Origin of the sequence: Caballeronia sp. LZ034LL (genome assembly GCF_031451215.1) — a bacterium.
GTDB lineage: Bacteria > Pseudomonadota > Gammaproteobacteria > Burkholderiales > Burkholderiaceae > Caballeronia.
Window position 1 is genome coordinate 1 of sequence record NZ_JARUXR010000002.1, and the last position, 57,671, is coordinate 57,671.

General features: G+C 64.5%; 48 protein-coding genes (1 of these 48 running past the window's edge). 28 read left to right on the forward strand and 20 right to left on the reverse strand.

Features of this window, described 5'->3' with window-relative positions:
* The 12 genes from QCE83_RS14440 to QCE83_RS14495 form a co-directional block, all read left to right on the forward strand.
* Positions 1-229, forward strand: a 229-nt coding sequence (locus QCE83_RS14440) for an ABC transporter permease (RefSeq protein ID WP_404984800.1), incomplete at its 5' end; no start/stop codon positions are given.
* Positions 222-485 carry a hypothetical protein gene (locus QCE83_RS14445; protein ID WP_309811813.1) on the forward strand — a complete coding sequence of 88 codons (264 nt, stop codon included), beginning with the start codon at positions 222-224 and terminating at the stop codon, positions 483-485. The genes QCE83_RS14440 and QCE83_RS14445, both read left to right, overlap by 8 nt.
* 206 nt (positions 486-691) lie before the next feature.
* Entirely contained in the window at positions 692-1,453 is a 762-nt protein-coding gene (locus QCE83_RS14450; RefSeq protein ID WP_309811816.1) for an enoyl-CoA hydratase/isomerase family protein, read from the forward strand.
* A gap of 40 nt (positions 1,454-1,493) precedes the next feature.
* Positions 1,494-2,555 (forward strand): ABC transporter substrate-binding protein, encoded by a 1,062-nt coding sequence (locus QCE83_RS14455; protein WP_309811819.1) that lies wholly within the window; start codon positions 1,494-1,496, stop codon positions 2,553-2,555.
* 10 nt (positions 2,556-2,565) lie between these two features.
* The gene (locus QCE83_RS14460; protein ID WP_309811821.1) at positions 2,566-3,627 is read left to right on the forward strand and encodes an ABC transporter ATP-binding protein; all 1,062 of its coding nucleotides are present in this window, start codon (positions 2,566-2,568) and stop codon (positions 3,625-3,627) included.
* A gap of 9 nt (positions 3,628-3,636) precedes the next feature.
* The gene (locus tag QCE83_RS14465) at positions 3,637-5,418 is read left to right on the forward strand and encodes an ABC transporter permease subunit (RefSeq protein ID WP_309811823.1); all 1,782 of its coding nucleotides are present in this window, start codon (positions 3,637-3,639) and stop codon (positions 5,416-5,418) included.
* A gap of 28 nt (positions 5,419-5,446) precedes the next feature.
* Positions 5,447-6,988 carry an AMP-binding protein gene (locus QCE83_RS14470; protein ID WP_309811826.1) on the forward strand — a complete coding sequence of 514 codons (1,542 nt, stop codon included), beginning with the start codon at positions 5,447-5,449 and terminating at the stop codon, positions 6,986-6,988.
* 81 nt (positions 6,989-7,069) lie between these two features.
* Positions 7,070-7,912, forward strand: a complete 843-nt coding sequence (locus QCE83_RS14475; RefSeq protein WP_309815361.1) for an IclR family transcriptional regulator — start codon at positions 7,070-7,072, stop codon at positions 7,910-7,912.
* A 256-nt stretch (positions 7,913-8,168) separates the two neighbouring features.
* Positions 8,169-8,567, forward strand: a complete 399-nt coding sequence (locus tag QCE83_RS14480) for a VOC family protein (RefSeq protein ID WP_309811829.1) — start codon at positions 8,169-8,171, stop codon at positions 8,565-8,567.
* Between the two features lie 112 nt (positions 8,568-8,679).
* The gene (locus QCE83_RS14485) at positions 8,680-9,324 is read left to right on the forward strand and encodes a twin-arginine translocation signal domain-containing protein (protein ID WP_309811831.1); all 645 of its coding nucleotides are present in this window, start codon (positions 8,680-8,682) and stop codon (positions 9,322-9,324) included.
* 43 nt (positions 9,325-9,367) lie between these two features.
* Entirely contained in the window at positions 9,368-10,951 is a 1,584-nt protein-coding gene (locus QCE83_RS14490; protein WP_309811833.1) for a GMC family oxidoreductase, read from the forward strand.
* A gap of 87 nt (positions 10,952-11,038) precedes the next feature.
* Positions 11,039-11,365 carry a ribbon-helix-helix domain-containing protein gene (locus QCE83_RS14495; protein WP_309811835.1) on the forward strand — a complete coding sequence of 109 codons (327 nt, stop codon included), beginning with the start codon at positions 11,039-11,041 and terminating at the stop codon, positions 11,363-11,365.
* 20 nt (positions 11,366-11,385) lie between these two features.
* On the opposite strand, the gene QCE83_RS14500 is transcribed toward QCE83_RS14495, so the two are convergent.
* The 7 genes from QCE83_RS14500 to QCE83_RS14530 form a co-directional block, all read right to left on the reverse strand.
* Complete coding sequence (locus tag QCE83_RS14500) at positions 11,386-12,606, reverse strand: glycosyl hydrolase (protein ID WP_309811837.1); 1,221 nt, start codon at positions 12,604-12,606, stop codon at positions 11,386-11,388.
* 112 nt (positions 12,607-12,718) lie between these two features.
* A complete protein-coding gene (locus QCE83_RS14505) occupies positions 12,719-13,615 on the reverse strand; it encodes a helix-turn-helix domain-containing protein (RefSeq protein ID WP_309811839.1) in 897 nt (298 codons plus the stop codon).
* Between the two features lie 130 nt (positions 13,616-13,745).
* Positions 13,746-14,219 (reverse strand): MaoC family dehydratase, encoded by a 474-nt coding sequence (locus tag QCE83_RS14510; RefSeq protein ID WP_309811841.1) that lies wholly within the window; start codon positions 14,217-14,219, stop codon positions 13,746-13,748.
* Positions 14,216-15,409: a CoA transferase gene (locus tag QCE83_RS14515; protein ID WP_309811844.1), complete on the reverse strand. Its 1,194-nt coding sequence runs from the start codon at positions 15,407-15,409 to the stop codon at positions 14,216-14,218. Before QCE83_RS14515 ends, QCE83_RS14510 begins: the two co-directional genes overlap by 4 nt.
* Positions 15,410-15,436: 27 nt before the next feature.
* Entirely contained in the window at positions 15,437-16,600 is a 1,164-nt protein-coding gene (locus QCE83_RS14520) for an acyl-CoA dehydrogenase family protein (RefSeq protein WP_309811845.1), read from the reverse strand.
* Positions 16,597-17,385, reverse strand: a complete 789-nt coding sequence (locus QCE83_RS14525) for an enoyl-CoA hydratase/isomerase family protein (RefSeq protein ID WP_309811848.1) — start codon at positions 17,383-17,385, stop codon at positions 16,597-16,599. Before QCE83_RS14525 ends, QCE83_RS14520 begins: the two co-directional genes overlap by 4 nt.
* A gap of 4 nt (positions 17,386-17,389) precedes the next feature.
* Complete coding sequence (locus tag QCE83_RS14530) at positions 17,390-17,815, reverse strand: MaoC family dehydratase (protein WP_309811853.1); 426 nt, start codon at positions 17,813-17,815, stop codon at positions 17,390-17,392.
* 323 nt (positions 17,816-18,138) lie between these two features.
* Between QCE83_RS14530 and QCE83_RS14535 the strand changes: the two genes are divergently transcribed.
* From QCE83_RS14535 to QCE83_RS14545, 3 genes are read left to right on the forward strand one after another with little or no spacing between them, the layout of a single operon-like run.
* Positions 18,139-19,173, forward strand: coding sequence for a TRAP transporter substrate-binding protein (locus tag QCE83_RS14535; RefSeq protein ID WP_309811856.1), 1,035 nt, complete (start codon positions 18,139-18,141; stop codon positions 19,171-19,173).
* 50 nt (positions 19,174-19,223) lie between these two features.
* Positions 19,224-19,757 carry a TRAP transporter small permease gene (locus QCE83_RS14540; protein WP_309811858.1) on the forward strand — a complete coding sequence of 178 codons (534 nt, stop codon included), beginning with the start codon at positions 19,224-19,226 and terminating at the stop codon, positions 19,755-19,757.
* Positions 19,758-19,775: 18 nt separating this feature from the next.
* A complete protein-coding gene (locus tag QCE83_RS14545; RefSeq protein WP_309811861.1) occupies positions 19,776-21,047 on the forward strand; it encodes a TRAP transporter large permease in 1,272 nt (423 codons plus the stop codon).
* Between the two features lie 48 nt (positions 21,048-21,095).
* Here the strand turns inward: QCE83_RS14545 and QCE83_RS14550 are convergent, their stop codons facing one another.
* A complete protein-coding gene (locus QCE83_RS14550) occupies positions 21,096-22,139 on the reverse strand; it encodes a PHB depolymerase family esterase (RefSeq protein ID WP_309811864.1) in 1,044 nt (347 codons plus the stop codon).
* Between the two features lie 31 nt (positions 22,140-22,170).
* Positions 22,171-22,587 carry a CopG family transcriptional regulator gene (locus tag QCE83_RS14555; RefSeq protein ID WP_309811866.1) on the reverse strand — a complete coding sequence of 139 codons (417 nt, stop codon included), beginning with the start codon at positions 22,585-22,587 and terminating at the stop codon, positions 22,171-22,173.
* 398 nt (positions 22,588-22,985) lie between these two features.
* On the opposite strand from QCE83_RS14555, the gene QCE83_RS14560 reads away from it, so the two are divergent.
* The 4 genes from QCE83_RS14560 (at position 22,986) to QCE83_RS14575 (ending at position 35,930) form a co-directional block, all read left to right on the forward strand.
* Positions 22,986-24,308, forward strand: a complete 1,323-nt coding sequence (locus tag QCE83_RS14560) for an autotransporter strand-loop-strand O-heptosyltransferase (protein ID WP_309811868.1) — start codon at positions 22,986-22,988, stop codon at positions 24,306-24,308.
* Positions 24,309-24,372: 64 nt separating this feature from the next.
* A complete protein-coding gene (locus QCE83_RS14565; protein WP_309811871.1) occupies positions 24,373-34,362 on the forward strand; it encodes an AIDA repeat-containing protein in 9,990 nt (3,329 codons plus the stop codon).
* A 165-nt stretch (positions 34,363-34,527) separates the two neighbouring features.
* Complete coding sequence (locus QCE83_RS14570; RefSeq protein ID WP_309811875.1) at positions 34,528-35,319, forward strand: hypothetical protein; 792 nt, start codon at positions 34,528-34,530, stop codon at positions 35,317-35,319.
* Positions 35,320-35,654: 335 nt separating this feature from the next.
* The gene (locus QCE83_RS14575) at positions 35,655-35,930 is read left to right on the forward strand and encodes a hypothetical protein (RefSeq protein WP_309811878.1); all 276 of its coding nucleotides are present in this window, start codon (positions 35,655-35,657) and stop codon (positions 35,928-35,930) included.
* Positions 35,931-36,003: 73 nt separating this feature from the next.
* Here QCE83_RS14575 and QCE83_RS14580 read toward each other — a convergent pair whose 3' ends face one another.
* Both QCE83_RS14580 and QCE83_RS14585 read right to left on the reverse strand, forming a co-directional pair.
* Positions 36,004-36,345: a YciI family protein gene (locus tag QCE83_RS14580; RefSeq protein ID WP_309811881.1), complete on the reverse strand. Its 342-nt coding sequence runs from the start codon at positions 36,343-36,345 to the stop codon at positions 36,004-36,006.
* Between the two features lie 31 nt (positions 36,346-36,376).
* A complete protein-coding gene (locus tag QCE83_RS14585) occupies positions 36,377-37,387 on the reverse strand; it encodes a LacI family DNA-binding transcriptional regulator (RefSeq protein WP_309811884.1) in 1,011 nt (336 codons plus the stop codon).
* Positions 37,388-37,629: 242 nt separating this feature from the next.
* On the opposite strand from QCE83_RS14585, the gene QCE83_RS14590 reads away from it, so the two are divergent.
* The 5 genes from QCE83_RS14590 (at position 37,630) to QCE83_RS14610 (ending at position 43,752) form a co-directional block, all read left to right on the forward strand.
* Positions 37,630-38,640 (forward strand): TRAP transporter substrate-binding protein, encoded by a 1,011-nt coding sequence (locus QCE83_RS14590; RefSeq protein ID WP_309811887.1) that lies wholly within the window; start codon positions 37,630-37,632, stop codon positions 38,638-38,640.
* 40 nt (positions 38,641-38,680) lie between these two features.
* Positions 38,681-40,558 (forward strand): TRAP transporter large permease subunit, encoded by a 1,878-nt coding sequence (locus QCE83_RS14595; RefSeq protein ID WP_309811891.1) that lies wholly within the window; start codon positions 38,681-38,683, stop codon positions 40,556-40,558.
* Positions 40,559-40,664: 106 nt separating this feature from the next.
* A complete protein-coding gene (locus QCE83_RS14600; protein WP_309811896.1) occupies positions 40,665-41,204 on the forward strand; it encodes a VOC family protein in 540 nt (179 codons plus the stop codon).
* Positions 41,201-42,475 carry a ribulose-bisphosphate carboxylase large subunit family protein gene (locus QCE83_RS14605; RefSeq protein ID WP_309811898.1) on the forward strand — a complete coding sequence of 425 codons (1,275 nt, stop codon included), beginning with the start codon at positions 41,201-41,203 and terminating at the stop codon, positions 42,473-42,475. The genes QCE83_RS14600 and QCE83_RS14605 overlap by 4 nt, the downstream gene beginning before the upstream one ends.
* Positions 42,472-43,752, forward strand: a complete 1,281-nt coding sequence (locus QCE83_RS14610) for a four-carbon acid sugar kinase family protein (RefSeq protein ID WP_309811901.1) — start codon at positions 42,472-42,474, stop codon at positions 43,750-43,752. The genes QCE83_RS14605 and QCE83_RS14610 overlap by 4 nt, the downstream gene beginning before the upstream one ends.
* A gap of 80 nt (positions 43,753-43,832) precedes the next feature.
* Here QCE83_RS14610 and QCE83_RS14615 read toward each other — a convergent pair whose 3' ends face one another.
* Both QCE83_RS14615 and QCE83_RS14620 read right to left on the reverse strand, forming a co-directional pair.
* Entirely contained in the window at positions 43,833-45,086 is a 1,254-nt protein-coding gene (locus QCE83_RS14615; RefSeq protein WP_309811904.1) for a cation:proton antiporter, read from the reverse strand.
* Positions 45,087-45,167: 81 nt separating this feature from the next.
* Positions 45,168-46,178, reverse strand: a complete 1,011-nt coding sequence (locus QCE83_RS14620) for a lipopolysaccharide biosynthesis protein (RefSeq protein ID WP_404985203.1) — start codon at positions 46,176-46,178, stop codon at positions 45,168-45,170.
* On the opposite strand from QCE83_RS14620, the gene QCE83_RS14625 reads away from it, so the two are divergent.
* From QCE83_RS14625 to QCE83_RS14635, 3 genes are all read left to right on the forward strand, one after another.
* Positions 46,084-46,380: a hypothetical protein gene (locus tag QCE83_RS14625; protein WP_309811909.1), complete on the forward strand. Its 297-nt coding sequence runs from the start codon at positions 46,084-46,086 to the stop codon at positions 46,378-46,380. The genes QCE83_RS14620 and QCE83_RS14625 overlap by 95 nt on opposite strands.
* Positions 46,381-46,980: 600 nt before the next feature.
* Positions 46,981-48,042, forward strand: coding sequence for a catalase family peroxidase (locus tag QCE83_RS14630; protein ID WP_309811912.1), 1,062 nt, complete (start codon positions 46,981-46,983; stop codon positions 48,040-48,042).
* Positions 48,039-48,572: a cytochrome b gene (locus QCE83_RS14635; protein ID WP_309811915.1), complete on the forward strand. Its 534-nt coding sequence runs from the start codon at positions 48,039-48,041 to the stop codon at positions 48,570-48,572. The genes QCE83_RS14630 and QCE83_RS14635 overlap by 4 nt, the downstream gene beginning before the upstream one ends.
* Positions 48,573-48,582: 10 nt before the next feature.
* Here the strand turns inward: QCE83_RS14635 and QCE83_RS14640 are convergent, their stop codons facing one another.
* The 3 genes from QCE83_RS14640 to QCE83_RS14650 all read right to left on the reverse strand — a co-directional run bounded on the left by QCE83_RS14640 (position 48,583) and on the right by QCE83_RS14650 (position 53,259).
* Positions 48,583-50,100 (reverse strand): PLP-dependent aminotransferase family protein, encoded by a 1,518-nt coding sequence (locus tag QCE83_RS14640; RefSeq protein WP_309811917.1) that lies wholly within the window; start codon positions 50,098-50,100, stop codon positions 48,583-48,585.
* A gap of 132 nt (positions 50,101-50,232) precedes the next feature.
* Positions 50,233-51,546: an MFS transporter gene (locus QCE83_RS14645; protein ID WP_309811920.1), complete on the reverse strand. Its 1,314-nt coding sequence runs from the start codon at positions 51,544-51,546 to the stop codon at positions 50,233-50,235.
* A 39-nt stretch (positions 51,547-51,585) separates the two neighbouring features.
* On the reverse strand, positions 51,586-53,259 hold the full coding sequence (locus tag QCE83_RS14650; RefSeq protein ID WP_309811922.1) for a choline dehydrogenase: 1,674 nt from the start codon (positions 53,257-53,259) through the stop codon (positions 51,586-51,588).
* A 5-nt stretch (positions 53,260-53,264) separates the two neighbouring features.
* Here QCE83_RS14650 and QCE83_RS14655 point away from each other — a divergent pair, with 5 nt between their 5' ends.
* The gene (locus QCE83_RS14655; protein ID WP_309811925.1) at positions 53,265-53,468 is read left to right on the forward strand and encodes a hypothetical protein; all 204 of its coding nucleotides are present in this window, start codon (positions 53,265-53,267) and stop codon (positions 53,466-53,468) included.
* 9 nt (positions 53,469-53,477) lie between these two features.
* On the opposite strand, the gene QCE83_RS14660 is transcribed toward QCE83_RS14655, so the two are convergent.
* From QCE83_RS14660 to QCE83_RS14675, 4 genes are all read right to left on the reverse strand, one after another.
* A complete protein-coding gene (locus QCE83_RS14660) occupies positions 53,478-54,308 on the reverse strand; it encodes an IclR family transcriptional regulator (RefSeq protein ID WP_309811930.1) in 831 nt (276 codons plus the stop codon).
* 6 nt (positions 54,309-54,314) lie between these two features.
* The gene (gene pta, locus QCE83_RS14665; protein WP_309811933.1) at positions 54,315-55,328 is read right to left on the reverse strand and encodes a phosphate acetyltransferase; all 1,014 of its coding nucleotides are present in this window, start codon (positions 55,326-55,328) and stop codon (positions 54,315-54,317) included.
* Between the two features lie 67 nt (positions 55,329-55,395).
* Positions 55,396-57,237: a sulfoacetaldehyde acetyltransferase gene (gene xsc, locus QCE83_RS14670; protein ID WP_309811935.1), complete on the reverse strand. Its 1,842-nt coding sequence runs from the start codon at positions 57,235-57,237 to the stop codon at positions 55,396-55,398.
* A 206-nt stretch (positions 57,238-57,443) separates the two neighbouring features.
* Positions 57,444-57,671, reverse strand: partial view of an IclR family transcriptional regulator gene (locus QCE83_RS14675; RefSeq protein ID WP_309811937.1) — the final stretch only. The gene runs 621 nt beyond the window's last position; only the last 228 of its 849 coding nucleotides appear in the window; its start codon lies off the right edge, out of view — the gene reads right to left on this strand; it ends in the stop codon at positions 57,444-57,446.

Here is a 57,671-nt window from a genome sequence, read left to right on the forward strand (position 1 = left end):
CGCAGGCATGCTCTCGTCGTTCCTGTTCGCGTTCGCGACTTCGTTCGATGAGTTGACCATCGCGCTGTTCTCGTCAGGCGGCCTGAGCACGACGCTGCCCAAGCAGTTCTGGGACGAGACCACGATGCAGATCTCGCCGGTGATCGCCGCCGTATCCACGCTGCTGTTCGTGTTCATCTCCATTCTGATCTCGCTGGCGGACCGTCTGCGGCGCAGGAGTCTTGCATAGACCCACGGCCATGCATCTGAACTTAAGAGACCGCGCCACGGCTGCCGCCGGCGCGAACGCCGAGGACGCGGAAGTCTGGCGCTGGTTCTCGCTGCTCATGCAGGACCGGCGCGTGCGCTGGTGCCAGGCGGACGACCGATGGTTCGTCAGCGTCGACAATCGCCACGTGGCGACCGAACCGTCCTTCGACGAAGCCATCCGACGCGCGAAAGAACGCGTCGAACAGCAAGGCGCCCTGAAGCGGCGTCTTCGCTGAACCCGATGTTCAACTAAAGCGAACGCGTCGGGTCGAGTAAAACCCGCATTCTCAAGACCTCGTTGCCTCTTCCGGCACGAGGTCTTTTTTCATTTCACCGCAGTTTTTCCTGCCGAGTCGCAACGAATTCGCGTAAACCCGCTTGCAACACATTTTTGACAGTCTTATATTAAATTTCACCATTAACTATCTCTATGCGATAAGACATGAGCGAAGACGTCCTGTTCTCGAACCACGGCCGCGTGGCGGTCATTACGCTGAATCGTCCTGAACGCCTCAATGCGTGGACCACGCCGATGCGCAACAAGATCATCGAGGCGCTGGACCGCTTCAATGCCGACGACGAAGTCGCGGCGATCATCATGACGGGGGCGGGCAATCGCGCGTTCTCGGCGGGACAGGATCTGTCGGAAGCGCATGACTTCGACGGCGAACGCGCAGTCGCATGGGTCAAGGAATGGCAGATCTATTACGCGGCGCTGCGCAACCTCTCCAAGCCGCTCGTGATGGCGCTCAACGGCACGGCGGCCGGCTCCGCGTTCCAGGTCGCGCTGCTCGGCGACATCCGTGTGGGTCATCCGGGCGTGCGCATGGGTCAGCCGGAAATCAACGCGGGTATCGCCAGCACGACCGGCCCGTGGATCATGAACTCGATGCTCGGCATGTCGCGCACCATCGAGCTGACGCTCACCGGACGTCTGATGGACGCGGACGAGTGCCATCGCATCGGGCTGATTCATCACCTCGTCGATGAAAGCCGAGTCTTCGAAAAGGCGCTGGAGATCGCGACCGAACTCGCCGCGAAGCCGTCCGTCGCCATGCGCCTGGACAAGCAGCGTTTCCGCGAGATGACCGAGCCGGGTTTCGTGGATTGCATCGAGGCGGGCATGCGCATTCAGCGCGAAGCGTACGACTCCGGTGAACCCGCACGCATGATGGAAGAGTTTTTCAAAAAGCGCGCGAAGTAAGCACTCTTCATCCACCTACCCAGTGCGGGAGACCTGAATCATGACCCAAGAATTCAACCCGGCGCGACGCCGGATTCTTCACGGCGCGGGCGCGCTGGCCGTTGCCGGCGCCATGCCGCTGGTGGCGCGTGCGCAGAGCAAGCAGATTGTCGTCTCGGACCCGGGCGGTCCCTACACGACGGCGTATCGCGAGGCCTTCTACGATCCCTTCGAGAAAGCGACGGGCATCAAGGTGGTGAGCGTCGCGCGCGAATCGCAGCCGGTCGCGCAGTTCGCGGCGATGGTGCAGACGAAGAACTATGTGTGGGACGTGACCACGCTGACGCTGTCCGCCGACATTCCCTACCTCGAATCGAAAGGCTTGCTCGAACCCATCGGCCTGAAGGCGAGCGACTATCCCGACGTCATGCCGGAGGCGATCACGCCGAACTGGCTGGGCGTGGACGTGTACTCGACGGTGCTCGCCTATCGCACGGACAAATTCAAGGACAACGGGCCGAAGTCGTGGGTCGACTTCTGGGACGTGAAGAAGTTTCCGGGCCGCCGCTGCCTGCGCCGCAGCCCGCTCGACACGCTCGAACAGGCGCTGCTCGCCGACGGCGTGCCGCTCGACAAGCTCTATCCGCTCGACGTGGACCGCGCGTTCAAGAGCCTCGACAAGATCAAGCCGCACATCAACATCTGGTGGACGTCGGGCGCGCAGGCGATGCAAGCCATTCAGAGCGGCGACGTCGACATGATCTCGACCTGGAACGGCCGCGCGCAGGCAGCGAAGGACGGCGGCGCGCCGGTGCAGATCGTGTGGAACCAGGGTTTGTATTCGATCGAAGGCTGGGGCATTCCGAAGGGCACGCCGCGCGCGGATGCCGCGAAGCAGTTCGTCAAGTTCTGCGCGGACGCGAAACGTCAGGCGCTGCTCACGCGCACGCTGGCCTACGGTCCGACCAACAAGAAGTCGTTCGAGAGCATCACGAAGGAGCGTGCGACGCTGCTGCCGACGGCCCCGGACAACATCAAGGACATGAAGCTGCCGAGCCCGCAATGGTGGGAAGAGAATCGCCAGAAGGTCACTGAGCGCTTCAATTCGTGGATCATCTCCTGAGGACGACATCATGAGCTCGAAACTCGAGGCGATCGGCATCGCCAAGCGCTATGGCGATGCGGTTGCGCTGGAACCGACGGATCTCGCCGTGCAGGCGGGCGAATTCCTGACGCTGCTCGGTCCCTCGGGTTCGGGCAAGACCACGCTGTTGCAGATGATCTCCGGGCTCGTTGCGCCGAGCGCGGGGCGCATCGAGATCGATGGCCGCGACGTCACGCATGTGGAGCCGGGCAAGCGCGGCATCGGCATGGTGTTCCAGAGTTATGCGCTGTTTCCGCACATGAGCGTGTGGGACAACGTAGCCTATGGCCTGCGCATGCGCCGCAAGTCGCGCGAAGAAGTGCGCGCGGCCGTGGACGATGCCCTCGCCATGGTGCGCATGAGCGAATACGCGAAGCGCTTTCCGAAAGAGCTCTCGGGCGGCCAGCAGCAGCGCATCGCGCTGGCGCGCTGCTTCGCGTACCGGCCTTCGGTGATTCTGCTCGACGAGCCGCTCGGCGCGCTCGACAAGAAATTGCGCGAGCACATGCAGTCCGAGATCCGTCGCCTGCACAAGGAACTGGGCGCGACCTTTGTCTACGTCACGCACGACCAGGACGAAGCGTTGACCCTGTCCGACCGCATCTGCCTGATGAACCAGGCGCGCATCGAACAGGTGGGCACGCCCGCAGATCTCTACGACCGGCCTGCGACGCGTTTCGCGGCCGGCTTCATCGGTCATTCGAACCTGCTCGAAGGCGAGCTCGACGCCACCCGTGGCACGAGCGGCGAACCCATCCTGCTGGCGGCGGGCGGGCGCATTCCGCTGCCGCTGGGCGCATCGATCGCGCCGGCCGCGCGTCATACGTTGCTGGTGCGGCCCGAGGCGCCGCGTCTCGTCGAACCGCAGGGCGGCTATGTCGACGGCACGATTTCCGATGTCGTGTTCTTCGGCAGCGACACGCGCGTGCAGCTTGCGATGAACGACGGCAGCGAACTCACCGTGCGTTGCGAGCGCAGCCTGTCGCCGCGTATCGGCGACAAGGTGGGGCTGACGTGGGACCCGTATCGCACCACCTTGCTGCACGCCTGAGGAATCGTCATGACTCTTGCACTACACGCCCAGCGCGAGCATGAAGGCGCGCGCCGCGGCTGGTCCGTCGCGCTGGCGCGCTGCGTCCGCTTCCTGCCGGTCGTGCCTACGCTGCTGTTCCTGCTGGTGTTCTTCATCGTGCCGGTGGGCGAGATCCTGCAAGGCGGTCTCGTCAGCGCCGACGGCCAGTTCGGCTTCGCGCAGTTCGAGCGCATCGCGCGCACGCCGGTCTATGCGAAGGTGTTGTGGATTACCTTCGCCATCTCGTTCCTGACTGCCGCGCTTTCCATCCTGCTCGGCTATCCCGTTGCATACATGCTGAGCCGCCTGTCCGAGCGCGTGCGCGAACGCTGGCTGCTGTGGATCATGCTGCCGTTCTGGACGAGCTATCTCGTCAAGACCTATGCATGGATGCTGCTGCTTTCGAAGACCGGCGTGCTCTCGACCATCGCGCTTTCGCTCGGCCTCGTGCGCGAGACCACGGGCACCATTCCCTCGCTGACGGGCGTGCTCATCGGCATGGTGCATTCGATGCTGCCGCTCGCCGTGATGACCATGCTGCCCGTGATGCGCGGCATCGACGACCGTCTTGCGCAAGCGGCGGAAACGCTCGGCGCGGAACGCAGCACGAGCTTCTTCACGGTGTTCCTGCCGCTGTCGTCGCCGGGCGTGGCGGCAGCGGGCCTGCTGGTGTTCATCTCCAGTCTCGGCTTCTTCATCGTGCCCGCGCTGCTCGGCTCGCCGAAGGAAACGATGATCGCGCAGCTCGTGATCTCGTCGGTGCTCGAACTGTTCGACATGCGCTTCGCAGGCGCGCTGTCCACGGTGCTGCTCATCTGCTCGATCTTCATCTTCTTCGTCTATGACCGCATGGTGGGCCTGACTTCGCTTACCGGCGAGACCAGCGAGAAGACGCGCGATTCGCGTGCGGCGGGCCTCAGGCTGGCGCTGCTGATGACGGCGGGCCGCGTGTGCGCGCCGTTCATGATGCGGCGCCGTGCGCATGCCGAGCCGGTGGCGCGCGCCGCCAGTCCGCTCGGGCTGTACACGTGCATCATCATGGCGCTGCTGGTCCTGCCGGTGCTCTCGGTGATCCCGTATGCGTTCACGAAGAGCGACTACATCGGCTTTCCGCCGAAGCTCTTCAGCATGAAGTGGTTCGGCACCTTCATGGACTCGCCGGTCTGGCACAGCGCGGTGATCCGCTCCTTCGAAGTGGGCTTCGGCACGGCGGTGCTCTCGCTGCTGCTCGGCTTCGGCGCCACGCTTGCGATGACGCGCATGCCGCGCCGTGCGAGCAAGCCCGTGTTCGCGCTGCTGGTGGCGCCGCTTATCGTGCCGCGCATCGTGGTGGCGGTCGGGCTGCTGTATCTGTTCGGGCGCTTCGGCCTGACGGGCACGAACCTGGGCCTCGTCATCGGTCACACGGTGCTGGCGATTCCCTATGTGGTCGTCACGCTCGCTGCGGGCTTCCAGCGTTTCGACTGGCGTCTCGACGATGCCGCACGCGTCATGGGTGCTTCGCCGCTGCGGCGCATCACGTCGATTGTCCTGCCCCTGCTGATGGCCAGCGTGACGGCAGCGTTCCTGTTCGCGTTCCTCGTCTCCTTCGACGATCTGACCATCGCCATCTTCGTGAGCGGCGGCATCAACTCGACCTTGCCGAAACAAATGTGGGACGACATCCAGCTGGCGATCACGCCGACGCTCGCTGCCGTATCCACCACGCTCATCATCCTGATCGCGCTCGTCGTCGCGGTTTCCTCCTGGCTCAAGCGCCGTGCGCGCTGAACCCCAGGCTCTCAAATCGGTTGAACCCATGCATCGCTACTCGGAATATTTTGCCCATCGCCACGCGGACGACGAACTCGACTGCGTTCCCCTGCTCGCGGCGGGACTGCGCCGCGATCCCGCGCGCATCGTCGCGGACTTCGACGGTCATGCGATCACCTGCGGCGACGTCATGCGGCACGTCGTGCAATTGCAGCGCTGGTTCGCACAGGAAGGCCTCGTGCCCGGCGACCGCGTCGCCGTCATGTTGGGCAATAGCGCAGAACACGTTCACCTCATCTATGCGCTCGTGCTGAGCGGCCTGGTATGGGTGCCGGTGAACACGAAGCTGCGCGCGGCGGGCCTCGAATACCTGTTGCGCCACGCCGAGCCGAAGCGCTTCATCATCGAAGACGAATTCGATGCGGTGACGGCCAATATCGATTGTGGCGAGTCGCAGCGTGTGCGTCTGCCCGCCTTCGATCCGCGCGATGACGCCACTGCTTTCACGACGCCGGCCATCGGCAGTCACGATCCGCTGTGCGTCATCTACACCTCGGGCACGACGGGCGCGCCGAAGGGCGTCGTCTTCACGCAGCGGATGATGCGCATTGCCAGCGAGGCGGCGTTGCGCGTCGCGGACGTGCGCGAGGGCGACCGGCTGTTCCTGTGGGAGCCGCTGTGCCATATCGGCGGCGCGCAGATGCTGCTGCTGCCGTTCCTCGAAACGATCACGCTGCACGCGGTGCCGCGCTTCTCGGCTTCGCAGTTCTGGTCGCAGGTGGAACGCGCGGGCGCGACGCAACTACATTATCTCGGCGGCGTGCTCGACATCCTGATGCAACTGCCGCTGGATGCCCAGCCCAACGCGCACACATTGCGCGTCGCCTGGGGCGCGGGCGTGAGCGCCACGGCATGGGAACCGATTCAAGACCGCCTCAAGGTGCGGCTGCGCGAGTGCTACGGCATGACGGAGTGTTCGAGCTTCGCCACCGCCAATGCCACGGGCAAGCCGGGTTCGATCGGCCGCGCGTTGCCGTGGATCGAGATCGAACTGCTGGATGAACATGCGCAGCCGGTGAAAGAGGGCGAAGCGGGCGAGATCGTGCTGTCGAGCAAGGTGGAGGGCACCTTCCTGCCGACCTATCTCAAGAATCCCGAAGCGACGGCTTCGGCGCTGCGCAACGGCAAGCTGCATACCGGCGACCGCGCGCGCCGCGATGCCGATGGCGATCTCTACTTCATCGGCCGGCAGACGGACAGCATGCGGGTGCGTGGCGAGAATGTGTCGGCGTGGGAGATCGAACGGATCTTCGCGGCGCATCCGGCAGTGCGCCTGAGTGCGGCGATTGGCGTGGCATCGCCGATCGGCGAGCAGGACATCCTGCTTAACGTGCAGTTCAAGGATGCGCCGGTGGAGTGGGAAAGCATGCATGCGTGGGCGCGCGAGCGTCTGGCGAGCTTTCAGTTGCCGCGCTATTACCGGGCGGTGGAAGGCTTCGAGCTGACGGCGAGCGAGCGGATCAAGAAGCATCTCTTGCCGCGCAGTACCGACGATGCATGGGACCGGCTCGAGAAGGCGCAGGCATGATGACGCCATGAATATCGCCTAAAGATAGCGTATTAGGGCTATGCGATAATTCGTCGACAATCGAAAACGATGAACCACGTGATGATCGAAGAGCCCAAAGTGCCGCGCAAGCGCAAGAGCCCCGCAGCGAAGGCGCGCGGCGAGGCGGCGGACCCGAGCGCGTCTTCGCTGTATGTGCAGTCGGTCGAGAAGGCGATGAAAGTGCTCACCGCCTTCGACGGCAGCAAGCGCCAGCTCTCGCTCTCCGAAATCGCCGCGCTGACCGGCTTCGACATGAGCGCGACGCAGCGCTTCGCCTATACGCTTGCGGCGCTCGGCTATCTCTTCAAGGACCCGGACAGCCGCAAGTACGAACTGTCGCCGCGGCTGCTGGACTTCACGTATCACTATCTGACGTCGAACGATCTGGTCAGCCGCGCCACGCCTTATCTCCAGCAACTCGGCTCGGAGACCGAGGAGGCGACCAATCTCACCGTGCTCGACGATACCGACATCGTCTTCGTCCTGCGTATCGTGAGCCGCAACGTGTTCAACGCGCATGTGATCGTCGGCTCGCGTTTGCCGGCCTACTGCACGGCGCCCGGACTCGCGATCCTCGCCACGCTGTCTGACGGCGAACTCGACGATATCCTCGCGCGCACGAATCTCGTGCCCTATACGGGGTCGACCGTGTATCAGCCGCGCAAGATCAAGGAGAGGATCGCGCAGATCCGCAAGCAAGGCTATGCGCATACGGAAGACGAGTACTTCGTCAGCGATATCTCCACGGCGGCGGCCATTACGAATGCCCATGGACGCGGCATCGGCGCGGTGAACATCGCGGTGGCGCGTTCGCGCTGGCACGCGGACCGCGACGAAAAGCGCTTCGCCGATCTCGTGATCTCCACCGCGTCGGCCATTTCGACGCGGCGGCGCATCGAATAGCCGGTCCTCTACCGGTCCTGCTGCACGCTCGTGCAGCAGCGAAGAAGCATCGCGCCCTTCGGGTTTTCCCGTACCCCCTCTGAAAAAGACGCATGGCGATGTCAGCCATGCGCGGCCGCTTGGGCGCCTCTTAGGCCCGGACAGGGTTAACGCCCGGATTTAACGAGCTATTACCTCGGCCTGCGCACCGGTCGCTAAATTCACTACGAGCGCTGCGGCATGCAGGTTCGCAGCGATGTTCAGCACAGGAGGATCGATGGCCAAACTGATTCATACCATGATTCGCGTGAAAGACCTGGACCAGTCGCTCGGCTTCTACGCGTCCGCGCTCGGCCTGACACCGAGTCACCGGCTCGATTTCGATGACTTCTCGCTCGTCTATCTGCGCAACGACGAAACCGAAGCCGAGATCGAATTGACCTGGAACAAGGGACGCGATATTCCCTATACCCATGGAGACGGCTATGGACATTTCGCCGTCGTCGTCGATGACGTTCGTGCCGAGCGTGAACGCCTTGTCGGCCTCGGCCTGACGCCCAAGGACGTGAAGGAATTCAAGGATGGCAAGGGCGAACTGATTGCGCGCTTCTTCTTCATCGAAGACCCGGATGGGTACAAGATCGAAGTGCTGGAGAAGCATGGACATTACCGTTAGCGCGTCTCGCAGCACCCGACCGTCACGCAGATGACGCACCGGCAATCCGAAAGCAAGACCCGCAGGACCCGCAAGACCATAAGTTGTTGCAGCACCCCACAAGGAGACAGACATGCGAGACACGATCATCCCGATCGTCGCGCCACGGCGCGCGCACGACGACGGACATCCACACGGACACGCCGGGCTCGACGCCGCTCCACCCCGGATCGCGCTGACGCGGCGCGAGTTTCTGCGCGGCACCGGCGTGCTGGTGGGCACGATCGCCGCCTCGTCCATCTTCGCAAGCCTCGCGCCGAGCCGTGTCTGGGCGCTCGAAATGCAGGGGCTCAGTACGCATCAGGGCGAAGTGCTGCTGCAGGTCACTCGCGAGATCTACCCGCATGCCACGCTCGATGACGCCGTGTATGCGCTCGTCGTGAAAGACCTCGATGCGAAGGCGAAAGCCGATCCCGCCGTACGCCAGCAACTCGCCGACGGCGTGGCGAAGCTCGACGCGCAAGCCGGCTCCGACTGGACCCGGCGCGGCCCCGCCGACAAGGCGCACGACATCGCCGCGCTGGCCGGCACGCCGTTCTTCAACACGGTGCGCAGCACGGCCGTGGTGTCCCTGTACAGCAACGCGCTGGCCTACCAGCATTTCGGCTATGGCGCGGCACAGGGCGACGGCGGTTATCTCTATCAGGGCTTCAACAACCTTTCATGGCTGCCCGATCCACCCGCGGCCGACAGCGGCCCGATTCCGAAAGACGGCTGATTCAGTCGGTTTGATTTCGGTCGATGGGATAACGGAGACAGACATGTACACAGAGAACAAGGTGCAGTTCAAGCATAACGACGACCACGTCGTGGTGGTCATCGGCTCGGGCGCGGGCGGCGGCACACTGGCGAACGAGCTCGCGCAGAAGGGTATCGACGTGGTGGTGCTGGAAGCAGGCGCCATGCATACGCAAGGCGACTTCTCCACTGAAGAATGGAACGCGTTCAAGCAGCTTTCGTGGCTCGACAACCGCACGACCTCCGGCTCGTGGCGCGTCGCGAAGGACTTCCCGAACCTGCCCGCATGGATCTGCAAGACGGTCGGCGGCACCACCGTTCACTGGGCCGGCGCGAGCCTGCGCATCCAGCCGTACGAGTTCAAGGCGAAGACCACGTATGGCGACATGAAGGACGCCAACCTGCTCGACTGGCCGGTGACGCGCGCGGACCTCGATCCGTACTACAGCCGCGCCGAAAAGAAGATGGGCGTGACGCGCACCAATGGCTTGCCCGGCCTGCCCGGCAACAACAACTTCAAGGTGATGTCGGCCGGGGCCATGAAGGTCGGCTACAAGGAATGCAACACGGGTCACATGGCGATCAACAGCACCGTGCGCGACGACCGCACGCACTGCTTCCAGCGCGGCTTCTGTTTCCAGGGCTGCCGCATGGGCGCGAAGTGGTCGACGCTCTACACCGAGATTCCGCATGCGCAGTTGACCGGCCACATGGAATTGCGGCCGCAGGCGCATGTGGTGAAGATCGAGCACGATGCACGCGGCAAGGTGTCGGGCGTCGTCTATTACGACAAGGACGGCAAGATCCAGCGGCAGAAAGCGCGTGCCGTCGCGGTGGCGGGCAATGCGATCGAAACGCCGCGCCTGTTGCTGAACTCGCAGTCGAGCAAGTTCCCGGATGGCCTCGCGAACGGCTCCGGTCAGGTGGGCCGGAACTACATGCGGCATACCACGGGCTCGGTGTATGGCGTGTTCGACGACAAGGTCGAGATGTTCAAGGGAACGACGATGGCGGGCATCATCGAGGACGAGGCGAAGTTCGATCCGAAGCGCGGCTTCGCGGGCGGCTATCACATGGAGACGATCTCGCTCGGCCTGCCGTTCTATGCGGCGTTTCTCGATCCGGGCGCATGGGGGCCGAACTTCACGGAGGCCATGGACCGCTATCAGTACACGGCGGGCATGTGGATCGTCGGCGAGGACATGCCGCGCGAGTCGAACCGCATCACGCTCAACAACGACGTGAAGGACCAGTACGGCATGGCGGTGCCGAACGTCCACTTCGACGATCACCCGAACGACGAAGCCATGCGCGAGCATGCGTACAAGCAGGGCAGCGCCGTGTACGAGGCGGCGGGTGCGAAAGCGACGTACATCGTGCCCCCGTATCCTTCGACGCATAACCTCGGCACCGCGCGCATGAGCGCGAAGGCCGATGACGGTGTCTGCAACGGCTACGGCCAGGCCCATGAAGTGTCGAACCTGTTCATCTCCGATGGCAGCCAGTTCACGACGGGCGCGGCGGAAAACCCGACGCTCACCATCGTCACGCTGGCGATCCGTCAGGCCGACTACATTGCGGGCCAGATGAAGCAGCGCAGGGTTTGACGCCATTGCCGGCGTGAGCGTGGAGGGATAGCTTGAGCCATGGCCGCCGTGCGAACGCGCGGCGGCCCTTTCCTGGGGGATGACGCCATGTGTAGGGTGTATATCAACGCCGATCCGATCCTCTATGAATCGCGCACGCGTTCGCTGCGCATTCATGGCGTGATTACCACGGTGCGGCTCGAAAACCTGTTCTGGGACGTGCTTCAGGAAATCGCGGGGCGCGAGAACCTGACGACCAGTCAATTCGCGGTCAAGCTCTACGACGAACTGATCGCGCTGCGCGGCGAGGTGCCGACCAACTTCGCATCGTTCCTGCGGGTGTGCTGTCTGCGCTATCTGTCGATGCGCGAGGCGAAGCAGCCCGTGGAAAGCGAGGCGGTAGGGGTGGCGCTGAGGGTGTTGAAGACCGGCTGAGGAACCGGCCTTCACGGGCTTCACTCCAGCGTGATACGCGCCTCATCGAGCGGCCGCAGCTTGCCCGGATGAACGACGCGGCACAGCGCTTCCACAAAGAAGAAATCGCCGAACATGGTCGCGCCATCGACGCCGATGTTGTGCGGCTTCGAATAGCACGAGTTGTGCAACAGCCCGTGCTCCCCTTCCTTCGTGAACTCGTCGCGGCACAGCGCTTCCAGCATCGCGATGCCATGACGCTGCCACTTCGCGGCGGCCTGCGCATCGGGATGCAGACGCGCCAGTTCCAGCAACGCCGACGCCACGATCGCGGCGGCCGCCGTGTCCTTGATCTCGGCGTCGCGGCCGGTGGCGTCGAAGTCCCAGGGCGGCACCCGACGTCCTTCGAGGCGGCGCAGATAGTATTCCGCGAGCCGTTCCGCGAGATCGAGATACGCGCGCTTGCCGGTCTCGCGCGCCGAGTTCACATAGCCATAGATCGCCCATGCCTGGCCGCGGCTCCATGCGGATTCATCGAACGCGCCCTGGAAGGTATAGCCGCGCACGGGCGCGCCGCTTGCCACGTCGTATTCGACTGCGTGATACGTCGAGTCGTCGTCGCGCACGAAGGCGCGTGCGGTCATCTCGGCGTGGGCATCGGCGGCGTGCCGGTAGCTGCCGTCGTCGGCGTGATTCGCGGCCCAGTACAGCAGCGAGAGATTGGCCATCGTGTCGATGGCGGATGCGCTGCGGCCGCGCGGATCGGAGAGCGGTCCCCATGACGCGAGATAGGCGCCGTCGCGGGTCGTGACGAGCCGCGCGCGCAGCTTGTCGGCCGCTTCCAGTGCAATGCCCGCGAACCATTCGTCACCGGTGATGTGATGCGCCGGCACGGCACTGCTGTCGAAGATGAAGCCGATGTCATGCGTGTTCGGATCCTCCGCGCGCTGCTCGACCAGGCGCATGCGGGCGCGCGCCCATTCCATGAAGCGCGTCTCGCCGGTATGCAGGTACGAGGTCAGCAACAGCCCGATCCAGAAGCCGCAGAACCAGTTGCCGTGACTCCAGGCATCGCCGTCGTAACCGGCGGACAGCGAGGCGGGCAGCCGCACCCATTGACCATCGGGACCGGTGACTTGCGGAAATTCGACGCCGAAGGTCAGCTCGTCGGCGGCGACCTTTTGCGCGGTCTTGTCGAGCGTTTCGCGGAACAGCCTGATCTGTTCCTCGGAAAGCGCCAGCGGGTTGTTTGCGTTCGACACGGTGTCTCCTTGAGTTCGTCATGCGCAGGACGATTCTAAGAAGCGCCCGCACGACGGCGTTAGGATGAAACGCGTGAACAGTTGGACATTCCCACGCTGCGCGTTGTCCGCATCAGATGTGCAGCTTCTCGAGGCTGCGCCGGTAGTCGATCGGCGAGCGGCCCGTGTGCTTGCGAAAGCAGCGGCTGAAATAGGCGGGATCGTCGAAGGACAACATCGCCGCAATCTCGGCGATGTTCACCTCCGAGTGCAGCAGCAGACGCTTCGCCTCCAGCATCACGCGTTCGCGTATCAGCTTGGGCGCGGTGCTGCCGAGTGCCTGACGCGTCGCCTCGTTGAGCGCGCGTTCCGTCACGTTGAGCAGGCGCGCATAGTCGGCTGCTTCGTTGACCGAGCGAAAGTGCTTCTCGAGCAGGCTCTTGAAACGGCGCGACAGCAGCACGCTGCGCGAGGCGGCGGCGTCGCGCATCGCGGCGGCGTCGCACATGCGCGCTACCTTGATGAGAAACACATGCAGCCAGGCCCAGATCGCGTCCGTATAACCGATCTGCTCTTCCTGATACTCCTGGCGGATGCCTTCCATCACGCGGCTCAGGTCGCGCACTTGTGCATCGCTCAGATGAAGACATGCATCGAGCTGTTCGAAGTTATAGACCGGCACTTCGGTTTCGGTGTGACGGTTCTGCACGCGGAACGCGAAGAACTCGGATGAGAAGCTGATGCAGTATCCGAGCGTATCGGCGGACAGGTCGAGATCGTGAATCTGTCCCGGCGTCATGAAGTAGAGCGTGTTCGGCCGGACGTCGTAACGCACCGAGTCGATCACATGCGAGCCGCTGCCCGCAAGCACCCACATCACATGATAGAAGTCATGCCGATGCGGATACACCAGCGTCGATTTCAGCGCTTCGATGGGCGCGAGATGAAAGTCCGGCGTCTTCACGTGGGCGCCGTATTCGTAGTCCTCGATCCGGATGACCGGGACGTGACAACAACAAGCGGTATCCAACTGTCTCCTCCGGTTGGCGGCGCTTGTGGTGCGCGCCTGCCAGCAAGCCCGGCATGTCCGGGTCCCTGAGCGAGTTTAGCCGCGCAGGTTCCCGCACGTTACTGGCATTTACACCATGCGACGCACGTATTCACGCCGCGACATGGCGCGCCATCATCTCCTCGTCGAAACGCAGTTCCTTCAGGGCCGACAGCCCGCTCAACACGACGCGTCCCTGCTGGTTGCGCACGGTGGTATCCATGACGAGAATGCGCTTCGCAGGCTTCTTTTCGACGACGCAAACGTTGATCGTCACCGTATCGCCGATATACACCGGCCCGATGAAGCGCAGTTCCTGCCCGACATACGCAAAGCCCGGACCGGTGAGCTGCGTGTGCGCCGCCGAGACCAGCGCGGCCGTCAGCAGTCCGTGCACCACGCGGCGTCCGAAGGGCGAGCAGCCCGCGAAGGCATCGCTCATGTGCAGCGGGTTCAGGTCGCCCGACAGATGGCCGAAGGCATTCACTTCTGCTTCGGTGACCGTATGCACGATGACCTGCGTGCGGCCGATCTCGGCATCGTCGAAGCGCAGCAGCGCCGGCCAGTTGTTCGGTTCTGCGCTCATGCTTCTCTCCTCGATGTCAATGCAATGCCGCCTTCGACATAAGCGTCGATCTCTTGCGGCGTATAGCCCAGTTCCGCGAGCACCTCGCGGGTGTGTTGTCCCTGCTTCGGAGGATGTCGGCGCAGCGCCGGCGCCGCGCCGTCGTAGCGCACCGGATGCGCCAGCACGCGGACCGGTCCCGCTTCCTCATGGTCGAAAGACAGGATCATCTGGTTGTGCGCGACTTGCGCGTCGTGCTCGACCTGTTCGTAATCGTTGACCGGCGCGAACCAGATGTCGTGTTCCTCGAAGGTATGCATCCATTCGGCGGTGGTGCGGGTCTTCAAGGTGTCGTACACGAGGCGATTGATCTCCTCGCGCCGCAACACGTTGTCTTTCGGATGCGTGAACTCGGCAAGCGCGGGACACGACAGCGCACCCGCGAGCTTCTGCGTCGGCGTGAGCGACATGGCGATATAGCCATCGCTCGTCTGATACACCCCATACGGCGCGGGATGAAAGCGGCTGCCGGTGGGCGGATGCGTGCGCGCCCACAGCGGCCCTTTGTTCATGTAGTACGTGAACGGTTCGATCTGCAGATCGAGCGCGGCATTGAGCAGATTGCTCTCGACACGCGTGCCCACGCCCGTGCGTTCGCGCGCCTGCAACGCGGCGACGACGCCGAAAGCGGCCAGCACGGCGGCGTGCTGATCGACGATGGCGGAGCCGACCGGCGTCGGCGGCGATTCGGCATCGCCGGACAGCATGGTCAGGCCGCTCATCGCCTGCAGCAGCAGATCCTGGCCGGGCCGCTTCAGATAGGGGCCGGACGAACCATAGCCGGTGCAGGAGCAGTAGACCAGACGCGGGTTCACCTCATGCACCTGCGCATAGCCGAAACCCATCTTGTCGAGCACGCCGGGCCGATAGTTCTCGATCAGCACGTCGGCTTCGCGAATCAGCTTCCAGACGATCTCGCGCGCGGCTTCCTCGCGCAGATCGAGCGAGATGCTGCGCTGATTGCGGTTGCCGAGCAGAAAGAACACGCTCACGCCTTCGACGAACGCATCCGCGCCGGTCCAGCTGCGTTCGAACGCGCCGCCGGGCGGCTCGATCTTGATGACGTCGGCGCCGACATCGGCGAGCATCTGCACGGCGGCCGGGCCTTGCAGAAAGTGCGTGAAGCTCAATACCTTGATGCCTTCCAGCATAAACACTCCCCTCGGTTTCGCGCGCGTTCAGGCAAGCAAGGTGCGCGCGATGATCATGCGTTGGATTTCCGATGTGCCTTCCACGATCTCGAGCACCTTGGCATCGCCGAATGCGCGGGCGACGGGAAACTCCGCCATCACGCCGTAGCCGCCGTGGATCTGCAATGCCTGGTGCGCGGCCTGCATCGCGCGTTCGCTGGCGAAGAGCTTGGCTTGCGATGCCTGCGTGTCGAACGGCGCGCCTGCATCCTTGAGCGCGGCGGCGTCGTAGAGCATGAGACGGGCGGCATGCGCGTCGGTGGCCATGTCGGCGATCTTGAATTGCAGACCCTGGAACTCGGCGATGGCCCGTCCGAACGCACGCCGCTCCTTCATGTAGGCGATGGAGCGGTCGAGCGAACCTTGCAGGATGCCGAGCGCGAGTGCGCCGATGAGGATGCGGCCCGTGCTGATCTGCGCGAGCGTCTGGCGCAGGCCCGCGCCGCGTTGGCCGAGCAGATGATCGGCGGGAATGGCGCAGCGCTCGAAGAACAGTTCGTGCGTGATCGACGCGCGCCAGCCGATCTTGCGCAGCTTGCGTCCACGGTGATAACCCGGCGTCTCCTGCGGCACGATGAAGCTGGAGATCTCCTTGCGGCCATCGGGACGCGTGCCGGTCACGGCGGCGATCACCGTAGGACCGCCGATCTCCGTGCCCGAATTGCTGATGAAGGTCTTGGCGCCGTCGATGATCCATTGTTCGCCATCGAACACCGCGCGCGTGCTGATGTTCGCCGCATCCGATCCGGCATCCGGCTCCGAGAGCCCGATGGAGCCGATCTGCGTGCCATCGAGAATGGGCTGCAAAAAGCGGGCTTTCTGTTCGGTCGTGCCGTAGTTGTTGAGCAGGCTCGCGACCGTCGAGTTGGCCATCAGCGCGTTCGCGACCGCGCAATCCACCCGCGCGAGTTCTTCCAGCACGATGACGAAGGAGAGCCAGTCGCCGCCGCCACCGCCGAAGGCTTCGGGATAGGGCAGGCCGGTGAAGCCGAGTTCGCAGGCCTGGCGCCAGAGCGCGTAGGGAAAGGCCTCCTGTTCCCAGAGCGTCTCCGACTGCGGCGCGATTTCCTTCTCGGCGAAGCGTCGCACGGCTTCGCGGATCATCGCGTGCTGCTCGCCGAGCCAGTGAGGTTGCTTGAGCGTGTCTGTCATGACGTCACCGTTGCGGCGGACTTGCGCGCCATGAAGTGCCGCAAGCCGGCGCGCGCGCCCTCGCTTGCGAAGTTGACCGCATAGTGCGCGGCTTCGAAATCGAGGCCTGCCGCAAGCGGCAATTCGCCGGCGCGGTTCAATGCGCGCTTGGCCATTTCGAGCGCGAAGGGATCGAAGGATGCGAGCGTCGTGGCGAGTTGCTGCACTTCGTCGAACAGCACTTCCGGTGCGGCGAGCGCGTGGATGAAGCCGAACGCCTCGCACGCTTGCGCCGAAAAGCGCTTGCCGCTCATGATGAAACGCTTGGCGCACGCCGGCCCCATCTTCGCGACGGCGAGTTGCGTGCCGCCCCAGCCGGGCATCGTGTTCAGCGTGATCTCCGGAAACGCGAAGCTCGCACTCGTCGATGCCACGATGAAGTCGCATGCCAGGGCCAGCTCGAAGCCGCCGCCGAGCGCGTAGCCGTTGACCATCGCGATGGTCGGCTTCGCGCATTCGTGCACACGCAGCATGACGCGCTGACCGGACACCATGTCGCGATACGCGGCAGGACTGTCGAGCGAGCCGAGCCGTTCGATGTCGTTGCCGGCCGCGAAGGCCTTCGGCCCGCTGCCGGTGATGGCGATCACTCGGGTGGCTGCGTCGGCGAGGGCGTCGTCGAGACCGGCGTCGAGCGAGGCGAGCATCTCCGGCGTGAAGGCGTTGAGCTTGTCGGGGCGATTGAGCGTCAGGACACGCAGCGCACCATGCTGCGTTGCAAGAACGGGAGGCGGACGGTTCTGCATGGCGTTACAGCACTTTCAGATAGGTCTTTCCCGAAGCGACCACCACGCCGTCCTGACGCGTGACGTCGGCGGCGAAGATGCACACGTTGCGCTCCTCGTCCTTCTCTTCGAGCGTGAGACGCGCGGTCACCGTGTCGCCGATGAACACCGGCGCATTGAAGGTGATGTCATAGCGATACGACACCGCGCCCGGGCTGGGCGCCTTCTGGGCCATGAGACCCATCACGGTGGAGAGGAAGCCCACCGACAGACAGCCCTGCGCGATGCGCTTCTCGAAGCGCGTGCCCTTCGCGTATTCCTCGTTGAGATGCACGGCATAGAAGTCGCCGACGATGCCGGCAAAGCCATAGATGTCGTACTCGGAGACGGTCTTGGCGAAGTCGGCGGTGTCGCCGATCGCATAGCAATCCATATGGGGGCGTTTGGCCATGTCGATGGGTCTTCTTGAATGGTTGGCTGAACGCGGCGTCATGCGTTGCGGTACGGCGCCGTCAGCGTGGAAGTCACTTTAAAGAGGCGCCTCATTCAACGGGTAGGACGGTTCACGCGATCTTTTGGACTTTTTTGCAGCACGCCGCGCGAACGGCCGGGGGGCCGTTAAAAAGTCCAAGAAATCCGAAGACTGGTCCTAACGCACCCTTGCAGCGATCACAAATACTTGCGTCAACCCGCCAGCCTGCTCGCACTTTGTGATCACCATCGGGCGATGCGAGGCACACGCAAGGCGGTGCCCATATCGAGCAAGGAGACAACATGAGTTCGCTTTTCAAGGCGCAGGGCATGCTGCGCGCAGCGATGAGCGCGGCGCTTGCCGCGATGTGCGTAACGGCATCGTCCGGTGCGATGGCGCAGGACAAGGTCGTGATGAAGCTCGGTCACACGCTGGCCCCCGACAACCACTATCAGCTCACGGCGCAGGTGTTCGCGAAGGAAGTCGCGGCGCGCACGCATGGTCATGTGGAAGTCCAGTTGTTTCCGCAGTCGCAGCTGGGCGGCGAAGTGCAGATGACCCAGGCCCTGCGCACCGGCACGCAGGATCTGATGATCTCCGCGCAGGCGCCGATCGACAACACGATCAAGCAATGGCAGATCTTCGACATGCCATATCTCTTCTCGAGCATGGACGAAGCGAACAACGTGCTGCAGGGACCGGTCGGCCGCAAGTATCTCGACATGATGAAGCCGGTGAACATGGTCGGTCTCACGTGGCTGGCGGTGGGCGAGCGCAATCTCTTCACGACCAAGCGGCCCGTGACGTCGCTCGCGGACATGAAGGACCTCAAGGTGCGGGTGATGCAGAGCCCGGGCTATATCGCCGGCTACAAGGCGCTGGGTGCGAATCCGACGCCGCTCGCCTATAACCAGTTGTTCCTCGCGCTGTCGCAAGGGCTCGTGGATGGCGCCGATACGTCGCCGGAGCAGTTCGTGCAGGACAAGTTCTCCGATGTCGCCAAGCACTTTTACGTGACGCACGTGAACTATCTGCCGGTGGTGCTGGCGATGAGCAAGGCATCGTGGGACAAGCTTTCGCCCGCCGATCAGAAGGCGTTCCAGGAATCGGCGAAAGTGGCCGCCGACTTCGACCTGAAGGAATACAAGCGTGAATACGACGCCGCGATCGCCACGATGAAGGCGAAGGGCATCCAGGTGACGGTGGTCGATACGGCGCCGTGGCAGCAGGCCACCAAGGCCGCGCGCGACGAACTGGTCGGCAAGATTCCCGACGGCCCCGCGCTCTATCAGGAAATCAACGCGGCCAAGCAGGCTTCGGCGGTTGCATCAAAATGAAGGATGCGAACGGCGGCAGTGGCTCCAACCCGGCATCGGAGGCGACACCCATGGAGAAGCTCGCGCGCGGCCTGATGTGGATCGACGACATCGTGCTGAAGATCAATCTGTTCGTCTGTAGCTGTCTGCTGCTCGGGGCGGTGATCGTGGCCGGTCTCGGCGTGATCTTCCGCTTCGTGCTGCATGATTCCCTGTCATGGTCGGACGAGGTGTCGGCCTACCTGTTCGTGTGGCTCACGTGTCTGGGCGCGGCGGCCGGTGTGAAGCTGCGCGCGCATCCGGAAGTGCGCGTGCTGGCCGACCGCGTTCCGGCCGTGGTCGCGCCCTTGCTCAAGGACTTCACGGACTGCGCGATCCTCGCACTCGGTGCGGTGTTCGTGCTGTACGGCACCGACATGCTCGAACTGATGGGCACCGAAACGGCCACGTCCATTCCGATTTCGATGGTCTATCCGTATCTCTCGATACCGCTATGCGGTGCGTTGCTCGCGTTTCATTCGCTGGTGCGCATCGTGGTGTCGCATCTGGCGCCGCAGGCGCAGTCCGATGCGGCGCTGGTCGAGGGCGTGTCCGATCATCTCTAGATCTCCAGGATAAACATCATGTGGGCAATCGCTTTTGGAGCAGGGCTGCTCGGGCTGGGCGTGCCGGTGGCCATCTGCATCGGCATCGCGGCGACCATCGCGCTTTCGGTGAACGGCACGCCGTTGCTGGTCATTCCGCAGCAGCTGTTTTCCAACCTCAATAACGTCGGGCTGCTGGCTATTCCGTTCTTCATGCTCACCGGCGCGATCATGGACTCGGGCGGCGTGTCGAAGCGCATCATCGAGTTCTCGCAGGCGCTCGTGGGTTTCATGCGCGGCGGCATCGGGCAGGTGACCATTGTCGCCAGCATGTTCTTCGCGGACCTGTCCGGATCGGCTACCGCGGATACGGCGGCCATCGGCTCGGTGATGATTCCGGGGATGGTGAAGAAGGGCTATAACCGGGCGTTCGCGGTGGCGTTGCAATCGGCGGCGGGATCGCTCGGGCTGTTGTCGCCCGTGTCGATGAGCATGCTCGTCTATGCCTACACGGCGAACGTCTCGGTGGGCACGATGTTCATCGCGGGCATCATCCCGATGCTGCTCGTGGTCGCGTCGTTCATGATCGTCAACTATGTGACGGCGGTGAGGAACGATTACAGCGCCGTGGAGCCATTCGACGCGCGCAAGCTCTGGACGACGTTCCGCGAGGCCTTCTGGGCACTGCTCACGCCGGTCATCATCCTGGGCGGAATTCTTGGCGGGATCTTCACGCCGGTCGAAGCAGGGGTGGTGGCGGCGGTCTATGTCACGCTGGTGAGCGCTTTCGTGTTTCGCACGCTCAAGCTGTCGCACTTCAAGGACATCCTCGTGCGGACGTCGGTGAATACGACGCGGGTGTCGTTCCTGCTGGGACTCGCGTTCGTGCTCGGGCGCTATCTCATCGAGGCGCAGATTCCGCTGCATGTCGCGAACAGCTTCCTCGCGGTGACGACCAGTGCGATCGTTCTGCTTATCCTGATCAATCTGTTCCTGATCGCGGCGCACACGGTGCTGGAGACGATATCGAGCATCGCGGTGGTGATCCCGGTGTTCTTGCCGCTCGTCGTGCAGATGCATATCGATCCGATCGTGTTCGGCGTCATCGTGCTGATCAACTCGGCTATCGGCATCAACCTGCCGCCGATCGGCTTCTGCCTGTTCACGGCGGCTTCGATTGGCGGCGTGTCGGTCGAGAAGGCGACCAAGGCTATCCTGCCTTTCATTCTGGCGCTGGTCATCGACCTGCTGTTGATCATCTTCTTCCCGCATATTCCCCAGTTCCTGCCGCATCTGGTGGGGGCGAAGTAAGCGCGGGACAGTGGCGCGGGGCATGGGTATGTCCCGCGGTTTGCACTGTCACTCAGCCTTTCGCGGATGATTGAGGAAGAAGCGAACCATCTCGGCGCTGGCGTCGGGGCCGGACGGATCGGTGTAGCTGCCGTTCGACGAACCTCCGGCCCATGCATGCGGCGCTCCGTGGATCACCCATAGTTCGGCATCGGCGCCCGTTTGCGACGTCAAGATCCGGACCGTGTGTTTTCTTGCGCTCGATGCACCATCGATCATCACTTCGCTTGCCGAGAACTCGCGTACCAGTTCGCTGGCGTTGGTGAGATGCACGGTTACATCGGCATCGCCGTGAAAGACGATCAGCGGGCATGAATGGCCGGTTTTTCGGGCGTTGGAGCGCGGCTTGCCACCGCGCATCGCCGCCAGCGCCGACGGCAAGTCATGCGCGCAACCCACCGGCAGACCCGAGTGGACACCCGCTGCCGCATACAGGTCAGGATAGGTTTGCGCGAGAACGGCCGCCATCGCGCCACCGGCGGAGAGTCCCGCTACGTAGACCCGCTTCGGATCGATGCTGTGGTTCGCCATGATCTCGCGCGTGATGCCCGCAATCAGTGACGGCTCTCCCTTGTCGCGCTGCTGATCCGAGGGCTTGAACCAGTTCCAGCATTTCGATGCGTTCGCGCTTTGCGGCTGAACCGGATAAGCGACGACAAAGCCGTGCGTTTCGGCAAGTGCGTTCATCCGGGTGCCGGCTGCGAAGTCGTCGGCGTCCTGGGTGCAGCCGTGCAGCATGATTACCAGGGGTAAGGGTTCGCCGTGAGGTAATGCGGGAACGTAGAGTTTGTAATCACGCTGACCCGCCGCGCTGACATGACGTAGGGTGCTGAACTGCCCTTGCTGTCCGGTCTGCTCGTTGCCGGCGCGGCGTCGGGGCTGCAAGAGGTCGGCGAAACCTGTCGTGTCGGTCTTGTCTCGCGCATCAGCCACATCCGTCTTTTCACCATGCATGGCGCGCTTGACGACCTCCGCGGCCGCCGCAGGATCATTGCTGCGAAAGAGGGCGAAGGCCTCTTTCATCGAATCCAGAAATCCGTCGTTGAGTTTCATTGTTCTTCCGTTAGCAGGAAAGTGGAGAGCATCAGCGGATGCGATCCGACAATGCGGCCTTGACCGCAGCGGACGCATGAAGCGCGCCGCGCACCAGGATGGAGTCGATCGCGGCGAGCGCGAGTTCAGGCGAGACATCCGATGCGATGCTCGCGAGGCCCAGCACCTGAATCCTCAGCCGCTGGTTGGCGGCGCATGCCGCTTCGAGGTCTTGCTTCGAAAAATGCTGAAGTCCGAGGACCAGTTCGCGGCGCGTCACGGTGTCCTTCACGGCCGGGGCGTGGACGGCGAGCTGGTTGCGGATGGCCGTGCGAATCAGGTCCGTGCGGTTCGAGTAAAAACCTTCTTCGACCAGCAGATCGATCTGCCCCAGATCGACCGGGCCAAGATTGATGGTGATCTTTTCGGTTTCGCTGCCGCGCGAGCGGTCCAGCGTCTCTTTGCTCATCTTGAAAAATCCTCCCGTTTCCATCCATGTGGATGGTATCGGGCTGGTTTCAAGAGGTGGTGGAACGGTTTTTTGAGTTTTCCAGGACACTCCGCACCGCGAGCGTCCTCAAACGACTCCTTCAAGCAAGATTTACCGTGACTGAAAGTAATTTTAAATAAAACCAGAAAACATTCTTCAGGACCCAAATTACCTGCCGTTAAGAAACTGGCCTAGCGTTCCAAGCCGGTGCACGGCGTCGCGAGGCGGTCACGAATTCCCGAGTTCTCCCTTTGCGACGCCGTTGCAAGCCAGGCCCAGACATCTCGCATCTCGTGCTGTACCGCCGCATAGTGATTCAACGTGTTGTACCGGTCAGGAGCCATCGTCCCGAAGGTCTTTGAGAAGGCCTGCGGTTCATGTCCGACTCCTTGCCTTCGATGACCGCCTCGATCCCCCACGACATCCTCGCCGTCCCCGCTGCCGGCGACACGCCGCCCGTCGCGGCCGTGCCCGTGCGCCTCGTCTCCACCAACGGCACGCCCAAGCCGCCGTTTCCGCTGCCTGCTCCCACGCCGACCCAGGACGCGGGCCAGGGCGTGCGCTTCGACTTCAACGACGGCTGTCGCGTGACGCTGCCCGAAGGCGAATGGCATGTGGTCCTGCGCGACACGGAAACCGGCAACGTGCTGTTCGAGACGGACATCGGCGCGGGCGCGGTGACGAGCGGCAAGAAATATTTCGTGCCCTTCGAACTCGAAGTGCAGAAACGCGGCAAGGATGCGGACGCGGCCATCCTGCATCGCTACGACGCGAAGGATCGTGAGGTGCTGATCCAGTTTCCGGTCGGCACGCTTGGCGACCTGATGGGCTGGTTTCCCTACGCCGTCAAGTTCCAGCGCAAGCATGGCTGCCGCCTGACGTGCTCGATGTCCGCGCTGATCGCGCCGCTGTTTCGCCGCGCCTACCCTGAAATCGAATTCATCACGCCGGAGGAAGTGGATCCGGCGCGCTACTACGCGACCTACAACATCGGCCTGTTCTTCGACGACGAAGCGCACACGCATCAGCCGGTCGACTTCCGGCATGTCGGCTTGCATCGCACGGCGGGTCACATCCTCGGTGTCGATCCCGAAGAGATGCGCCCCGAGATGGTCCTCGCCGATGAATCGCGTCCGATCGAAGAGCGCTATGTCTGCATCGCGGTGCAGAGCTCGACCCAGTGCAAGTACTGGAACCACCCGACCGGCTGGCGCGAGATCGTCACGTTCCTGAAGGAAGCGGGCTATCGCGTGATCTGCATCGACCAGAAGGCGACGCACGGTTCGGGACTCGTCTGGAACCACATCCCGCACGGCGCGGAAGACCAGACCGGCGACCGGTCGCTGGAAGAGCGCGCGCGCTGGCTGAAGCATGCGGACTTCTTCGTCGGCTTGTCGAGCGGACTGGCCTGGCTCGCGTGGGCGTGCGGCATCCCGGTCGCGATGATCAGCGGCTTCACCCACGAGAACAACGAATTCGCCACGCCTTTCCGCGTGATCAATTACCACGCCTGCAACGGCTGCTGGAACGACGTGCGCCATCGCTTCGACCACCAGGATTTCTTCTGGTGTCCGCGCCACAAGGACACGCCGCGTCAGTTCGAATGCACGCGCCTCATCACACCCGAACAGGTCCGACGCACGCTGCGCCGCATCCCGGGCTTCGGCGTGGGCCTCGAGCCTGTCGCGCTGCAAGCCTGATCGATTTTCTGGTCGCGCGCTTTTTCACGTGGACGCGCGTCACGCACATACGAATACAAAAAAAATGAAGCCGCTTACTTATCGCCGTAAATTCTGCCTGCACATTTTCGGCAACCGCAGGCAGCGCGCCTCGCGCCTGCTCGCCGGTCTGTTCTCGATGCTGGGCTTGCAGGCGCTCATCGCCGCGCCGGCACATGCCGTCATGGTCACGCCGCAGCCCACCGATTACACCGCTACCGTGTCCAGCGGCTCGACGGTCTCCAACGAGTCGGTGACATCCGGTCTGCAGACGGTCGCCGCGGGCGGCCGCACGTCGGGCGTGACGGTCAGCGACGGCGGCGAGCAGCATCTCGCCTCGGGCGGCACGTCGATGCTGACGACGGTCAACGCAGCCGGCTTGCAGAGCGTCGCGGGCACGGCCACGTCGACGACCATCAACGCCGACGGCATCCAGACCGTCCAGACGGGCGGCACGGCGGCGTCGACCCGCATCAACACGGACGGCACGCAGAACGTGACGGGCGGCGCGGCGAACGCAGCGACCGTGTACGGCACGCAGAACGTGAGCGGGGGCGTCGCCAGCGGATCGACGATCCAGAGCGGCGGCACGCAGAACGTGCTGAGCGGCGGTGTCGCGTCAAGCACTTCGGTGCTGAACGGCGGCCTGCAGGACGTGAAGGGCGGCGGCACCGCCAGGAACGTGACGGTCTCCGCGGGCGGCACCGCGCTGTTCGAAGCAGGCGCGACGGCGAGCGGCATCGTGCTGTCCTCGGGTTCGGTGATCTCGGCGACGACTTCCGGCTCGCTCACCGGCACCGATGCCGGCAACCGCACCTTCAACGTGGCAGGCGGCACCGCCACCGGCTTCGTACTGAGCGCCGGCAGCCAGCTCGACGTGCTCTCCGGACAGCGCTCGTCCGGCACCGTGGTCAGCGCGGGCGGCGTGGAAAACGTGTTGACCAGCGGCCAGAGCACGGCCACGCAAGTCTTGGGCGGCACGCAGAATGTGAACGGCGGCCGTGCAACTTCGTCGCTCATCACGAGCGGCGGTACGCAGAACGTCGATGGCGGCCTCGCCACCAACACGACGATCACGAGCGGCGGCACGCAAACCATTTCCGATGGCGGTTACTCGAACGTCGCGACCGTCACCTCGGGCGGCCGTCAGGTGGTCTCGGCCGGCGGCAGCGCGATTGCGGCGACCATCAACTCTGGCGGCAACCAGATCGTCGCGGGCGGCGCGGCGGACGGCACCATCGTCAACTCCGGCGGCGGCGTGACTGTGTCTGCGGGCGGCACGCTGTCGGAAGCGCAGATCAACTACGGCGCGAGCGCAAGCGTGCTCGCGGGCGGCACGACGAACGACACGGTGCTGAGCGGCACCGCCTCCTACTTTGCAAGACAGACGATGGCCGGCGTCGAGAGCGGCACGACGGTCGGCTACGCGGCGCAGGACACGGTGCTCGCGGGCGGCGTCGCCGACACCACGCTGGTGAGCGGCACGTACGCCACGCAGATCGTCAATTCGGGCGGCGCGACCAACAACGCGACGGTATCGGCCGGCGGCCGGATCGACGTGGCCGCGGGCGCCAGCGCGACGTCGGGCACGATCAACTCAGGCGGCACGTTCGAAGTGGAATCGGGCGGTACAGCAGTGGGCATCGTGCTGAACTCGGGCGGCGGCCTGGTCGCGACGACCTCCTCGACCGTGCTCGCAGGCACCAACACGCGTACGGACGGCACGGACTTCACGATCGCCGACAACCTCGCGACCCACATGCAGATCACCGACACGGGCCATCTCACTGTGCTTGCGGGCGGCTCGGCGCACGACACCGTGTACTCGGCGGGCGGCATCTTCCAGGTCGATGCGAACGGCAATGCCGACAGGATCGTGCAGGGCGCGGGCGGCCAGATCGTTACGAATACCTCGGCAAACATCACGGACGCGCAGACGGCGGACGGCCGCATGTTCTGGGTGCAGAGCAACGTTGCCTCGGGCGTGATGCTCGACGGCCGCGCGGCCAAGCTCACGGTCAACGAAGGCGGCTTCGCGAACGACACGCTGCTCTCGGCCGGCACCTTGCAGGTGGATGCGGGCGGCTCGGCGAACCTCGTGAACCAGAGCGCGGGTGCGGGCCTCATCACCAACACGTCGGCGACGATCTCGAACGGCTCGAACACGCACGGCGACTTCAGCGTGGCGAACAACGTCGCGACCAACCTGGTGATCGAATACACCGGCAATCTCACGGTGCTGGGCGATGGCTCCGCCGTCTCGACGACGGTCGGCTCGGGCGGCCGCGTGACGGTCAACAGCGGCGGCATCGCCACTTCCACGACGGTTGCCAACAACGGCACCTTCGCGGTGGATGCGGGCGGCAACGCGCAAACCGTGACGATGGACCCGGGCGGCGCGCTCATTACCAACACCTCGGCGACGATCACCGACGCGCACAACTCGATCGGCGACTTCATCGTCAGCGGGAACTACGCATCGAATGTGATCGCCGAGAACGGCGGCCAGTTCACCGTGCTCTCCGGCGGCACCGCAAGCGCGACGACCGTCAACAGCGGCGGCAGCCTGATCGTCTCGGGCGGCGAGGCGCAGGGCGCGACGATCAACAACTGGGGTAACGCCGTCGTGAGCGGCGGCACGCTCAACAATGCGACCGTGAACAACTCGGGCACGCTTACCACTTCGGGCGGCGTCACCAACGACACGATCGTCACCGCAGGCGGCGACGTCTACGTGCGCGGCGGCGTCACCAGCAACACACAGTTGCAGAGCGGCGGTTACGAGAGCGTGAATGGCGGGCTGTCGGTGGGCACGACCGTCAGCGCGGGCGCGACGCAGGAAGTGTGGGGCGGCCAGACGAGCGGTACGGTGCTGCAAGGCGGCGCGCAGACGATCTACGGCGGCACGACCTTCGCGACGCAGTTCAACAACGGCACGCTGATGGTGTCGGGCGGCACGGCCAGCGGCACAATGGCGGCGAACGGCACGGTCGTCAACGTGGTGGGCGGCACGACGGCCGGCACGCAACTGCAGGCGGGCGCGAGCCAGGTGGTCACGAGCGGCCGTGCGAACGGCACGGTCATCTCGGCGGGCGCGACCCAGACGATTGCCGTCTCGGGCTATGCCTCGGGCACGCAGATCCAGGGCGGCGTCGAAGACGTGAGCGGATCGAGCGTGGCTGCGACGGTGTCGGCGGGCGGCAGCCAGGCGGTTCATGGCAGCGGCGCCCGCACGACCTCGGCGACGGTGCTGACGGGCGGCACGATCACGCTGACCAACAGCGCAACGGCGAACAGCACGCAGGTGGACGGCGGCACGCTGAAGGTGTCGGCAGGAACCTCGGCGACACGTACCGAAGTCTCGGCGGGCGGCACGCTGGCCGTGCTGGGCGGCGGCTCGGCAAGCTACAGCACGATCGGCGCGGATGGCACGGAAACCGTCGCGAGCGGCGGCGTGACTTCGCAGGACACGATTTCCGGCGGCACCCAGACGATCTCGGGCGGCGGCACGGCGAACGGCGCGACCGTTCTCGCGGGCGGCTTGCAGACCGTCGCGACCGATGCGCTTGCCAGTGGCACCATCGTCTCGTCGGGCGGTACGCAGAACGTGAGCGGCGGCGTGGCGCAAGGCACGTCGGTCGCGGGCGGCACGCAGGTGCTGTCGAGCGGCGGCACCGCCACCAGCACGACGATCACAGCCGGCACGCAGCAAGTCGGCGTGGGCGGTGTGGCGAGCAGCACGATCGTCGCGGGCGGTCAGCAGGAAGTGATGGCGGGCGGAAGCGCGAGCGCCGGCACAGTCCGCAGCGGCGGCACGGTAGCGGTCGACGCGGGCGGCGTGGTCGGCGGCCTGACGATGAATTCGGGCGGCGCGCTCACGCTGAGCGCGGGTGGTTCAGCGCTCAACGTCAACCAACAGGACGGCGCGATCCTCACCGCCGATACCGCCGGCCTGCTCTCGGGCACGGGTCCGAACGGCTCGTCGTTCCGCATCAGCGGCAATATCGCGTCGGGCGTGACGGTCATGAACGGCGGCAGCCTCACCGTGCTGGCGGGCGGTTCGTCGACGGGCACGATCGTCGGCAGCGGCGGACAGGAAGCGGTGCAGACCGGCGGCGTGACGACCGGCGCGCAGGTCAAAACCTCCGGTGTTCAGACGGTCGCGGCAGGCGCAGCGTCGATCAACGCGACGGTTGCCGGCGAGCAGGACGTCGATGGCGTCGCGAGCGGCACGGTCGTCGCGGCAGGCGGCGTGCAGACGGTGAATCTGGGCGGCACGGCGTCGGGCACGGTCATCAAGGCGCTGGGTTCGATGACCGTTGCCGATGGCGCCACCGCCACGAGCGCCGTGATTTCGGGCGGCACGCAGACGGTGCTGGCAGGCGGCAACGCGGACGGCACGACGATCTTCTCCGGCGCGCAGAACGTCTCCGGCTCGGCGACCCATACGGTCGTCAGCGGCGGCGCGCAGAACGTCGGATCGGGTGGCAACGCCAGCGGCACGCAGGTCACCGTGAACGGCGTGCAGAACGTGTCGGGCGGCGTGGCGACCGGGACCGCGGTGTATGCGGGCGGTGTGCAGAGCGTCAGCGACGGCGGCCAGGCCGACGGCACGCAAGTGAGCGCGGGCGGTCTCGTCAGCGCATCGATGGGCGGCACGCTCAATGACGCGACCATTTCCTCCTGCGGTGCGGTGGTGCTCGACGCGGGCGGTGTGTCGAACGCGGCCTCGGTGTCGTCGGGCGGCATGCAATCGGTGCTGTCGGGCGGCGTGGCGAGCATGACCACGGTGTCGAGCGGCGGCACGATCGCCGTGTCCGCGGGCGCGACCGCGATGGGCCTCGACCAGAAGTCGGGCGCCGCGTTCATCGCGGATACCGGCGCGACCGTCAGCGGTCACAACGCGAACGGCGATTTCTCGATCATCGATAACCTCGCGTCCAACGTGCTCGTCGAGCACGGCGGACAGCTCACGGTGTCGTCGAACGGTACGGCGAGCGGCACGCAGGTCGGCTCGGGCGGTGTCGAGCAAGTGACGGAAGGCGGCGTGGCGAGCGGCACGTCGGTGTCCGGCGACGGCGCGCAGATCGTGGCTTCGGGCGGCAGCGCCAGCGGCACGACGGTGTTCTCAGGCGGCTCGCAGACGGTCAGCGCAGGCGGCCTCGCGAGCGGCGCGGTGCTCTCGGGCGGCGCGCAATTGGTCGCGGGCAGCGCGACGGGCACGATGATTTCGGCAGGCGGCGAGCAACACGTTCTAGACGGCGCGACCGCGACCGCCACGAACGTCGGTTCGGGCGGCGTGCAGCACGTGCTCGGCGGCGTCGCGAGCGGCACGACGGTCACGACCAGCGGCGTGCAGGACGTGCAAATCGGCACTGCGCTGGGCACGGTGCTCTCGGGCGGCATGCAGATCGTTCAGGTGGCGGGCGTGGCGAGCGGGACGCAGATCGGCGAAGGCGGACACCAGATCGTGGCCTTCGGCGGCACGTCAAACGATACTGAAGTACAGGCGGGCGGCGTGCAGGAAGTCGCCACTGACGGCACCGTCTCGGGCACGCACGTCGCGAGCGGCGGCCAGCAGACGGTCGATGCGGGCGGCTACGCATCGGGCGGCACGATCGACGCGGGCGGTTCGGAGCTCGTCAGCGGCAACGTGAGCGGCACGGTGGTGTCCGGTGCGCAGACGGTCGCTTCGGGCGGCACGGCGGAAGGCACGACGCTCACCGGCGCGAATGCCACGCAAATGATCTCGAGCGGCGGCACGGCATCGGCCGGCAGCGTGGCGAGCGGCGCGGTCCAGACCGTGGCGTCGGGCGGTGTTGCCGAAGGCGTCACGGTGGGGGCTTCGGGCACGCAGAGCGTGTCGGGCTGGGCGCTCGGTTCGGTGATCTCGGGCGGCACGCAGGAAATCGCGGCGGGCGGCTCGGCGACGAGCGCGACCATCGAAAGCGGCGGTGCGCAGAACGTGCAGTCCGGCGGCATCGCGGGCTTCACGACGATCAGCAGCGGCGGCACGCAGACTGTCGCGTCGTCGGGCGCCGCGGGCTTCACCTTCATCGGCGAGGGCGGCGCGCAGACCGTTCAGTCGGGCGGCAGCGCCATCATTTCGCTGATCGATGGCGGCGGCAAGCTGACGGTATCCGGCGGCGCCTATGCCAGCGCAGTGATGCAGCAGGCAGGCGGCGCGCTTGTGGCGGATACCTCCGCGACCATCCTCAACGGCTCGAACACGCTCGGCAGCTTCGGCGTGGTGAGCGGCGTTGCCTCGGGCCTGCTCGTCGAGAACGGCGGCAGCTTTACGGTGCTGTCGGGCGGTCAGTCGCTCGATACGCATGTCGGCAGCGCGGGTCTTGAAACCGTGGCGTCGGGCGGCGTCGCGTCGGGCACGATGGTGTCCGGCGGCACGCAGACCGTGCGCGGCACGGCCAGCGGCACGACGGTGCTCGCAAGCGGCACGCAGACCGTCGCGGCAGGCGGCGTTTCTGACGACGCCGTGGTCGCCGGCGGCACGCAGGTCGTGAACGGCACCGCGAACGCCACGCAAGTCAGCTCGGCGGGCAAGGTTTCGGTCGGCTCCGGCGGACAGGCGCTCGATACGCAGATCGGTTCGGGCGGCACGGTGACGGTGGCATCGGCGGGTGTGGCCAGCGGCAGCGTGATCAGCGCGGGCGGCTCGCAGGTCGTGAGCAAGGGCGGCCAGGCAAGCGGCACGACGATTGGCGCGGGCGGTGTCGAAACCGTGGCGTCGGGCGGACTGTCGACGCAAGCGAGCGTCACGAGCGGCGGCACGCAGAGCGTCGCATCGGGCGGCAAGGCGAGCGGCACGGCGGTGTCGGGCGGCGGCGTGCAGCTGGTGCAATCGGGCGGCGTGGCCTCGGCGACGTCGATCCTTTCGGGCGGCGTGCAGAACCTCGCGGCCGGCGGCAGCGCGGTATCGACGCTGGTGCAAGGCGGCGGCCTGCAAACCGTGCAGACCGGCGCGACCGCGTTGACCACGACGGTGGCGAGCGGCGGCGTGCAGGACGTGGCGTCCGGCGGCACGGCGACCGGCACGGTCGTCAGCGCGGGCGGCGTGCAGCGCGTGTCGTCGGGAGGCAATGCCGGCTCGGTGACGCTCGGCAGCGGCGGCAATCAGTACGTGAGTTCGGGCGGCGCGGCCAACGGCGTCTCGGTGACGGACGGCGGCACGCAGACCGTGCTCGCGGGCGGCAACGTCAGCGGCACCAACATTTCGAGCGGCGGCACGCAAGCCGTGTCGTCGGGCGGCAGCTCGACGCAAGCCGTGGTGTCGAACGGCGGCCAGCAGACGGTCGCTTCGGGCGGCACGGCCAGCGGCACCGTGGTGCACAGCGGCGGCGCGTTGACCGTGTCGAGCGGCGGCGCGGCGGGCAGCGTGGTGGTCGAAGGCGGCGGCAAGGCCACCGTCGGCAGCGCGGGTAGCGCGACGCTCAGCCAGGCATCCGGCGCGGCGCTCGTCACCAACACCTCGGCGACCGTGAGCGGCAGCAACGCAAGCGGCGCGTTCCAGGTCGCGGGCAATGTCGGATCGAACGTGCTGGTCGAGAACGGCGGCGTGTTCGACGTCCTGGCGGGCGGTGTCGCGAGCGGCACGCAAGTCGGTTCGGGCGGCACGGAACGAGTGTCGTCGGGTGGGGCGTCGATGCGCTCGGTCGTCGTCGGCGGCGTGCAGCGCGTGTCGGCGGGCGGCTCGGCGACCGGTGCGAGCATCGGCGCGGCCGGCGTGCAGCAAGTTGCATCGGGCGCCAACGCGCTCGACACGACGATTGCCGCGGGCGGCAGCCAGACGGTCGCGGGCGTGGCCAGCAACACGACGATCTCGGGCGGCACGCAGACGCTGACCTCGGGCGGTGTGGCGCAGGGCACGACGGTGTCGAACGGCGGCGCGCAGAACGTGAGTTCGGGCGGCGTCGCGATGGTCACGACGCTGACTTCCGGCGGCACGCAGACCTTGAGCGCGGGCGGTTCCGCGCGCTGGACGACCGTCGAGGGCGGCACGCAGAACATCCTCGCGGGTGGCGTGGCGACCGACACGACCGTCAACGCGGGCGGCCTGCAATACGTCGATGGCGCGATCGAAGGCTATGCGTACAACACCGTAGTCAACAGCGGCGGTGTGCAGCAAGTGGCGTTCGGCGGCTACGCGGGCGGCGCGACGATCAACAGCGGCGCGTTGCAGGAAGTGCAGGCGGACGGCATCGCGAGCGGCACGACGGTGAGCGGCGGCACGCAGGTGGTCAGCTCGGGCGGCACGGCGCAGGACACGACGCTGAATGCGGGCGGCGTGCAGCGTGTGAACGCGGGCGCGCTCGTCAGCAATACGCTGGTGAACAGCGGCGGCACGCTGACCGGCGACGGCGACGTGGCCGGCGTGCACGTGACGGCCGGCGGCCTGGTGCAGAACCTCGCGAGCGCGAGCCTCGGCATCGTCGATGACGGCGGCACGGTGCAGGTTGATACGGTCACGGCGGCGAACGTCGCGGTGAACAGCGGCGGCTTGCTGAAGGGCAGCGGCACGCTGACGGGCAACGCGTCGATCAACGCGGGCGGCACGCTCGCCGCGACGACGCCGGGCCAGACGCTGCACGTGAACGGCAACCTCGCGTTCAACGACGGCTCGGTGTTCGCGGTCGGCGCGAATGCGGCGGGCCAGACGGGCAGCGTCGCGGTGACGGGCGATGTCAGCATCGCGCAGAGCGGGGCGAACGGCGGCGCGACGGTCGTCGTGAACGCGGTGCCGGATGCGTGGAAGGTCAACACGAAGTACACGATCCTGAGCTACACGGGCGCGCTCAACGGCTCGTTCGCGGGCGTCTCGATGGACTACGCGTACCTCGTGCCGACGCTCAGCTATGCGCCGCAGGAAGTGGATTTGACCTTGAAGATCGCGTCGATCTTCTATCAGACGGGCGAGTTCGCGGGCTTCGGCATGGTGGGCCAGAACCGCAACCAGCTGCAGGTGGCGAGCGCGCTAAACCGCATTCTCGCGGCGGGCGGCAATGCCGTGACCGACAAGCTGCTCTATGCGACGAAGGCGGGTGCGCAGTCGGCGCTGTCGCAGATGACGGGCGACGAAGCGACCGGCTTGTTGCGCATCACGCGGCAGAGCACGGAGGCGTTCGGCAACACGGTGGGCGAGCGTCTGACGCAGGCGGGGCTGGAGCGTCCGTCGAACGATGTGTGGGCGACGGTGCGTTACGGCCAGTCGCACGCCTCGGGCGATGCAGCGCTCGGCAGCCATGCGCTGGATGCGCGCACGAGCTCGCTTGCGATCGGCTTCGACCGCGAAGTGCTGCGTGATGTGCGCGCGGGCTTGGCCGTCGATGCGGACTACAGCGACCTGGGCTTTAACACGCCGGGTTCGAGCGGTCATGCGAACGGCTGGCAGGCGCTGGTCTACGGCGCATGGCAACCGGCGACGCAGCCGTTCTTCGCGCGCGGCATGGCGGGCATCGGACGCTGGAGCAATTCGGTGAACCGCGTGGTGGCGATCGATGGCATGTCGGGCACGCCGCAAGGCAGCGTCGAGACGCGTTCGACGACGGCTTATGCGGAAGGCGGTCTCAACCTGCATCTGCGTGACGACATGATGGTGCAGCCGTATCTCGGCATGCGTGTGGGCCGTTACAGCCAGGATGGTTTTGGCGAAGGCAAGGGCAACGACTTCGATCTCGTCTATCAGGGCAGCAGCCAGGCCGCGACGACGGGCATTGCGGGCGTGCGTTACTTGCTGAAGCAGAAGCGGGCGAGCGGCGCGAGCAACACGTGGGAAGTGGATGTCAACGTGCAGCAGCGTTTTGGCAGTCTCGACCAGCAGCTCAATGCCGCGTTCGCGACGGCGCCGGGGTCGGTGTACCAGGTGTCGGGTACGCCGCTGGCGCGCACCGTCGGACATGTGGCGACGGGCGGCTCGTGGGAGATCGGGAAGCATGCTTCGGTGTTTGCGCGTGCCGCCGTGGATTTCGGCAAGCATGAGCAGGACTACAGCGGCGTCGCGGGGGTGAACTGGAAATGGTAAGGGGGGTGGCGTGCGGGGGAGTGTGCGCTGAGTGAAGAGAGGCCCGCCATTCTTGGCGGGCTTTTTTTCTGGTAAGGAGATGGATGGCGCATCATTCTGTCGTTGAACGTGAGCGCAAGAAGCATCGAAGATCAAAGAGCACACATTGGAGCCGATAGCGAAGCGATGGACGCAATACTAGAAAAACGCTATTCCGAGATTCTGGAGACGCTGGACCCGGCGTTCCTGGATCACGTTGCGGCGAAGGAGCGCAGGCTCTCGACGCCTTTTCTCGTGAACGGCCCGAGCGATCCCCACGCGCGGCGCATCATGGTCATCGGCAGAGAGTATGGTGGCAAAGGCTGGAATGTCATGCACGACGGCGGAGGGGCCAGCGCATATGTAACGAAGGCACTCTCGAAGCATCGGGATTTCTTCGGCAGAGCCATGGCGAAGAAAGGTCAGGACAGGGGCGATACCTTCTTCAACTTCATGCGCGCCTTGGCGCGAAGTGTGGGCAGTGAGGGAGGGCTCATTTACTCGAACCTGCTCTGCTTCGACTCCGGCGGAAAGTCTCCTCGCAACTCGGAGCACTTCTCACTCATCAAGCGCCTCTCCAAACAGTTGCTGGACGTACAACTCGATCATTTCAGACCCGATGTCGTCATCTTCGCGAACGGGATGGACACGGTTGGCATCCGACGTGAGTTCTTCCCGATCGCGGGCGATGGGAAGGTTTGCGTGGGCCGCCGACACTGGGAAGACGCGGGCATTCCAAGGACTCAACTGTGGGAATTCGAACTCCACGGAAGGTTCTTGTGCTACCGGATTCAACATCCTTCAGCGAGATCGCGGGCCGCTAAAGCAGCGCGCAAGCAGTTGCTCGAGGTTTTATCTCAAACAATCCATCACGACCCGATGGTTTTCAGCGGGGTGGAAGGAGCGGGAAGCTTGGCCGCCGTCTCGTCCAGCTCATGAGACAGCGCGCACGGATCAAGCTCGTAGCAAAGCGGCAAGCGCTTCGACGTGCGGCTCCCAGAGCGCGCGCGGGAACGCAGGCAACTACGGAAGAGCATTATCGGACGCGTATCGCCAAACTCTATTTCGAGCATGAGGCGTTATTCAAACGGCTCGAAAATGCTTGAGGCCGGCAATATGCGCCGCGTTTGCTCCGCCGTACTGAAGTCGATCTCCAGGTCAGCCTTGGGGGAGTTTTGGAAAGACTGAGGCGAAATCTGCTAAGCCGGGAACAGCAGCGTGCCGATAACATACTGGCGCGGTGGAAGCGCATTGAACCCAACCTGGAGACCAAAATGAAAAAACTCGCCTTGCTCGCAGTGTCGCTGTGCATCAGCGTGCCTTCATTCGCGCAATACTATGGCAGCCAGCCGTCGCATTCCGGATATGGCAACAACGGTGGTTTGTACGGTAGCGATCAACAAGTCAGCGGTTACACCCGTAGCAACGGAACCTACGTGGAGCCTTATCATCGAACCGCGCCTGACAATACGATGTACAACAACTACTCGTCACAAGGTAATCTGAATCCCTATACCGGTCAGACAGGTCACGTACGGCCGCGTTATTGAGTTCGAGAGGGCGGCATTCCGGTTCCGCTCGGTCTGAACTCCAACTGCTCGACGGCTTGGGCCCGCCCGCCCCTCAACTCTCCCCGTCATACCCGAACTCGCGAAGCTCCTGCGAGCATCGGCAAGCCGTCGCGATCTTCGCGGCCCACTGCACGGCGGCTTCACGCGACGGCAGTTCCAGCACACAGAAGCCGCCATCGAACTTCCTGGTCTGCGGGTAGGTCTCGTTCGTGACGGCACCGTCAGCCGCCACCATCAGCGGAGCAACTTCAGCATTGATCCCGCCGCCGAACACATACACGCCGGCGCTTTTCGCGTCCCTGATGACCGAGCGCGCCGCTTCACCGACCGCCGCCATGTCTTCATCGGCAACGACCATCGCCGATGCGGGAAAGGAGATCAGATACTTCGTCATCTTCAAATCCTCCGAACGTGAGCATCACCCCTCAAGGCAAATTCTCCCGCAGCACGATACTGAACATCACCGGCTTGACCCCATCCATTGCATCCTGCGCTTGCCGCACGTTGTCGAAGATCCTGAGGCAGTTTCCCACCATGGCTTGCGGCGTCTGCGTAATCAGTGCGTCCATGGTCCCGTCGATCAAAAGCGCCCGCGTATCCGGCGTCAGCCCATGCCCGACGAACAGAATCTTCTGCTCGGTCTTCGCTTCGACGATCGCCCGCGCCACGCCATCCGACCCGCCGCCGCTGTTATAGACCCCCGCCAGATCCGGATGCTGCTGCAACAGATTCCGTGTCTGCAAGTAATTGCGCTCACTATCGTCATGACCTTCGCGCAGGCCAATCACACGCAGCAGAGGAAACGTCGATTCGATCAAATGCAGGAACCCGATCTCCCTCTCTTCATGCCCCCGATAGTTGAGACTCCCGGCCAGCATCGCGATCTTTCCCGCCGGCCGCGGCCCCATGAAGCGCCCGAGCAACAATCCCGCAGTGCGTCCGGCTGAGCGGTTATCGATCCCGACATAAGCGAGCCTTCGCGAGTTCGACAGATCCGAGATCAAGGTAATCGCCGGCACGCCTTCGTCGGCGAGTGCATTGACCGCATCGCGTACAACCGGATGCTCAAGCGCCATGAAGACGATGCCATCCGCCTTGCGCCCGTACTGCAACAGCCGCGCCGCCAGTTCATCCGGATTGAAGCTCTCGACATAGTGGACGCGGCATTTCATGCCTTGCGCGGTCCACTGATTCTGCGCGAACTCGATGTAATCCCCGAGCATGCGCAAATAGCGGTTCGTCCCGGAAGGCAACAGGAACGCGATCCGCATCGGCTTGCCCGTCGCGATCTTCTCCGGCGCCTCGATCGAATACCCCAACCGCGCAGCGGCCTGCATCACTCTGGCTGCGGTATTCGCCCGCACGCCGGGCCGCCCGTTCAACACGCGATCGACGGTTGCACTGGACACGCCCGCAGCCTCTGCAATGTCGGCCACGCGGGCGCGTGGCGGAAACAACGGCGTTACCGCACTCACTCCAAACTCCTCAAGAAAACCGCAAAGCCATCAGAAACCATCAAGTTATGAGTTTGACGCCACCACCCCTCACCCGTAGTCTTCGTTCACCAACGTAGCGAAGCTAACGCCAGACAGCAAACCCCGGCGATCAGTACAAACCCGCGTTATGACGGTTTCTGATGGACCCGGAAATCGCATCAAATAAAAGCAAGGAGACGAGCATGATCGATTCACGCCGACGCACACTGCTGCGCGCAGCCGCAGCAAGCGCATTGGGTTTTCCGGCCATCACCCGCGCCGCTTCCGCCGAATACGTCTTCAAGTACGGCAACAACCTGCCGATGACCCATCCGCTGAACATCCGTGCAAAAGAAGCGGCGGACCAGGTGAAGGAAGCGTCGAAGGGCCGCATGGAAATCCGCATCTTTCCGAACAATCAGCTCGGCGGCGACACCGACATGCTCGCGCAAGTGCGCAGCGGCGGCATCGAGATGTTCACGCCATCGGCGCTCGTCGTCTCGACGCTCGTGCCCGTGGCCGCCATCAACGCCACAGGCTTCGCCTTCGCCGACTACAACCAGGTCTGGGGCGCGATGGACGGCAAGCTTGGCGCATTCGTACGTGCGTCGATGCAGAAGGCCGGACTCGAATCGTTCGAAAAGATGTGGGACAACGGCTTTCGTGAAACGACTTCCAGCGCGCGCCCCATTGCCAGCGCCGCCGACATGCGTGGTCTCAAGATCCGCGTGCCGGTGAGTCCGCTGTCCGTCGACATGTTCAAGGGACTCGGCGCGGCGCCCACGAGCCTGCAGTTCAGCGAGGTGTATTCGTCATTGCAGACGCGCATCGTCGATGCACAGGAAAACCCGCTGCCCATCGTGCAGGTCGCGAAGCTCTATGAAGTGCAGAAGTACTGCTCGCTCACCAATCACATGTGGGACGGTTACTGGTTCGTGCTGAACCAGCGTGCATGGGCGCGCTTGCCGAAGGATCTGCAGGGCATCGTCTCAGATGCCTTCAACCAGGCCGCTATCAGCCAACGCGAAGACGTACGCAAGCTCAACGACGCCGCCGTGGCCGATCTCCAGTCGAAAGGCCTCGCGATCAACCGGCCCGCACCGGACACGTTCCGCGCCGCGTTGCGCCAGGCGAACTTCTACGGCCAGTGGAAGGGCAAGTTCGGCAACGAGGCGTGGAGCCTGCTCGAAGGCTATACGGGCAAGCTGGCCTGACACCGAACCCGATCATGCCGCCCGTTTCGGAGACATCTTCATGGCGAACCCGGCCTTGAGTTCCACGCAAGGACATCTCGAACCCGTCGGTGCGCGCCGTCTGCTGCGTGCATGCGACCGCGCGTTGATCGCACTCGTCGAAGGCGCCTGTGCGCTGTTGCTGACGGCGGAAATCGTCGTGCTGCTGGCGGGCGTGATCAGCCGCTACGTGATGCACGCGCCGCTCGTCTGGTCCGATGAACTCGCTGGCATGATGTTCCTTTGGCTATCCATGCTCGGCGCCGTGCTCGCGTTGCGGCGCGGCGAGCATATGCGCATGACGGCGCTCGTCAGCCGGCTCTCGCCGGCGCGCCGTGCGTTCGTCGATACGCTCGCCATCGTGCTCTCGCTCGGTTGCCTCGGTCTGGTGCTCGTGCCCGCATACGGCTACGCGTCCGGCGAAATGGCGATCGTCACGCCTGCACTCGAAATCAGCGGCGCGTGGCGTGCGCTCGCGTTGCCGGTCGGCGCGGCGCTGATGCTGCTGGTCGGGTTCATCCGGCTCGCCAGCGTGGCCCGCTTGCGTCATGTGCTCGTCGCGATCCTGATGACGGCTGTCGTCGCCGGTGCCTTCGTGTGGCTTGCGCCCTGGTTCGAGAGCATCGGCAAGGCCAACCTGATCGTGTTCTTCGTGGGCGTGGTGGCTGTCGGCATCTTCTCCGGCGTGCCCATCTGCTTCTCCTTTGCGCTGGCCACCTTCGGCTATCTCGGCCTCACGACCTTCACGCCGCTCGAAGTCATCGTCGGACGCATGGACGAAGGCATGTCGCATCTCGTGCTGCTCGCCGTGCCGCTGTTCGTGTTCCTCGGCCTCATGATCGAGATGACCGGCATGGCCCGCGCGATGATCCACTTCCTTGCGAGCCTCGTCGGGCACGTGCGCGGCGGGCTGTCGTATGTGCTGATCGGCACGATGTATCTCGTCTCGGGCATCTCCGGTTCGAAGGTCGCCGACATGGCCGCCATCGCGCCCGTGCTGTTCCCCGAAATGAAGGCGCGCGGCGCGCAGGAAGGCGATCTCGTGGCCCTGCTCTCCACAGCCGGCGCGCAAACCGAGACCGTGCCGCCGAGCATCGTGCTGATCACGATCGGTTCGGTGACGGGGCTTTCCATTTCCGCGCTGTTCACAGCGGGCCTGCTGCCCGCCGCCGTGCTCGCCGCGATGCTGTGCTTCGTCGTGTGGCTGCGCTATCGCAAGGAGGACGTGGGCCATGCTCCGCGTCTTGGCCGAAAGCAGATCGGCCGGCTCTTCGTGATCGCGCTGCCCGCGCTCGCCCTGCCGTTCGTGATTCGCGCGGCGGTCGTGGAAGGCATTGCGACCGCGACGGAAGTCTCGACCATCGGCATCGTCTACTCGATGATCGTCGGCCTGCTCGTGTACCGGCGCTTCGAGTGGTCGCGACTCGGCCGCATGCTGGTGGAAGCGGCGACGCTCTCCGGCGCGATCATCTTCATCATCGGCTGCGCCACGGCCATGGCCTGGGCGCTCACGCAATCCGGCTTCTCGCAGGATCTTGCGCAACTGATGACCGCGCTGCCCGGCGGCGCCTATGCGTTCCTCGGCATCTCGATCATCGTGTTCATCCTGCTCGGCAGCGTGCTGGAAGGCATTCCGGCCATCGTGCTGTTCGGCCCGCTGCTGTTTCCGATCGCGCGCATGGCGGGCGTCAACGAGATTCACTATGCGATCGTCGTGATTCTCTCGATGGGCGTCGGCCTGTTCTCGCCGCCGTTCGGCGTCGGCTATTACTCGGCGTGCGCGGTGGCGAAGGTCGATCCCGACAAGGGCATCCGCCCGATACTAGGTTATATGGCCGCGCTGGTCATCGGTCTGATCGTGATCGCTGCGGTGCCCTGGATCTCCACCGGTTTTCTCTGAAGCACCAGTTGCATTGACAACTATTGGCGGCGCTGGCGCGTACTGCGCGCCGGCGGGGGCGTTCGCGCGTCCTCGCCGCCGCATCATCAAACAAGGAAACAACATAATGAGCCGATTCTTTGGCGAGATCCGCCAGGCCGGGTACGTCGTGCGCGACATCGAGGCCGCCATGGACTACTGGAGCCGCGTGCTCGGCGTCGGGCCGTGGTTCTATAACGAACGCGTGCCTATCGAGGAATATCGTTATCGCGGGCAATCGTACGAGGTGCATAACTCGGTTGCGCTCGCGAACTCGGGCAGCCTGCAAGTCGAGTTGATCCAGACGCGCAACGACGCGCCGTCGATGTATCGCGACTTCCTCGCGGCGGGTCACACCGGCCTGCAACACAATGCCTACTGGACCACGGATTTCGACGCCGATCTCGAACGTCTCACGCAGCAAGGTTTCGAAGTGGCGATGAGCGGCAAGGTAGGCGAGAACGGCCGCTTCGTCTACTTCGATACCGAAACCCATCCGGGAACGGTGATCGAGTTGTCGGAGATCGCGGGGCCGAAGGGCAAGCTGTTCGATCTGATCCGCCAGGCCTCGCTCGACTGGGACGGCAAGCAGGCCGTGCGTCCGTTTCCTGCACTGAGCAGCCTATGAACGCGGACGAATTCATCGAGGCCGATTATCTCGTCGAGACGCCGCTCGATCCCGCGAAGGTCGCGGACATCATGGCGGGCGAGCAGTCGAGCGGCACCTTCGTACGCGTGGCGGGTGAAAGCGATGCACTGCGGGCGCGCAGTCGCGCAGTGGTGGTGGGCATCCGTGAACAAGAGCCGCTCGCGCTTCCTTCGCTGCGCAGCGCGTGGCTGGAGCGTCAGCAGATCGGCGGTCCATATAGAAGGGCGCGCGTCACGCTGCGCTTTCCGGTAGCGAACATCGGCGTGAATCTGCCGACGCTGGCAGCCACCGTCGCCGGCAATCTCTATGATCTCGGCGAGACCACGGGCCTGCGCTTGCTCGACGTACGCGTGCCGGCTGGATACCGCACGCGATTCCCGCAGCCGCCGCATGGCGTCGCGGGCACGCGCAAGCTGACCGGCGTCGCAAGCGGACCGATGATCGGCACCATCATCAAGCCGAACGTCGGTCTCACGGCGGACGAGACGGCGCAGCTCGTACGCAGTCTGTGCGAAGCGGGCGTCGATTTCATCAAGGACGACGAGATCAGCGCCAATCCGCTGCATGCGCCGATCGACGCACGCGTGCGCGCGGTGATGGCGGAAGTGCGCGCCTACCGCGACAAGACTGGCAGGAACGTGATGATCGCGTTCAACATCACCGACGAAGTGGATGCAATGCGCCGTCATGCGGATCTCGTCGAACGCGAAGGCGGGTCGTGCGTGATGGCGAGCATCAACTGGTGCGGCTTCTCGGCAATCGAGACCTTGCGGCGCTCGACGCCCCTCGTGCTGCACGCGCACCGCAACGGCTACGGGATGATGTCGCGCGATCCTGCGCTCGGCATGTCCTTCGCCGCGTATCAGACGCTGTGGCGTCTCGCGGGTGTCGATCATATGCATGTGCACGGACTCGCGGGCAAGTTCGCGCAAGCCGATGAGGAAGTCATCGCCTCGGCGCGCGCGTGCGCGCAAGCTTTGGCCGAAGGTCTCGACGATGCCGTGCTGCCCGCATTCTCATCCGGTCAGTGGGCAGGTACCGCGCCCGTTACCTTCGATGCCATGCGCAGCGACGATCTGCTCTTCATGTCGGGCGGCGGCATGCTCGGGCATCCGGGCGGTGTGGCGGCCGGCGTGGCGAGCGTACGGCAGGCATGGGACGCGGTGCGGCAGGGCATATCGCTGGACGACTACGCGCGGCATGCGCCCGAACTCTCGGCGGCGCTCGCTTTCTTCGGACGCCGCCCATGAGCTTTGCGCCCTACGGCTTCTATGGCGACGATTTCACCGGCGCCACGGATACGCTTGCCACGCTGCATCGCGCCGGGCTGCGCGCGATGCTGTTCGTCGAGCCGCCTACGTCCGAACGTCTCGCGAAGCTCGGGCCGCTCGATGCCATCGGTCTCGCGGGCGCGGCCCGAACGCTTGCGCCGTCGGCTCTGCGCGCGCAGATACGGCAAGTCGCTGAAATCTTCTCGGCGCTGCGCGTACGCGTGATGCATTACAAGGTCTGTTCGACCTTCGACAGCGCGCCTGAAACCGGCAACATCGCGGTCGCGATGACGGGTTTGCGCGAACGCTTCACGAATCCTTTCGTGCCGATCATCGGCGGGCAGCCCAATCTCGGGCGCTATTGCGCGTTCGGTACGCTGTTCGCGACGGCAGGCGGCTCGGAGGTGCATCGCATCGATCGTCATCCGGCCATGAGCCGTCATCCGGTCACGCCGATGCACGAAGCGGATCTGCGTCTGCATTTCGAGCGGCTGGGCTTGTGTATCGGCGCCATCGACTGGCGTGCCTACGCGTTGCCGGACGCGGCGTTGAAAGAGGTCATTGACATGCACTCGGGCACGCCGCTGCTCTTCGATGTGCTCGACGACACGCATCTGCGCCGCATCGGCACGGAGATGCATGAACGGGCGGCGAGTGAACCCGTGTTGGCAGTGGGCGCGAGCAGCGTCGCGCAGGCTTGGACGCTTGCTTCGGCTTCAGGTCGCGACGGGGAAAAGGTGGCTGCGTTCGGTCCGGCTCAATCGTCCGTGTTCGTTCTCGCAGGCAGTCTCTCGCCGATGACCGCAGCGCAGATCGATGCCGCGCGTTCGTTTCATCGGATCGAACTCGACCCGCGCGAGATGGCTTCGCCGTCGTATCGAAGCGAACGTTGCGGGCGCATCGTCGAAGCGCTGCACAAGGGCATGCACGTGCTGGCCTTCACCTGTCGCACGCCGCATCACGAACATCCCGGCAGCGAAACGCTTGCCGAATCCTGCGCGGCACTACTGCGCGTAGTGATCGAACGCGCCGCGCCCCGGCGCATCGGCATCGCAGGCGGCGATACGTCGAGTCTCGGCGTGCATGCGTTGAAACCGTGGGGCCTGTCGTGTCTGGCGACACTGGCCTCTGGCGTCACAGTGTGCCGCGTGCATTCCGATGACCCGGCGACGCACCGCATCGAGTTGATGCTGAAGGGCGGGCAGATGGGCGGCGCGGAGCTTTTCGAAGATTTTGTCGCGGGCATCGTGCGCTGAGGCACTGCGTCGGTGGACACCTTCGTCAGCGAACTGCCGGCCGCCACGCCGCAGCGCGCGGCGCGCAACCGGGTACGCCGCTAGCGTGCCACCGCCGAACGCATGCCTTCCTGCCGCCGCACGATCCAGTTGAACAGCGGCGTGGCCATCAGCGTGCTGAGCACGGCCATCAACACGAGAATGGAGAACAGGCCCGGCAGGATCACGCCGGCTGCCAGCCCGATGTTGATGATGATGAGTTCCATCAGGCCGCGCGCGTTCATCAATGCGCCGATCGCCATGGCATCGCCGGAAGGCTCGCCGTTCAGACGCGCCGCCGCCCAGCACGCTATGCCCTTGCCGCCGAACGAGGCCAGCAGGATAGCTACCGCGGCAAGCATGATGGCGGGGTCCATCAGCATGTCGAGCCGCGTGTTGAGGCCTGAATAGGTGAAGAACATCGGCAGCAGGAACACGACGACGAACGGTTCGAGCATGGCGCGCAGTTTCTCCGTCAACGGGCCGCGCGGCAGCGCGACACCGAGCAGGAAGCCGCCGAACACCGCGTGAATGCCGATGGCGTCCATGGCGAACGCACACAGCGAGAACAGCACGAGCACGATGGCAAGCACGCTCGAAGGCAAAGGCGCGTCCGGGTTGAGGCCGGCGGCGAGGCGGCGCAGCAGCTTGTTGCCGGCGAAGATCATGAACAGCGCAAAGCAGACGCCGCCGCCGATGGCGGTATACGCGCCCATCCACGAGCCGCCGAAGCTCGCGAGCACGATGGCGAGGATGCACCATGCGGCGGCGTCGTCGCATGCGCCGGCGGTCAGCGCCAGCGTGCCGAGCGACGTGCCGGCGAGGCCGCGTTCATGAATGATGCGTGCGAGCATCGGAAAAGCAGTGATGGCGATGGCCGCGCCCAGGAACAACGAAGCTTCGAACAGCCGCGCCTTGATGGCGAAGAGTCCGGGGATGGTGAGCAGCCAGGGCGCGAGCGCGAATGCCAGCGCAAAGGGGACCACGATGCCGGCGAGCGATACGCTCAGCGCACTCCTGGCGCGGGCGCGGAAATGATCCGCGCGAAACCCGGTGCCGACGAGAAACATATAGAGACCGACGCCGAGCTGTGCCGCCACATACAACATGCCCATGGTGGCCTTCGGAAACAGCGCCTGCTGCCAGTGCGGCAACAGCAGCCCGAACAGCGAAGGCCCGAGCAGCACGCCCGCGATCATCTCGCCGACGACCTGCGGCTGTCCCGCGCGCCCCGCGAGTCGTCCCACCAGCTGGCTTGCAGCGACGATCACGGCGGCCTGCGCGAAGAAGTACACGGATAGCTGGGAAATCGGCATTGACGGTCGGGTGTGCGTGGATGAACGACCGCAGTCTGATGGTGCAGCGCACCGTCTGTCAATGTTTCGCTGGATCGTTCGTCAGCGCGGGTTGTTCGCTACAAAACGCTGGTACGCGGAGTAGCTGGCCTTCTGCGTCTTGCCGTCGTTCTTCAATAGACCGTATGCGCCTTCGCCGTCGTCCGGATCGTCATAGAGCTGATAAGCCTGAATGGCTTGCAGGTTGTACTTCGACGCTACCGCGACGAACTGCGCCATCATCGTGCCGCCGACCAGATACGCGGCGATCTGGTCATCGTTGCCGTATTCCGGGCGCACGCCGAATTCCGTCAGCCAGATGGGCTTGCCGAGTTGCTGAAGTGCGGCGAGCACATCATGGCAGCCCGTGCCGCCGCAGGCATGCGTGATGTCGCCCTGATCCGAATACCAGTGCCATGCCGTGATGTCCCAGTTCAGCACGGGATGGCCGCCGGAGCCGTCGGGCTGCGTGCCGCTGGCGAGCATCTGGTCGAAGCCGTAATGCATCCACGCCCCGCCGCCCATGACGATCTTGCCGCTTGAATCCACCGAGCGGATCCCGTCGATCATCCCGCGAATCACGCCGCGCGCCTTCTGGAACTTCGTGTTGTCGAAGTGCTGCGGATAGACGCCGTCCACATTGCCCGTCAGCGCATCCGCGCCCAGTTCGTTGCCGACCTCGTAGTACGCATAACGGTAGGCGCTTGCCGTCAGTTTGCCGAGCGTATAGCCGGCGTTGTAGGCGTCGCTTTCGCTGTTGTAGTCGATGCCGGACAGAAGAATCGGGAACACGGTGATGCCGCCGGCGGCCATGGTCTTCGCAATGCCGGCCAGCTTGTTTGCGCTCGCCTGGTTATAGACCTCGTTGCGATATAGCTTCGCGCCGAGACTCTGCAGTTGTGAAAGCTGCAAGGCGGGGCTGGAAATGTCGTAGGCGCCGCCTTCGTTGTTATGACCGTTGACGCCGTAGAAGATGGGCTTGGCGGTCGATGCAGCGGCCGTGGATGACGTGGCGGGGTTCGAGGTTGCGGCCGCTGTGGTGCTCGAAGTGTTGTTCGATGTGCTGCTCGCGATGTCCGCAGAAGGCGTGGCGCTCGTGCTGACCGCGCTGGTCATGCTGGCCGATGAAGCGGGCGTAGCGCTGGAAGTGGCGGCGATGCTGGATGCGGTATCGCCGGCAGTGCTGCCACCGCCGCCACCGCCGCAGGCCGCGAGCAGCAAGCTCATGGCCAGCGTGCTCGCGAGTGAAGCCGCTTTCATTGCGACGGCAAGGTAATTCGAACTTTTATTATTCATATTGATGGCGACGTACTGAAGTTATCCGGTCCATCGCGATGAGTGCGCCATTGCACGGCTGCGGAGTACGGGCGAGCGTTCCCAATGCACTCCGCGGCGCAGTCTTTTCACGATGGAACGAAAGGACGCGAGCATGGCGAAGCCCGGGGCACACTGCCCGCGCATGTTCACGACTTGAGGGAACGGCGAAACGAAGCCAGCAACGCTGGCCCAGAACTGATGATGTCTCAGGTTTTAATTACCGAATCGCTCGGCATGAAAAGCAATACTTTCCGGACTGCCTGCGACGGAGGCAAGATTACTTTCTCATCGTAAGAATGTAAATGCGGTTTCGGTAGAAAAGTAGTAACCGCTGAAACACTTTTAAGGCGTTATTACCCGATCCGGCTATCTATATGAGCAAAGCATTGCGGCTATGCGCGAGGCTGCCTGTCGAGAACATCGACGAGAAAGTGCGAGCGAACGGCTTGCCGTTCAGCGCTGAAGATGGGTAACTGCGATTTTTAGACGTCTCTGGCACGATTTGCCTGACGCTGCTAGATTACCCCTGCTGCCGAATCGTAGATCTCGTGAGACTTCGATGACCGACAAGAACGCATCCCCACGCTCCCCAGTGCCTTCGCTGATTCTTATCGCGGCCGTCGTGGCCGTGCTGGTCGCGGCCTTCGCGTACACGGCGGGCTGGCTCTCGCCGAAGCGCCTGACGCCCGCGAAGATAGTCGGCAGCCTTGCGCCTCCCGGCGGCGCGGTGCCTGGCTTCAGGCGCAATCACGCGAAAGGGATCTGCTTCACCGGCGACTTCGAATCCAATGGCTCGGGCGCGACGCTCTCCAAAGCGAAGATGTTCGCGCCGGGCACCTACGCCGTCACAGGCCGCTTCAATCTCGCGACGCCCGACCCGAAGGCCTCGGATGCCATGGCGCGCGTGCGCGGTCTCGGCTTGCGCATCGTCACGCCGGATGGCAGCGAATGGCGTTCCGCGATGATCGATGCACCCGTGTTTCCGGTCGCCACGCCGCAAGCCTTCTATGCGCTGCAATTGGCACTCGCGAACAAGGACGATCCTCAATCGATGCAGAAGTTTTCTGCTGCGCATCCCGAGATCGCGGCGTTCGGCGCGTGGGCGGGCAGCGCGCCCTGGACGTCCTCCTATGCGGAGGAGCGCTTCAACAGTCTCAACAGCTTCGTGTTCTCGAACGCGGATGGACAGGATCAGGTCGTGCGCTGGTCCTTCATTCCGGCGGCCAAGGTCGAGAACATCAGCGCGGCACAGCTCAAGGAGAAAGGCGCCAATTTCCTCGATGCCGAGATCACCCAGCGCGTGCAGAGCGCGCCGCAACGCTGGGCCTTGGTCGTGACGGTCGCGAACCCCGGCGATCCCACGGCGGACCCGAGCAAGGCCTGGCCTGAAGACCGCCATACGGTGGAAGTGGGCACGCTCGTCGTGAAGCAGATCGAACCCGAGCCCGACGGTCCATGCCGCGATCTCAACTTCGATCCCACCGTGCTGCCCGCGGGCATGCACGTGTCCGACGATCCGTTCCCGGCCGCGCGCTCGGCTGCGTACTCAGTGTCGTTCAACCGGCGCACTGCCGAAGACAAGGACTACCCGCACACGCCCGCCGAAGGAGCCCGGCAATGAACGCGATCAACGAGCGGTTCTCGCCGCTGCAACGCGCCTTGCACTGGGTCATGGCGATCTGCATCCTCGCGATGCTGTTCATCGGCGTCGGCATGGTGTCGACGGTGAAGCCCGAGTATCTGACGCTTGTCTCCATTCACAAGCCGCTCGGCATCACGATACTCATCCTCGCGCTGGTCCGGCTGGTGGTGCGCATCACGCGCGGCGCGCCGCCGTTGCCCGCCGACATGCCCATGCCGATGAAGCTCGCGGCCAAGCTCTCGCACTATGTGTTCTATGCGCTGATGATCGCATTGCCGCTGCTGGGTTATGGCATGTTGTCGGCGGCGGATTATCCGGTCGTCGTGGCGGGCATGCGCATTCCGTCGCTGCTGCCGCATAGCAATTCATTGCATACGCTGCTGTGGAACGCGCATCGCTTCCTGGCCTTGTGCTTCTTTGCGTTGATCGTCGTGCATCTGGCGGCCGCGCTGTTCCATGCGCTCGTGCGCCGCGACGGCGTCTTCCACGCAATGGCGCCATGGAAGTAAGCCGCGCGCATCACGGCTTCTGCTGCTTGACCACTTCGGCCAGCGCACGCACGCCGGGCTCGATCAGTTCCGCGCGAATCGCCGAGAAGCCCATGCGGAAGCAACGCTGACCATCGGCGAGATCGGCAAAGAACACATTGCCCGGTTCGATCAGCACGCCCAGCGCCAGCGCGTCTTTTGCGAGGCGCGTGGCATCGAGCCAGGGCGGACCTTCGACCCAGCATGACGCGCCGCCCGTGATCTTCGACGCGCGCAATTCGGGAAGATGCGTGGCGAGCGCGCGCATCAGCACTTCGGCGCGTTCCTTGTAGACCGGCCCGAGCTTGCGCAGCAGGGTGTCGTGATGACCCAGCGCGAGGAACGTCGCGAACGCGCGCTGAATGTACGCGGCGGGATGACGGATCATCAGCCGGCGCAGTGCGCGCAATTCGCGTATCAAGGCGCGCGGCGCGACGATATAACCCAGACGCAAGCCCGGCGCAAAAGTCTTCGACAGCGAGCCGATATACACCACGCGCTCCGCCGTATCGAGGCTCTTCAATGCCGGATGCGGCGTGCCCGAGAAGGTGTTCTCGCTTTCATAATCGTCTTCGATGATGATGAAATCATGCCGCACCGACAGATCGAGCAACGCGCGCCGCCGTTCGATCGGCATGGTCGCGGTGGTGGGACACTGGTGGCTCGGTGTGACACACACGTAGTCGCATGACGCCATCAGCTCTTCGTCGTCGATGACGGCGCCATCGTCATCCACCGCCAGCGGCACGATCTGCGCGTTGCGATGCTGGAAGATGTTGCGCGCATCGGGATAACCGGGGTTCTCCATGCCCACCTTGGTCTGCGGTCCGCACATCAGGTCGGCGATCAGATACAGCGCCTGCTGGCAGCCGTTGGTCACGACGATCTCATCCGGCATCGCGAACACGCCGCGTCTCGGCAACACACGCGTGCGGATCTGCTCGACGAGCGTTTCATCGTCGCGCTCGATCAGATCCGGCGCCCAGTTGCGTATCTCCAGCACCGAGAGGCCATGCATGCAGCTCTCGCGCCAGTCGCTGGTGGGGAAGAGTTCGGTATCGAATTGCCCGTAAATGAAGGGATATTCGTAGCTCTGCCAGTTCGACGGCTTGACGATGTTGCGTTGATTGGAAGGCGCATGCCGGATGCGCGCGCTCCAGTCGGGATGGCCGTGCTGGGTCTCCACGGCGGGCGTAGCACGCGTGCCCGTGGCGGTGAAACCGCGTTGCAGTTCTTCGGTTGCGGGATTGACGAAGTGGCCGCTGCGTTCACGCGAGACGAGATAGCCTTCCTCGATCAGCTGCTGATAAGCGAGCACGACCGTATTGCGCGACACGTTCAGTTGATCCGCAAGCTCGCGGCTCGATGGCAAGGCGCTGTCGGGCGCGATGTGTCCGCTCAGGATCGCATTGACGATCATCTGGCGGATCTGGTTCTGCAGGCTCATTCCCGAGACCCGTGAACGCTCGAAGAGCTGCGCCCAAAGCGTGGCGGTCGGGCGGGTGGGCATTGCCTGTCTCCTGCAAAGTCATGGTGATGCAGCGATCTTACGTGCGCCTTGCACGCTTGGCCAGCGGGTGAAAAAAGCCGCCGCGCCGGAGGATCGGCGCGGCGGCGTGCGAGATGCTTCGATACAGCGCGTTCAGGTCGCGGAGAATGCCAGCGAACGGCGCTGCCGCATGCCGACCCACGCGGCCGACAACGCGCTGACAATGCCGGCGGCGAGGCAATAGCACGCGATCATCCACGGGTCGCCGCCATTGCGTTGCAGGAGCCATGTCGCGATGATCGGGCTGATGCCGCTCGCGAAGATGCCCGAGAACTGATAGACGAAGGAGATGCCGGAGTAGCGCACGTTGGCGTCGAACAGTTCCGAGAAGAGCGCGGCCTCGGGGCCGTAGATGGATGCATACACGACGCCCAGCGGGATCACCACGGCCAGCCACGCGATCATCACGTTGCCGCCGCTGTTCTTCATCAGCCAGAAGCCGAGGAAGGCGGACAGGCCGGTGGCAAGCGAGCCCCAGAAGTAGATGCGCGCGCGGCCCACGCGATCCGAGAGCCTTCCGAACAGCGGTATGGTGAAGATCATCACGAAGGCGGCCACCATCACGCCGAGCAGCGCATCCGTGCGCGCAAGATGCAGCGTGCCGGTGAGATACGAGATCGAGAACACGCCGAACACGTTGAAAAACACACCGTCGATGAAGCGTGCGCCCATGCCGGCGAGCGTGTTGCCCGGATACTTCGTGAGCACTTCGAGAATCGGCATGCGCGCTTCGCCACCGGTCTTCTGGATGCGTGCGAACTCCGGCGTCTCCATGACGTTCAGGCGGATATACATGCCGATCAGAACGAGCGCGAAGGACAGGAAGAACGCAAGACGCCAGCCCCATGCGAGGAACTGCGCATCGGTGAGCGTGAGCGAGAGCAGCGCGACCACGCCGGACGAAATGCACAGCCCGAGCGCCAGACCGATCTGCGGAATGCTCGCATAGAAGCCGCGCTTGTTTTCAGGCGCATATTCGAAGGCCATCAGCACCGCGCCGCCCCATTCGCCGCCGAGCCCGATGCCTTGCAGCACGCGCAACAGCAGCAGCAACGTGGGCGCCCAGATGCCGATCTGCGCATACGTGGGCACCATGCCGATCAGCACGGTGGCGACGCCCATGATCGTCAGCGTCATCACCAGCATGCTCTTTCTGCCGATGCGGTCGCCGAAGTGCCCGAAGATCACGCCGCCCAGCGGACGGCTCAGGAAGCCGACCGCGAAGGTGCCGTAGGCCAGCATCGTCGAAATGAGCGGATCGCCGCTCGGGAAGTACAGCTTGTTGAAGACGATGCCGGCGACGACACCGTATAGAAAGAAGTCGTACCACTCGATCGTCGCGCCGATGAGACTGGCGACGACGACTTTCCTCATCTGCTTGCCATCGGTTCGGGGCAGTGCATTCATGGTTGTCTCCGTGTGTCTGCGTGTGTTCGAGACTTGTGTTCAGTCTCTCTGTCCTGCATGGGCCATGGGCGTCTCGACGACGCCGCCAGGTGCTTCCTCCACGTGCGTGACGCGCTGATAACGCTGGTCTTCGAGAATCATGTCGGCTGCCTTCTCGGCGATCATGATGACGGGCGCATTCGTGTTGCCCGATACGAGCTCCGGCATGATCGACGCATCCACCACGCGCAGCCGTCCGATGCCGCGCACCTTCAGGCGTTCGTCCACTACCGCCTGCGCATCGCTGCCCATCTTGCAGGTGCCTGCCGGGTGATAGATGGACTGGCTGAACTTGCGTGCGACTTCGAGCAGGTCGGCATCGGTCTGATAGGCCGCGCCGGGTATGAACTCCGACACGATATGTTTGGCGAGCGCAGGCGCGGCGGCGATCCGGCGCGCCACCTTGATGCCGCCGATGACCACCGGATGATCGCGTTCGTCGGACAGGTAGTTGGCATGGATGGCCGGATATTGCAGCGGATCGTTCGAACGGATCTCGACACTGCCTCGGCTATAAGGCCGCAACTGACATACCGACGACGTGAACGCCGAAAACGGATGCGCGCCTTCGCCCGGTTTGTCGGCGGAAAGCGGCTGCATGTGGAACTGGATGTCGGGACGCGTGAGATCGGGCGACGTGCGCGTGAAGATCACGACCTGACTGGCTGCGAGCGTCAGCGGACCGGTGCGCGAGAACGCATATTGCAGACCGATGAGCGCTTTCTTCAGCGGGTTGTTGACTTCGTCGTTCAGGGTGCGCTCGCGGGTCTTGAAGACGAGCCGCACTTGCAGATGATCCTGCAGGTTCCGGCCGACGCCCGGCAGCGCATGACGTACCTGTACGCCGGCGCGGTCCAGGACATCGGCGGGGCCGACGCCCGAGTTCTGCAGGATCTGCGGCGTACCGATGGCCCCGGCGGCAAGAATCACCTCGACGCGCGCGCGTACCGTCTTCACCGCGCCTTCATGCATATATTCGATGCCGACCGCCTCACGGCCCTTGAAGAGCACCTTGCGGGTTTGCGCCCGCGTCTGGACGATCAGGTTCCGCCGGTCGCGCACGGGCTTGAGAAAGCCTTTCGCCGTGCTCCAGCGCAAGCCCTTGTAGGCCGTCTGCTGGAAGTAGCCGACGCCTTCCTGAGTGGCGCCGTTGTAGTCGTCGTTGAAGGGGATGCCGGTCTCCTGCGCCGCCGCAATGAAGTGATCGGCGATAGGACGGCGCAGGCGCAGGTCCGAGACCTTCAGCGGGCCGCCCACGCCGTGATATTCGTTCGCGCCGTGCTCCTGATCCTCTGATTTCCTGAAGTAGGGCAGGACGTCGCGATAGCTCCAGCCCGCGTTGCCTAGTTCCGCCCAGCGATCATAGTCCTCGCGCTGGCCGCGCACATACAGCAGTCCGTTCAGCGAACTGCAGCCGCCCAGCACCTTGCCGCGCGGCCAGTCGATGCTGCGCCCGGCAACCGCCTGGTCCGGCTCGGTGCGGTAGCACCAGTCCAGTTCGGGGTTGTGCATCGTCTTGAAGTAGCCGACGGGAATATGAATCCACGGATTCGCATCGGGTCCGCCGGCTTCGAGCAACAGCACGGTGTTGGACGGATCGGCGCTCAGGCGATTGGCGAGGACGCAGCCTGCCGAGCCCGCTCCGACGATGACGTAATCGACTTCCTGCTGCATGAGACTTGTCTCCTGGAGTCTTCTTCTGGAACGAAGCGTTTCGTTTCTGTACGTTGAATGTGGAAGAAGCAGCGGGCGATGCCAAGAGAAAAGCGCGCGAGATCGCGAAAGTGAAACGGAAAGTGCCGATTCCGATTCAAAAAAATGAGGCTCTTCGGGTTCTCCCGGAGCCGTTTTTTATTGCTTGGAATTCCGAAAAGAAGCGATGATGCGGCGCATCAGAAAGTAGCGGACAGCTCGCTTGCCGCTTCCCGCAGACGCGGAACGAAGGTGAGTGCGCGCGCCAGGCTCATGCGCGACACGGGTCCATGCACCGCGATCGCGGCGATGCTCTTGCCGCGCGAATCGAGCACCGGCACGGCGACGCAGGCGATGCCCGGCACGAACTCCTCGTTATCGACGGCAATGCCTTTATGGGCGATGCGATCCAGTTCGGCTTCGAGCAGATTGGGTTCGTCGAGGGTGTTGGGCGTGAAGCGTTCCAGCCGCATCGCGCGAATCAGCGCGGCGCGTTCTTCACGCGGCATCGTGGCGAGCAGCAGCTTGCCGCTCGCACTGCAATGCGCGGGCACGTGCGAGCCGGGCTTGAGTTCGAGCCGCAGCGCCCAGGTGGACTCGCAGCGGTCGAGATAGAGCACTTCGGTGTCGTGCAGCATGCTCAGGTTGCAGGTCTCGCCGAGATCGGCGACGAGACGTTGCAGGATCGCGTGGCGCTGGCGGCGCGCGCCGCTGTGCATCATCACATCGACGCCCAGTTGTTCGAGCCGCGGCCCGACCACATACGCGTTCTTCTGACCCGGCTCGCGCGCAACGAAGCCGCCCGCTTCCAGCGATTGCAACATGCGGTGCAGCGAAGCCTTGGGCTGGTCGAGTGCATTCGCCAGGTCCGCGAGCGACAGCGCGCCTCGTGCGGCGACCAGATGTTCGAGCACGCTGAAGGCGCGCAGCGTCGGCGTCTCGGCGCGCGCGTGGGGAGGGGTGTCGTTGAGCGCGGCGCTGTCCGCCGCTTCAGTCAGGCCGGGCGTGCCGGTGTCGACTCGGGTATCCATGCGGCCTCACGTCGTCGCGTGCCGCGCGGCCTGCGCCTGCACGCAGGTGACCGCGATCACGTAATAGATGTCGTCGGCGCTGCAGCCGCGCGAGAGGTCGTTGGCGGGCTTCGCAAGCCCTTGCAGCAGCGGACCGATGGCCTTCGCGCCGCCGATCCGCTCAGCCAGCTTGTAGCCGATGTTGCCCGCTTCGAGACTCGGGAAGATCAGCGTGTTCGCATGTCCCTCGACGCGCGAGTGGTGCACCTTGCGCATGGCGATCTCGGCGACGATCGCGGCATCGAGCTGCACGTCGCCGTCGATAGCGAGGCCGGGGCGCGCTTCCTGCACCAGCCGGGTCGCCTCGATGACTTTGTCCACGGCCGCATGATGCGCGCTGCCGCTGGTGGAGAACGACAGCATCGCGACGCGCGGGTCTTCCATCAACAGGCTGCGCGCGCTGTCGGCGGCGGCCATGGCGATTTCGGCGAGCTGTTCAGCGTCCGGCTGCACGACGAGCGCGCAGTCCGAGAAAATCAGGCCGCCTTTCATCGTATGGAAGGGCTCGCACAGCATCATCAAGAAGAAGCTCGACACGAGCTTGAATGAAGGCCGCACGCCGATGATCTGGATGGCGTTGCGCACCACGTCGGCGGTCGTGTTGACCGCGCCGGACACGGACCCGTCTGCTTCGCCCAGCCGCACCATCAGGTTGGCGAAGCACAGCGGATCGAGCACGGCGGCGCGCGCGGCATCGGCCGTCATGCCTTTCTTTTCGCGCAAGGCGAACAACGTTTCCGCAAAGCGCTGCGTCAGCGGCGATTCGCGCGGATCGATCAGCTCGATGCCGTCGAGATCGATGTTCGCTTCATCGGCGACCTGATGCGCCCGCGATCTCGCACCGACCAGCACGATGCGCGCGATGCCTTCCCGATGCGCGCGCTGCGCGGCCTGCAACACGCGCGGGTCCTCGGCTTCGGAGAGCACGATGCGCATCGGCAGGTCGCGAGCCTGATCGATGATGCGATGCATGGCTTTCATGGGGGCGCTCGGTGAGATGCAAAAGAAAAACGCCGCTCCGTTGGCGCAGAGCGGCGTGACGCAGGACTTAGACGTAATCCTTGTACTTGTCGAGCATGCGCACCGGCTTGGAGAGCGCGTCGCGACGGAAGGGGTCGCCGAGTTCGCGCGTGCACATGATCTCGATGATCGTCGTCTTGCCGTGATTCATCTGCATGTCGATGGCCTTCTTGAGCGCCGGGCCCACGTCCTCCAGCTTGTCGACGACGATGCCTTCCGCACCCATCGCCTTCGCGATCTCGGCGAAGCTCTGGTTGTCGAGCTCGCCCGCGACGAAGCGGCGGTTGTAGAAGTCCACCTGATTCTTCTTCTCCGCGCCCCACTGGCGGTTATGGAACACGACAGCCGTCACCGGAATGTTATGGCGCACGCAGGTCATGGTTTCCATCAGGCTCATGCCCCATGCGCCATCGCCCGCATACGACACGGCCGGACGATGCGGCGCCGCGACCTTCGCACCGATGATCGTGGGGAACGCATAGCCGCAGTTGCCCCAGCTCATCGCCGCGAAGAAGCTGCGCGGCTGGTTGAAGCGCAGATAGCTGTTGGCCACCGAGTTGATGTTGCCGATGTCGGTCGAGACCATCACGTCATCGGGCATCGCCTTCTCGAGTTCGCGCAGCACCTGGCGCGGATGCAGGAACTGGCCGCCGCTGAACGGCTTCTCGCCCTTCTGTTCCTCGATCATGTCGAGGCTGTAGGCATCGCGTTCGTGGGTCCACTCGTCGAGTTCCTTCTCCCAGGCGGCCTTTTCATCGGCGATGGTCTTCGCGCGGGCTTCCTTCGTCGCGTCCGAGGCGAGCTTGCGGTCCGCGAGGCGCTGCGTGAGCGCAATCGCGCTGGCCTTCGCATCGCCGCAGATGCCGACGGAAATCTTCTTCACGAGACCGAGCATCTTGTGGTCCGCATCGATCTGGATGACCTTGGCTTCCTTCGGCCAGTAATCGAGACCGTGCTGCGGCAGCGTGCCGAACGGTCCGAGGCGCGAGCCCAGTGCGATCACGACATCGGCCTGGCTCAGCAGCTTCATCGCGGCCTTCGATCCTTGATAGCCGAGCGGGCCGCACCACAGCGGATGCTTGGCCGGGAACGAGTCGTTGTGCAGGTAGCTGTTCACCACCGGTGCGCCGAGGCGTTCGGCCAGCGCCTTGCATTCCTCGATGGCGTCGGACATCACCACGCCGCCGCCCGAAATGATCACCGGGAATTTGGCTTCGGCCAGCAGATCCGCTGCTTCGTTGAGGCTCTGGTCTCCGCCGGGGCCGCGATCGAGGCGCTGCGGCTTCGGAATCTCGACCTTCACCTCGCCATAGAAGTAGTCACGCGGAATGTTGAGCTGGGTCGGTCCCATCTCGGACATCGCGCGATCGAAGCAGCGCGCGGTGTATTCGGCCATGCGTGCCGGATGCGTCACGTGGCCCTGGTACTTGGTGAATTCCTGGAACATCGGCAGTTGCTTGGCTTCCTGGAAGCCGCCGAGACCGATACCCATCGTTCCGGCTTCCGGCGTAACGATCACAACCGGGCTATGCGCCCAGTAGGCCGCCGCGATGGCCGTCACACAGTTGCTGATGCCCGGGCCGTTCTGGCCGATCACGACGCCGTGACGGCCCGACACGCGCGAATAGCCATCGGCCATGTGACCGGCGCCTTGCTCGTGCACGACCGGAATCAGGCGGATGCCGGCCGGCGCGAAGATGTCCATCGCGTCCATGAAGGCCGATCCCATGATGCCGAACATTTCCGTTACGCCGTTGGCAGCGAGCGTTTCGACGAAGGCTTCAGAGGGGGTCATCGCCTGCGGACCGCTCGGGGCCGCGGCTGCTGCGGCGGTGGTCTTGGAAGGACGGGCTTGGTCGTGCTCGCTCATGAGATGTCTCCGAATGAAAAAACGGAACGTCTAGTTCCGGAATGTGTATCGTGGAGACATCGTAGGACTGGTCGATCGGGACGTCAACCGGTTTTTCAAATAAATGGAATGAATCGTCTCTAAAAAAATCAGAACGCGTTGCAACGAATAAATTCATCCGGCGCCGCGCGCGTTGTGCGGCGGGGTTCTGCAGGGTGCGGAATCGGCTAGCGCGCAGCCTGGCGCTGCCGCGCCATGAGCGTCAGGCCTTCGGACGTATCGATCAGCGTCGCCAGTTTCTCGGCCGTCTCGCGGAGTTGCGGCACGGCTTTCAGCAGATCGTTGAGATTGGCGCGCGCGGTCGGCGCATGGGCGGCAAGGCAGGCCAGCACGCGCCCCGTGGCAGCGTCCGTGATGGGAACCGCCACGGCCACCATGCCAAGCACGAACTCCTC

What these genes read in the sequence shown, in the direction of transcription:
- QCE83_RS14450 (WP_309811816.1), top strand. Translation starts at nt 692, where the DNA reads ATGAGCGAAGACGTCCTGTTCTCGAACCACGGCCGCGTGGCGGTCATT.
- QCE83_RS14455 (WP_309811819.1), top strand. Translation starts at nt 1,494, where the DNA reads ATGACCCAAGAATTCAACCCGGCGCGACGCCGGATTCTTCACGGCGCG.
- QCE83_RS14460 (WP_309811821.1), top strand. Translation starts at nt 2,566, where the DNA reads ATGAGCTCGAAACTCGAGGCGATCGGCATCGCCAAGCGCTATGGCGAT.
- QCE83_RS14465 (WP_309811823.1), top strand. Translation starts at nt 3,637, where the DNA reads ATGACTCTTGCACTACACGCCCAGCGCGAGCATGAAGGCGCGCGCCGC.
- QCE83_RS14470 (WP_309811826.1), top strand. Translation starts at nt 5,447, where the DNA reads ATGCATCGCTACTCGGAATATTTTGCCCATCGCCACGCGGACGACGAA.
- QCE83_RS14475 (WP_309815361.1), top strand. Translation starts at nt 7,070, where the DNA reads ATGATCGAAGAGCCCAAAGTGCCGCGCAAGCGCAAGAGCCCCGCAGCG.
- QCE83_RS14480 (WP_309811829.1), top strand. Translation starts at nt 8,169, where the DNA reads ATGGCCAAACTGATTCATACCATGATTCGCGTGAAAGACCTGGACCAG.
- QCE83_RS14485 (WP_309811831.1), top strand. Translation starts at nt 8,680, where the DNA reads ATGCGAGACACGATCATCCCGATCGTCGCGCCACGGCGCGCGCACGAC.
- QCE83_RS14490 (WP_309811833.1), top strand. Translation starts at nt 9,368, where the DNA reads ATGTACACAGAGAACAAGGTGCAGTTCAAGCATAACGACGACCACGTC.
- QCE83_RS14495 (WP_309811835.1), top strand. Translation starts at nt 11,039, where the DNA reads ATGTGTAGGGTGTATATCAACGCCGATCCGATCCTCTATGAATCGCGC.
- QCE83_RS14510 (WP_309811841.1), bottom strand. Translation starts at nt 14,219, where the DNA reads ATGAGCGCAGAACCGAACAACTGGCCGGCGCTGCTGCGCTTCGACGAT.
- QCE83_RS14515 (WP_309811844.1), bottom strand. Translation starts at nt 15,409, where the DNA reads ATGCTGGAAGGCATCAAGGTATTGAGCTTCACGCACTTTCTGCAAGGC.
- QCE83_RS14520 (WP_309811845.1), bottom strand. Translation starts at nt 16,600, where the DNA reads ATGACAGACACGCTCAAGCAACCTCACTGGCTCGGCGAGCAGCACGCG.
- QCE83_RS14525 (WP_309811848.1), bottom strand. Translation starts at nt 17,385, where the DNA reads ATGCAGAACCGTCCGCCTCCCGTTCTTGCAACGCAGCATGGTGCGCTG.
- QCE83_RS14530 (WP_309811853.1), bottom strand. Translation starts at nt 17,815, where the DNA reads ATGGCCAAACGCCCCCATATGGATTGCTATGCGATCGGCGACACCGCC.
- QCE83_RS14535 (WP_309811856.1), top strand. Translation starts at nt 18,139, where the DNA reads ATGAGTTCGCTTTTCAAGGCGCAGGGCATGCTGCGCGCAGCGATGAGC.
- QCE83_RS14540 (WP_309811858.1), top strand. Translation starts at nt 19,224, where the DNA reads ATGGAGAAGCTCGCGCGCGGCCTGATGTGGATCGACGACATCGTGCTG.
- QCE83_RS14545 (WP_309811861.1), top strand. Translation starts at nt 19,776, where the DNA reads ATGTGGGCAATCGCTTTTGGAGCAGGGCTGCTCGGGCTGGGCGTGCCG.
- QCE83_RS14550 (WP_309811864.1), bottom strand. Translation starts at nt 22,139, where the DNA reads ATGAAACTCAACGACGGATTTCTGGATTCGATGAAAGAGGCCTTCGCC.
- QCE83_RS14555 (WP_309811866.1), bottom strand. Translation starts at nt 22,587, where the DNA reads ATGAGCAAAGAGACGCTGGACCGCTCGCGCGGCAGCGAAACCGAAAAG.
- QCE83_RS14560 (WP_309811868.1), top strand. Translation starts at nt 22,986, where the DNA reads ATGTCCGACTCCTTGCCTTCGATGACCGCCTCGATCCCCCACGACATC.
- QCE83_RS14565 (WP_309811871.1), top strand. Translation starts at nt 24,373, where the DNA reads ATGAAGCCGCTTACTTATCGCCGTAAATTCTGCCTGCACATTTTCGGC.
- QCE83_RS14570 (WP_309811875.1), top strand. Translation starts at nt 34,528, where the DNA reads ATGGACGCAATACTAGAAAAACGCTATTCCGAGATTCTGGAGACGCTG.
- QCE83_RS14575 (WP_309811878.1), top strand. Translation starts at nt 35,655, where the DNA reads ATGAAAAAACTCGCCTTGCTCGCAGTGTCGCTGTGCATCAGCGTGCCT.
- QCE83_RS14580 (WP_309811881.1), bottom strand. Translation starts at nt 36,345, where the DNA reads ATGACGAAGTATCTGATCTCCTTTCCCGCATCGGCGATGGTCGTTGCC.
- QCE83_RS14590 (WP_309811887.1), top strand. Translation starts at nt 37,630, where the DNA reads ATGATCGATTCACGCCGACGCACACTGCTGCGCGCAGCCGCAGCAAGC.
- QCE83_RS14595 (WP_309811891.1), top strand. Translation starts at nt 38,681, where the DNA reads ATGGCGAACCCGGCCTTGAGTTCCACGCAAGGACATCTCGAACCCGTC.
- QCE83_RS14600 (WP_309811896.1), top strand. Translation starts at nt 40,665, where the DNA reads ATGAGCCGATTCTTTGGCGAGATCCGCCAGGCCGGGTACGTCGTGCGC.
- QCE83_RS14605 (WP_309811898.1), top strand. Translation starts at nt 41,201, where the DNA reads ATGAACGCGGACGAATTCATCGAGGCCGATTATCTCGTCGAGACGCCG.
- QCE83_RS14610 (WP_309811901.1), top strand. Translation starts at nt 42,472, where the DNA reads ATGAGCTTTGCGCCCTACGGCTTCTATGGCGACGATTTCACCGGCGCC.
- QCE83_RS14615 (WP_309811904.1), bottom strand. Translation starts at nt 45,086, where the DNA reads ATGCCGATTTCCCAGCTATCCGTGTACTTCTTCGCGCAGGCCGCCGTG.
- QCE83_RS14630 (WP_309811912.1), top strand. Translation starts at nt 46,981, where the DNA reads ATGACCGACAAGAACGCATCCCCACGCTCCCCAGTGCCTTCGCTGATT.
- QCE83_RS14635 (WP_309811915.1), top strand. Translation starts at nt 48,039, where the DNA reads ATGAACGCGATCAACGAGCGGTTCTCGCCGCTGCAACGCGCCTTGCAC.
- QCE83_RS14640 (WP_309811917.1), bottom strand. Translation starts at nt 50,100, where the DNA reads ATGCCCACCCGCCCGACCGCCACGCTTTGGGCGCAGCTCTTCGAGCGT.
- QCE83_RS14645 (WP_309811920.1), bottom strand. Translation starts at nt 51,546, where the DNA reads ATGAATGCACTGCCCCGAACCGATGGCAAGCAGATGAGGAAAGTCGTC.
- QCE83_RS14650 (WP_309811922.1), bottom strand. Translation starts at nt 53,259, where the DNA reads ATGCAGCAGGAAGTCGATTACGTCATCGTCGGAGCGGGCTCGGCAGGC.
- QCE83_RS14660 (WP_309811930.1), bottom strand. Translation starts at nt 54,308, where the DNA reads ATGGATACCCGAGTCGACACCGGCACGCCCGGCCTGACTGAAGCGGCG.
- pta (WP_309811933.1), bottom strand. Translation starts at nt 55,328, where the DNA reads ATGAAAGCCATGCATCGCATCATCGATCAGGCTCGCGACCTGCCGATG.
- xsc (WP_309811935.1), bottom strand. Translation starts at nt 57,237, where the DNA reads ATGAGCGAGCACGACCAAGCCCGTCCTTCCAAGACCACCGCCGCAGCA.